Below are 56,839 nucleotides of genomic sequence, written 5' to 3'. Positions count from 1 at the left end.
AACGCGGCCGCTCAGCAGTTCTACGCCGAGCAGCTGCGCACCCCCGAGGCGCAGGCCGCCCGCGACTATCTGACCGAACGCAACTTCGACCAGGCGGCCGCCGAGACGTTCGGCTGCGGCTATGCACCCGCCGGCTGGGACGCGCTCACGAAGCACCTCCTCGGCCGGGGATTCGATTTCTCCGAACTCGAGGCCGCCGGATTGTCCCGGCAGGGACGCCGCGGACCGATCGACCGCTTCCACCGTCGTCTGTTGTGGCCCATTCGCAATCTTGCGGGCGACGTCATCGGCTTCGGTGCTCGCCGCCTGTACGACGACGACCAGATCACCGCGAAGTACATGAACACACCGGAAACGGTGCTGTACAAGAAATCTCAAGTGTTGTTCGGTCTCGACCTCGCCAAGCGCGAGATCGCCAAGTCCCATCAGGCCGTGATCGTCGAGGGATACACCGACGTCATGGCCATGCACCTGGCCGGGGTGAAGACGGCGGTCGCCGCGTGTGGTACCGCTTTCGGCGACGAGCATCTCGCTCTGCTGCGCCGCCTGCTCATGGACGACAGCTTCTTCCGTGGCGAGGTCATCTACACCTTCGACGGCGACGACGCCGGTCGTGCGGCGGCGATGAAGGCGTTCGAGGGGGATCAGAAGACCGCGGCGAAGACCTACGTCGCGATCGCACCCAAAGGCATGGACCCGTGCGAGCTGCGGCAGCAGTCGGGCGACGGCGCGGTGCGCGATCTCATCGCCCGCCGCACGCCGATGTTCGAGTTCGTCGTGAAATCGATTCTCTCCGAACACGACCTCGATACCGTCGAGGGCCGCGTCGAAGCCCTGCGCCGGTGCGTGCCGGTGGTGGCCCGCATCAAGGACCGCACGATCCGCGACAACTACGCGGTGCAACTCGCGCACTGGACGGGATGGGACGACATCCCCACGGTGCGCCGGCGCGTGCAGGAGGAAGCGCGCCGGGGAGTTCGTGCGCCGGAAGCGAGGACGCGGCCGGCTACGGCCTCGGCTGAGCCCGCCTCGGCTCTGCGGCGCCCCCGCCCCAACGATCCGGCACTGTGGCCGCAACGCGACGCGCTCAAAGCCGCGCTGCAGTATCCGGGTATCGCGGGAACCGTCTTCGACTCACTGCCGCCGGAGACATTCACCGACCCCGCCTACGCGGCGGTGCGGCACGCCGTCGCCGATGCCGGCGGAACGGCCGCCGGCCTCGGGGGAGCCGAATGGGTCGACGCCGTGGGCCGGGCTGCGACGGATCCCGTCGCGCATTCGCTGGTGATGGAACTCGCCGTCGAACCGGTCCCCACCGAAGAGGACCGGCTGCCGCGCTACATCAGCGGTGTCCTGGCCCGGCTCCAGGAGGTCTGGGTCGGTGAGCAGGTGGCCGAACTGAAATCCAGATTGCAGCGGATCTCCCCGGCCACCGAATCCGAGGAGTTCCACGCACTGCTCGGCGACCTCATGGCGCTCGAGCAGTACCGGCGGAGCTTGCTCGACCAGGCCATCGGTGACGGCCTGGCCGGCTGACCGCCTACTTCTTCAACTGGTCCCGCGGGATCATGATCGTGGTCGTCTCGTCGATGGGCTTCATCGGTTCGAGTTTGGGCTGAGGGCTGAGCGAGTCGGCGAGTCTCTGCCGGCCCACCTCGATCGCCTTCTTCGTGACGGGGCTCGCGGCCACCGCCTTGGCCGTCTTGCTGAGCTGTTCGTACCTCGCGCGACCCGCTCGGGTGCCGAGCACGTATCCCGCAGCGACCCCGACCAACAAACCCATCAATGTGCTGTCCTTCCACCTGTGACTGCGTCGTCCCCATCCTGCCCGATGACCTCGCAGCATGCCCACAAGCAGGCGATTTGGTACTGCGGCGGGTAGGACGCTATGGTTTTTCACGCACCGGGGGAAACCGCGGAGCACCGCAGGACAATCCCCTGTAGCTCAATTGGCAGAGCATTCGACTGTTAATCGAACGGTTGCTGGTTCGAGTCCAGCCGGGGGAGCGCCCGAGAATCCTCTCACCCGTCACGGGTGGGAGGATTCTGTGCATCCGGGGGGTGTACAGATGCGGCAGGACATCCATCGATGTGATCTCCCTAACTCTGCACCCGGCAGAGTGTCGCCCGCTGTGTCCGGGTAGCATTCGATCGCGCCGTGCGACGAGTGCGGCACTGTGCGACGAAGTGTCGTCGCGACGGGGCGGTAGCTCAGTCGGTTAGAGCCGCGGACTCATAATCCGCTGGTCGCGGGTTCGAGCCCCGCCCGCCCCACCGTCCCGGCCCGCTGTCGGCGTGTGCATGAGTGAGAGAGGTCCGCAGTAGGCATCCTTATGATCATGCGTATGGAGCCTGTTCGAGTCGTCCTCGCCGATCCGGCATGTCCGGGGGCGGAGCGGAAGACCGCTGAGCCGGGGATGTCGTGATGGCAGGAAAATTGCGGGTGCCGCTGCGGCGCTCGGATACCCTCACCGACCGTCCCGACTTCGCTCTCGTCGGGGTGCTGCGGGTACCGGAGGAACAGACCAGTCCGGGCCGGGCGATCGTCCGCCGCATCGGTTACGCCCTGGCTGCGCTGACCGCGGCGGTGATCGTGGTGTACATGGGCAGGGACGGCTACCGCGATGCCCAGGAGAACCCGCTCTCGTTGCTCGATTGCATCTACTACGCCACGGTGTCGCTGTCGACCACCGGTTACGGCGACATCACTCCGCTCACCCCGCAGGCCCGGCTGGTCAACATCCTGGTCATCACCCCGCTGCGAGTGTTCTTCCTCATCGTGCTGGTCGGCACCACCTTGTCGGCGCTGACCGAAAGTTCCCGGCAGGCGTTCAAGATTCAGCGGTGGCGTCGCCGCACTCGCAGTCACACCGTGGTCGTCGGGTACGGCACGAAGGGGCGCAGCGCTGTCGATGCGCTGCTCGCCGAGGGACTCGCTCCGTCGGAGATCGTGGTGGTCGATGCCGATCCGGTGAGTCTGGACATCGCGTCGCGTCAGGGTCTGGTGACCGTGCAGGGGTCGGCCACCAAGTCGGACGTGCTGCAGCTGGCCGGGGCCCGGCATGCCGGCTCGATCATCGTGGCCGTCAATCGCGACGACACCGCCGTGCTCGTCACTCTCAGCGCTCGTCAGCTCGCGCCGCAGGCGCGCATCGCCGTCGCGGTGCGCGAATCGGAGAACACCCATGTGCTGCGCCAGTCCGGTGCCGATACGGTCGTGGTTTCCGCCGAGACGGCGGGCCGGTTGCTGGGATTGGCCCCTGCCACTCCCACGGTGGTGGAGATGATCGAGGATCTGTTGACTCCCGAGGACGGGTTCGCCGTCTCCGAACGCGGTGTCGAGCCGCACGAGCTCGGGCTTTCGCCGCGGGAGCTGCCCGTCATCGTGCTCGGGGTCGTCCGTGACGGACGGCTGATCCGGGTGGATTCTCCCGAGCTCGGCGTCATCGTCGCCGACGACCGGCTGTTGTATCTGCGTTCGGTGTCCGTGTAGAGGACAGCCTGCGTCCTCGGATGATCGTTCCGTGGGGGGCAACGACCGATGACGGCTCCCTTACCGGAACAGGACCGGGGGTGTGCCGGCACGTTCGGGTCAGAACTGATATCCACGCCGGAGGTCGTCGACGATGCGCGGCCGATCCAGGGTCGACGGTGCCATCTCGCGAGGCTGCCGATCGAGCGGAAAGACCGATGCTGCAGCGAGAGTCGCGGAATCGAGAAATCTTCGCGGTGCGGCATTCGCCGACAGTGCCGGTGTCGCCGGTGTGCCGGCCTGCGCGAGGACGAACCCCCAGTCGCCGAAGCTCGGTACGTGCACGTGGTACGGGGCCACACCGAGTCCCGCGGACTCGACGGTCGACACCGTCCGCCAATACGCATCCGGTGTCGAATACGGGCTGCCCGACTGCACGGTCATCAGACCACCGGGGTTCAGCACCGACGCGGTCAGCCCGTAGAACTCCGTCGAATACAACCGCCCCAGCGTGGGGGTATCCGGGTCCGGCATGTCGACGATGATCGCGTCGAATCCCGCACCGGTGTACTCGCGCAACCAGCGGAAGGCATCGGCGGTGACCACCGTCACCCGCTCGTCCTGTAGTGCCCCGCCGTTGAGCGCGCTCAACCGAGTGTTCGCCAGTTCGAGCACCATCGGGTCCAGTTCGACCTGAACGACTTCCCGCACGTGCGGGTGGCGTAGGAGTTCCCGCGCGGCGAGTCCGTCACCGCCCCCGAGTACGAGCACCCTGCCGGGATCGCGGGCGAGCGCCGGATATACCAGAGCTTCGGTGTAGCGATGTTCGTCGCGGCTCGAGAACTGCAGGTCACCGTCGAGATACAGACGCACGTCGTCGCCGCGGGCGGTGACCACGATCTCCTGGTAGTGCGAACGCTGCGCATGCACCACAGGATCCGGATAGAGGCGCTGCCGCGCTGTGATCTCGATATCGGATGAGCGCGCCAGCAGAACGCCGAGCAGCGTCGCGGCGAGCAGCAACGCCACCGAGGACAATGCTCGCGTAGCCGGCCCGAGGTGCCCGCGCAGCAGAAACAATGCCGCGATCGATGCTGCCGCCAGGTTCACCATGCCGGTCAGCGCCGCACCACGGATCATTCCGACCGACGGTAGCAGCAGCAGGGGCCACACCAGACCTCCGATCAGCGCGCCCGCGTAGTCGGCCGCGTTGAGGTCGGCGAGGATCTTGCCGGTATCGCGAGCACCGGCACTGCGACCGGTCTGCAGCAGCGTCATGAGCAGTGGGACCTCCGCGCCCACCAGCATCCCGATGGCTGCAGTCGCCGCGACGAGCACCCAGGTCGACGATCCGACGAAGGTGAACGCCACGTACAGAACGGTGGCGCTCGACCCGCCGACCAATCCGAGAACGACCTCGACCGCGACGAATGCCGTCGCGGCGTAGGGGAGCAGCGGTTTGGCGGCAAGCGCACCGACTCCCAGTGCTGCCACGAAACCGGCCACGATGAGCGAGGTTTCCGTGATTCCGCCGCCGGTGAGGCTCGCCGACAACGTCAGAAGTGCCAGTTCGTACACCAGTCCGCACGCGGCGCAGGCGGCGACCGCTGTCAACAGCAGTGCCCTCGCCCGCCGGCCGAGCGGTGGCGCACCGGCGTCGACATCCGGAGTCGTCACGGCTGTCACGACAACGCTGCGGCGTTGACCAACCCGATCGAGAACAGGGTGATCGCCACGGCCCATGCGGCACCGCTCGTGCGGGGCTCGGCGACCAGTGCCGTGATCCGGCCCGGCAGTACACGATTCATGATGAGCAAGGCTGTGGCTTGCAGCACCACGCCGACCAGTCCGTAGACGAGCGAGTCGGCGATCCCCTGCGCGAACCCGTCGGAGCTGGTGACGATCGCGGTCACCACGATGACCGCGAGCGCCAGGTGATTTCCTGCGAGCAGCAGTGCCGCGTTGGGGTTGCGGTCCACATAGACCTGGTGACGCAGGTTTCCGGGCGTCAACCCGTCGAGCACGGCGAATCCGAGTGCGAGAACGCCGACACCGACAGCGAAGTAGATCAGTGTCCCGATCACTCCCAGCACGAGCAGGAGGGGGTCCACGGTGCCGATCTCGAGGTCGGTTGCCGACAGGGTGGAGATCATTCTTTCGAGGTTCCGATCTGGTGAGTTCGTCATTTCGCACTTCCCGATCCACCGGACAGGTTGCCGGCGGCCGGAGAACCAGGGGTGAAGCCCGGCCCGAGGAACACGAAACCGCCGCTGCTGAAGCGTCCGTCGATGTCTTCGACGGTGATGGTGCTGCCACCCTCCGGCGCAGCACCGACCGTGACGATGTCGTCGTCGTATCGGAGGTATTCGTTGCCGCCGTCCGCCTTGCGTGCGGCCGGTTCGTCCTCCGCGATGATTCGGGAGACCGTGGTACCCACAGGATCCGGAGAATGATAGGTGTCGATATCACCGGAGGTGCCACGGTAGTCGTAGGTGTCGGCGATGTGGTCGCGTGCCTGACTCCCGCATGCCGTGGTCGCGAGGACCGCGATACCGACCAGCGAGCCGATGACGATTCGTCTCACGGCCGCCACCGGCTCTCGGTCTCGACGATCACGCCCGTGTCGACGGACGGATAGAGATGCCAGGTCCGCCAATGCCATTCACCGGCATCTGCGGTGCCGGAGAGCACGGTGAGCGCGTCGTCGTCCCCCGGGAACGCTGCACACAGCCATCCGGGTGCGGAGCGGGCCGTAGCGCGCAGTCGGTTCGCCCGCTGCGCCAGTTCTGCGCGCTGCACCGTCGCGGTGCGACTGCGGAACAGGTAGCCGTCCCGGTCGTGACGCTCGGGGAGCGGGTGTCCGCCCGCCCCGACCGCGTCGCACGACACTTGTTCGGTGAGGGTGCGTCGTCCGGATTGCGCTGTGACCACGTGGGAGGCGCCGAGTACACCGAGGGTGAGAATGCCCGCGGCGGAATCGGTCAATCGTGCGGACACGAGTGGTGGCGGTGCGGGAGCGTCGAGTACCAGTCCCAGCGCCGAGGCGGAAACATCACGCGGGACGATGTCCAGGATGTGCGTGCTCACCGGGCGGGTCCGGCATGGATGACCGTCAATTCGCTGCGGGTCACCGCACGTCCGGTGGACACCTCCCATGATCCGGCGCGAGACCATCGTTCGAACGCGAGCAGACCGGTGCGGTCGGCCGTGGCGTAGTCGGCGTAGTCCATGGTGCCGGTGGGAGCGGTTCCGGTTGTGCCTTCGGCGGTGAATCGGGCGGTGCCGTGTTCGAGTCGGCGGTAGACACGATCGTCGAGGATCACGTCACCGTCGGGTTGCAGGCCCGTGCCCTCGCGACGCATCCACAGGGTCATCTCGAGCTCACCCTCGTCGTTCTCGACGGTGAGCCAGCGGCGACCGGTCGACCCGTCGAGGAGATGCTCGTACCAGCGGTAGCCTTCTTCGTCGAGTGTGAGAGTGCCGCGGACGACGTGGTCGATACCCGCGTAGGTGATGATGTCGCCGACCCCGATCCCGAAGGGGTCCCACACCTCCGGATAGTCGGCGAGTGGATCCACCCTGGCAGGTGGTGCTGTGGGTGTGCGGGTGCGGATCACCACCACGACGGCAGCCGCGACCACAGCGACGATCAGCAGGACGAGCAGGACTTCGGTCATCGAACACCCCGGGTCGGCGATATTTTCCGGGGCCGACCCTACCGGCCGGCTCGGCAGATCACGGGACCGCGGCACTCCGACGGTCAGGCCCGGGTGGCGGCATCGCGTCCCGCGACACGACCGAACGCCAGGGCGTCCCCGATGTGGAACCCGCCGTCCTTCCGCCAGCTGTAGGTGGAACTGATTTCACCTGCGGCATAGAGACCGTCGATCACCTCGCCCCGAGTGTCGAGAACACGCGCTCGCCCGTCGCGTCGGGGTCCGCCGTTGGCCCACCCCAGCAACGGAGTGATCCGCAGGGCATGGAACGGAGCCTCGATCACAGGCCCGAGTTTCTCCGGAATCCGCCCGAAGTGCTCGTCGCGTCCACTCGCGCACGCAGCGTTGTAGCGGGCGACGGTATGTTCCAGCGTGTCGGCGTCCACCCCGATCAGGTCGGCCGGAGGGGGAACAGCTCGTAGGATCCTGCGCGCAGGATGTGTCCGTGGAACGGATCGGCGGTCTCGTCCATGAATCGGCGGCCGTCGTCGCCCACCCACAGATGGTTGTGTGCATTCCACAACGCGAGGTAATGGCCCTGACCGTCGTCTCCGCGAACACCGGTGATGGTCATCATGTTTCCCATGTGCCACAGATCGACGCGGACTGCTTGCGCCATCTTGTGACCGTCGCCGGTGGCGGCAGGTGATCCCCACAGGACGTGCTCTTCGACCCGCAGACAGTCGCGCACCATGGCCGGGTCGGCTTGGAAACCGCCTGTGGCCAGGACGACGCCGCCACGCGCTCCGATACGCCGAGGGCCGTCCGCGCCGGTATCTCAGCGGTCGCAGGGCTGGAGAGGGGACCGACCTTCTCCGAGAGCGTCGAAGAAGGCGAGGGCATCCGACGCGGCAGCAGGAACGGTCGGTACATGTTCGAGTCCGTCGTAGACGGCGTAACCGACGGGCGAACCGCCGGCGCACAGTGATTCGACCAATGCTGCAGAACCCGGTTCGGTCACGGCGGTGTCGCCGCCGCCCTGCAGGATCAGTGTCGGCACGCGGGGGCTGAGTCGATCGGGGTTCTGCTCGGTCAGATAGGAGACCAGCGGCGCGAAGTCTGCGTCGGGTCGGATCACCTCGTCCAGCGGTACCGATTCCGCGAGTTCCCAGAGGATGTCGGTGCAGCCGCCCTTCGCGGCATCGAGCAGAGGTGTCATCTTCTCGGTGACGTAATCGTAGGGACTCAACTCCTCGTCGGCCGCATGGGCGCCGAGCAGGATCAGCGGTAGGTAGCCGAGGACGGCACGCGACTCGGGACCTCCGGCTGCGAAGTATTCGACGGTGTCGCCGAGGTTGTTTCCCGGTGCGATCGACACCGCTCCCCGCAAGTCGAGTTCGGGTGCCAGATCGGGTGCGCGATCTGCGGCGAACAATGCTGCGTGCCCGCCTTGGCTGTGTCCCGCGGCGTACCAGACCGTGCCGATATCGGGATCCAGGCGGCGCGCTGCGCGCACGATGTCGGTGACGGCCGCCGCCTCGGAATCGCCGTTGATGTACGGGTGGACCCCCGGCGTTCCGAGTCCCGCATAGTCGGTTTGGGCGACTGCGTAGCCGGCCCGTACGAAACGATCGAGGGTCTCGTCGACGTATCTCAGGTATTCACCGTCCGACCCGGGTACCGAGCCCGAAGACGGCGCGCAGGCGTCTGCGACACCCGTGGTGCCGTGCGCCCAGCTGATCACCGGCCATCCGCCTTCCGGAACCTCGCCCGCAGGTACGGACACCGAGCCGGACACGACGACGTCCTGGCCCATCGGCCCCTGGGACAGGTAGGTGATCTGTTCGCTGCGCCCGGCGCCGGGCAGTTTCGGAGGCCCCGAGAGTGATCGGCTCGTCAGCAGAGCTCCGTGTTCGCGGCCGTCGGTGACCGGATCCTGTTCGGCGGCGGAACCGCAGGCCGTCAGCAGGCTTGCCGCCGTAAGGGCTGCGAGTAAGGAGATTTGCCGGGGGGAATCGGTGCGCATCGTGCTCCTCCTGAACCGATCACGAGATTAGGTCAAATGACCTAATCGGGGAAGGTAGCACTCTCGTATGCTCACGTCCATGCCTGCACCCAGTACCCGAGAGGCACTTCTCGACGCCGCCGAACGTCTGGTCGCCGAGCGTGGCCTGGCCGGTGTCTCGGTTCGCGAGGTGATCCGGGAAGCCGGTCAGCGCAACAACGACGCGGTGAAGTACCACTTCGGATCCTGGCACGGACTGCTGATCGACCTGTGGGCCACCCGCGCTGCCGGAGACGGGTCCGCCCGGGAACTGCACGAGACCGCGAAACACGCACAGGACCGCCTGCCCGCGCTGGTGGAAGCCTATGTGCGCCCGTTCGTCCGGGAAGTTGCCGCCCGCAACCCCTCCTATTGGGCCCGGTTCAACGAACAGTGGTTAGCGGGTATCCGCAGCGACTTCGTCGCCTCCCCGCAGCCCCTGGTTCCCGACGACCCGGCCTATCCTGCGATCCCCGGACTGGAAGGACTGAAGGAGCTCTTCTCCGATCTGGCTTCCGAACTCGGGCATCTACCCCCGGAACAGCGCAACGCTCGCGTGGCGCTGGCTGCGCGATTCGTGGTGTCCGCGCTGGCGTCCTGGGAACGCGACCAGGTTGCGGGAGTGTGGCGCGACCTGGACATGTTCGAGGACGAGTTGTGCGCGTTGATGCTCGCTGTTCTCCAGGCCGATGCCGGCCGGAGGTGAGGAATGTCGACCGGCATGGGCCACCGCGTGCCGCCCTGCCGCGGAGCAAGGGCGCCGCGGCAGCCGGTGACCGGGCTGCGGGGGCAGAGTTCCCCGGATCGTTCCGGGCAACCGACCGCGCAGACGTTCACGATGTGGACGATGTCGAGAACCTTCGCCCGTACCCCGAGCCGTCCGTCGGAAGATCTGAGGAGGGAAGCAGGGCTCCGTTACGCATCCGGTAGGCGCGATCGACGAGAGCGAGTTGGTTCAGGTCGTGGGTGACCATCACGATCGCAACGTCGCGGTCCCGGCTGAGATCGGCGAGCAGGGTCACGACCTCCCGGCTGCGTTCCTCGTCGAGCGCCGAGGTGGGCTCGTCGACCAGCAGTACCGAAGGATCGTTCATCAGACCGCGGGCGATGGCGACCCGTTGCCGTTGACCTCCCGACAGTTGGTGGGGACGCCGATCCAGGTGTTCCTCGAGACCCAGCGAGCACAACAGATCCCTGGCGCGCGCGCTGTTCTCGCGAACCGATCCGCCGGCGAGGTGGGTCATCATCTGCAGTTGTTCGACGGCGGTCAGCGACGGCAGCAGATTCGACTGTTGGAACACGAATCCGAGTTTGTCGCGCCGTACAGTGGTGCGCTCGTCGCGACCCAGTCCCGTCATGTCGCTGCCGTCGATGACGACGCGGCCGGCGTCGGGGGTGATGAGCAGGCCGGCGACGGCGAGCACGCTCGACTTACCGGACCCGGACGGACCGGTCACGGCGACGAACTCGCCGCGCCGGACCTCGAGATCCACCTCGTCGAGGACGCGTCGGCGCTCGTCGCCGTCGGGGTATGTGAGGACGATGTCGCGTAAGGAGATGCTCATATCGGAGTCCTTCGGGTTCGTGGAGTGGCTCATCGGGCGGTTGCGAGCGCGGTGAGGGGGTCGACCTTGGCGATACGGGCCAGGGAGGCGGCCGCGCCGATCATGCCCGTGGCCACGAGGACGAGGAACGGAACCACGGTGGTCGAGATCGAGAGGGAGAACGGGACGACCTGTGCGGCAACGAGTCCGAGACCGAGTGCGGCCACGGTGCCGAGTCCGGCTCCCAGCGCGAGCACGATCAGGCTCTGGCCGAGGGCATCCCGGAGCAGATAACGGGTGGATGCACCGACGGCTTTGAGTACGGCGAGGTCCTGACTGCGCTGGATCGTCCACACGGTGAAGAAGGCGCCGACCACCAGGGCGCTGACGATCATCAGCATGGTCTGCATCAGCAGGAGCGAACCCCGCTCGGAGGTGTACGAGCCGATGGCGTTCAACGCGCCGTCGTCGTCGGTGACGACCGTTCCGGTCGCAGCACCGACGGAATCGGCATCGAAATCGCCGGAGGTGCGCAACGCCACGACGGTGCCCTCGCTACCACCGGCCGACGGCAGCGACTGCCATGCGTCGTGCTCCATCCAGACCACGGGCTGGTGACTGTAGAACGAGTCGTCGACCAGAGCGCGGATGGTGAATGTGTTGCCGCCAAGCGAGATCCGAGTTCCGGTCGTCCATCCGTTGCTGCTCGCGAGGTCGGTGTCGAGGGCGACCGAGCCGGAGTCGAGTGGAACCGGGGATGCGAAGGACCGCCCGTCGACACCGAACGCGGAAGCGGCGACCTCTCGTCCGTCGGCGCTGATCCGGACGGGGGCGATCCCGATGATCGCGGCAGCGTCGACACCGTCGGCACCGGCCAGTTCCGCCTGTTGGCGCATCGTCACGGTCGACTCGCCGAACGAAACCGCTCGGCCCTCGGCCGGAGTGCCGAAGGCGACGTGGTCGGCATCGATCTTCTCGATCGCGGCGATGGACTGATTGCCCAGTCCCGAGGTCAGACCGGACAGCATGACCACCATCAACGAAATGAGGAACAAGGCTGAAGCCATCAGCGTGAAACGGCCTTTGGCGAAACGGAGATCTCGGAGACTGAGGAACATGTATCCAGCCTCGCGGAGAACGGGGGGTGCGGACATCGCGCATTGGTTGAGTTCGTTCATCCATCGAAAGTTGGAGATCCGCGATCGGGACGGCCGACCAGGCAGTGCGGTAACGGAGTGCGCCGAGCGGGATTCGACGGCCCGCCTCGGGCTCGAGGCGGGCCGTCCGGTGACCCACAGGTCGGGGATCGTGGACCACCACGGACGAGTATCACCGCTCGGGAACGACCGTCCCGGCGGGAAACGGACGTTCCGATGGTGAAAACGGAGGTGAAATCCTGGCAACTGCGAGGTGAGGCACCGGGTGGGTGGTCAGGCCGCACCGTGTGCCGCCGAGACCCGACGATCACCGTGCCCGGCGTACCCTGATGTGCCCGGCCGGCCGGACCGGAAAGCGGAACGGCTCAGGAGCCTTCACGATGCTCGAGTCCGACGGCCGCGCGTAGTTCCTCGCAATCGATCTGCAGGCCGGGGTGCTCACGGGACAGCTGTGCCATCAGGTCGGCCAAGCCGTCGGCGATCGCGTTGAGTTTGTGCTGGATCGCATCGTCGGACCGTTTCTGGGTGTTCTGCAACAGGGCGACCAACAGGAACGTGACGATGGTGGTCACGGTATTGATGATCAGCTGCCAGGTGTCGATGTTGTCGAGCAACAGAAACGACGGCGCCCAGACCAGTACCAACAGCACGCAGAAGGCGAAGAACGCGGCTCGGGAGACCGGAACGTCGGCACGTGTGGCGAAACGGTCGAACAGTGACAACTGCCCGCGTACTTCGGAGGGCAGCACCACCGGGGATTCGGCGCGGCGGCCGGATGAGTCGACCATGATCGTGTACCTCCTTGCGGCCCCGACTGTCGGGCCTGCTGAAGGCCACATACCCGACTGTTTCGTATGCAAACTTTGTGGGCCTCGCAGCGGGCAGCGGGGTGCTGCGCGGTCGGGAGGCGCATCGTTGCCGGTGGGGAGTGCTCGGTGGGATCAGGGGGGCTCATGTCCGGACGGGCCGGTCCTCGCGCTTCGATCCCGATACGGAGACAAGCGGTTCGAGTCCGTCGAGGACGCGCTGCAGCCCGAACTCCCACGCGTGGTGCGGGCTGTAGGCGGCGTTCATCTCCGCTCCGGCCGCCGCTCCCACCCGCTGCGCGAGAGGATGGGTGTCGCCCAGATAGTGAGCCAATCGCTCGTTCCACCTGGCCCACGCCTCGCCCATGTCGGCCGCGTGCGGATCGGGACGTCGTGCTCGCGCCGCACCGCGCACGAAGTCCGCGACGAATGTGAGTGCCGCATCGCGATCGATATCGACGAGGGATGTTCCGTCGAAGGCGTGGAGTTCGTGGTCGTACTTCGCGATCGTGCCGGGGCCGAGGGCTGTGCGTTGGTCGTCGACGTCCAGCAGCCACCAGTGCGCGGCATAGTGCTCGAGTTCCGCTTCGGCGACCTGCCGTATCCGGTCCCGCCACGACGACGTGTAGGGCGGGCGGGGTTGTCGGGCGTGGACTCGGTCCACCATGAGGACGAGAAGATCGTCGCGTGATCCGACATGGGTGTAGAGGGCCATCGCGGAGATCCCCAGGTCGGTTGCGAGGCGGCGGATCGTCACGGCCTCGAGGCCTTCCCCATCGGCGACGGCGACGGCAGCGTCCACCGCGGAAGTGGTGGTGACCTTCGCTCTCGGTCCGCGTGAACCGGCGGTGGGCGCCTCGGGGTGCTCGCGCCACAGCAGGTCGATCAGATCGCGTGCCATCGATACCTCCCGGAATCTCGTCCTCACGCGTACTCTATACAACGTACGAAGTTTCTCTCCCGGGAGGTCTTGTGAAAATCAACTCCACAGCACTGTCGCTCAACGTCGCCGACACGGCCGCATCGGCCGATTTCGCCATCCGGCACTTCGGTTTCACCGAGGAGATGTCGGCCGACGGGTTCGTCTCGTTGACTCACCCGCACGCAGGATTCAACATCGTGTTCCTGCGTACAGGGCTGTCGACCTTCAAGCCGGAATCCGTCGCCGGACCGGCCGGGCAGGGCATGCTCATCGCCTTCGTCGTCGACGACGTCGACACCGAGTTCGCGCGCATCGCGGAATCCGGTGCGACGGTGGTGACCGAGCCGGAGACCGAGCCGTGGGGCGAGCGGTACTGCCAGTTCGCCGATCCCAACGGGATCATCTGGCAGCTCGTCCACTGGGTCTCCGAGCCGGCCTGACCCAGGCGAGGTTCAGTCGAGGCAGAACTCGTTGCCCTCGGGGTCGGCCATGACGATGTGGCCGGCCCCGAACGGTGGCGCCGGGTCGTGGCGCTCCCGGCGCGTGGCACCGCGCGCGACGAGCCGCTCGGCCTCGGCTTCCAGGGCGGCCATGCGCTCGGCGCCGTCGAGTCCGGGAGCGGCACGCACATCGAGGTGCACCCGGTTCTTGGCCTGCTTGCCCTCGGGCACCTTCTGGAAGAACAACCGGGGACCTGCCTCGTCCGGATCGACGACCGCCGACGCGTCGTTGCGTCGGTCGAGCGGTACTCCCATCGCGTCGAGTGCGTCGTCCCACGAGACGAAATTGCCGGGCGGCTTCTGTATCTCGTAACCGAGGGCATCGGCCCAGAACTCCGCGAGGGCTCCGGGATCGGCGCAGTCGAACGTGATCTGGATATCGCGGGCCATGTCAGCTCGTCTCCTCTCGGGCTCGGCTACGGGAATGCAGGTACAGGTCCCGCAGGAGGCAGACCTCGGACAGATGGTGGATGAGTTCGCGGTTGATGTGCAGGACCAGCATGCCCATCGGGTACTGCGCGTACGGTCCTTCCGCCTCACCGCACGGCCGGGCGAGTCCGTCTTCCCCGAGTGATTCGACGCCTGCGATCCACGTCGAGAGTTCGGCATCGAGCTGGGCCAGGGCCTCGTCGGCGGTCGCTGCGTACTCGAACGTCGTGTAGTCGGTGGGGGTGCGCCCGAAGTGGCTCGCATTGCGCATCGCCAGCACGCCGACGAGTACGTGCCCGAGTCGCCACGCGATGGTCGTGAACGGCGGCGGATCGGGTTCGGGGAAGGCGAAGTCGATGGTCATCGCCCCGGCTCCGCCCTGCACGGGAGCGGTACTCGTCCCGCGTGGCCGCACACTCCAGCAGCCCGGGGCGGGCTCGAAGAAGTATTCGTCGTCGGTCAGGCCGTCGAGACGGCGGCGGACCGGATAGTCGAGTTGCTGTCGCAAGAGGTGGTTCCAGGCGAGTTCCGTCATGGCTCCAGGTTGACGCATATTGCGGACAGGGTCGGTCCGTGATCCGTGCGACCATCGTCGTATGACCGTCGAGTCGACCACCGAACGGGTCCTGCGGATGCTGGCACTGCTGCAGAGCCGCCCGTCCTGGACCGCCGTCGAACTCGCCGCGGAGCTCGGTGTGACCGATCGCTCGGTGCGTCGCGACGTCGATCGTCTGCGTGCCCTCGGCTATCCCGTGCGCGCGTCTCCCGGAGTCGGGGGCGGCTATCAGCTCGGAGCCGGCACGAGGTTGCCGCCGCTGCTCCTGCACGACGACGAGGCGATCGCCACGGCGGTGTCGTTGCGACTGGCGTCGGGCAGCACGATCGCCGGAGCCGCCGAGGCGGCGCTGCGCGCCCTGGCCACACTCGACCAGGTGATGCCACCGCGCCTGCGCGAGAAGGTGCGGGCGATCTACGGCGCCACCGAGACCGTCGTCGGCGCGGGTACGGAGATCGACGCCGACATGCTGATGGCGCTGGCCCGCGCCTGCCGCGACGCGACCCGCGTGCGGTTCCGGTACACCACCCGCCTGGATGCGGACGACGAGCGCACGGTGGAACCGGTGCGGATGGTCGCAGCGGGACAACGCTGGTACCTCATGGCCTGGGACGTCGACCGCGACGACTGGCGTACCTTCCGGCTCGACCGGATGCGCGAGGTGACACCCACGACGTGGCGGTTCCGGCCGCGGCAGCATCCCGATCCGGTGGCCTACGTCCAGCGGTCGGTGACGGAGTCGCCCTACCGGTACATCGCGCGGATCCGACTACGGGCGGACGCCGACCGGGTGCGCGACATGGTGCCGCCGCAGGTCGGGCGGGTCGAGGAGGACGAGGACGGATGGTGCGTGCTCGTCGTCGGCGCGGACGACCCGGACTGGATCGTGATGCATGTCGCGCGAATGGGTTTCGAAGCGGTCGTCCTCGAGCCATCGGAGCTTCGGGCGGCTGCGGACCGGCTCGCGACGCGCCTCGCCGCGATCGCCCGTGCCGATCGGTGACGAGCCGAAGCGGTGTCCCGGTGCGGGATCGGGCCTCGGCGCCCATCGACTCGGCGAGGATCGGCCACGCCGTGCGCAGATCGTCCTCCCGGTAGCCCCACGACTGCGTTCCGTCGGAATCGGGTTCGGCGGTGACCGGGACAGTGAGTAGAACCTGTTCCAATTCTGTGCGATTGTGGCTATCGTCACGTGCACAACCGGCAATGCGATGGAGGCGAGCCAGATGAAGACCAAGGGTGCAGTGCTGTGGGGCATCGACGAACCGTGGTCGGTCGAGGAGATCGAGCTCGGCGACCCTGTCGCGGGTGAAGTGCAGATCCGCATGGAAGCCGCCGGCATGTGCCATTCCGACCATCACATCGTCACGGGTGCCACGCCGATGCCGGCCTATCCGGTGATGGGTGGTCACGAGGGTGCAGGTGTCATCACCAAGGTCGGCGACGGGGTCACCGGTCTCGAGGTGGGCGACCACGTGGTGCTCTCGTTCGTGCCGGCCTGCGGCCGGTGTCCGTCCTGTGTGATGGGGCAGTCCAATCTCTGTGATCTCGGTGCCGGACTGCTCAGCGGCCTGGCCATCGCCGACGGGACCAACCGCGTCCATGCGCAGGGCAAGCCCGTGATCCCGATGGTGCTGCTGGGGACGTTCGCGCCGTACATGACCGTCCACGAGACCCAGGTGGTCAAGATCGACAAGGACGTTCCCTTCGAGCTCGCGGCACTCGTGGGGTGCGGCGTGCCCACCGGCTGGGGTTCGGCCACGCACGTCGCCGACGTGAAGGCGGGGGACTTCGTGGCCGTCATCGGGGTCGGCGGCGTGGGCATGAGCGCGCTGCAGGGTGCGGTCGCGTCCGGTGCACGTTACGTCTTCGCCATCGATCCGGTGCCGTGGAAGCGCGAGCAGGCGATGAAGTTCGGTGCCACGCACACCTTCGCCTCCATCGAGGAAGCCATCGTGCCCATCATGGAGATCACGTGGGGACGCATGTGCCACAAGACGATCATCACCGTGGGGGAGATGAAGGGAGAGTACGTCGATCCCTCGCTCACCATCACCGGCAAGGGCGGGACGTGCGTCGTCACCGCCATGGGTCATATGGCGGACATGGACGTCAAGCTGAACGCCTTCATGTTCTCGATGCTCCAGAAGGAGCTCAAGGGCAACATATTCGGTGGCTGCAACGCGCGGGTGGACATCCCGAACCTGCTCGACCTGTACAAGTCCGGTCAGCTGAACCTGGCCGACATGGTCACGCGCACCTACACCCTCGAGCAGGTCAACGACGGATACCGGGACATGCTCGAGGGCAGGAACATCCGCGGCGTCATCCGGTACACCGAAGCCGATTGGTGACCGGCGCCGACCGGTGACCTCGCCCCGTCGGGTCGTCTCGTAGGCTGATCGCGTGCACAGCCTCGATCCGATCAGCGACTGGCCCGTCGACCGTTCCGCCGCCGCAGTGGTGACCCGCGACGGCGGAACGGTCGCGTCCCGGGGGGAGCTCGACGAGGTCTTCCCGCTCGCGTCCGTGACGAAGCCGCTCGTGGCGTACGCGGTCCTGGTGGCCGTCGAAGAGGGCGCGATCGAACTCGATCAGCCCGCGGGTCCCGAGGGGTCGACGGTGCGGCATCTGCTCGCCCACGCCTCGGGTCTGGCGTTCGGTGAGCGCACCGTGCAGACCGAGCCCGAGCGGAAGCGGATCTACTCGAGCGCGGGCTTCGAGGTACTCGCCGAACTCGTCGAGACGGAAACCGACATCGAGTTCCCGGAATACCTCCGGCAGGCGGTCTTCGAGCCGCTCGGCATGCGGTCCTCTTCCCTGCCCGGTCCGGCCGGCCACGGTGCGCAGTCGTCGGTGGCCGATCTCGCTCTGTTCGCGCGCGAATTGCTCACGCCTGTTCTGGTCTCGCCCGGAACGGTCGCCGAGGCGACCGCAGTGCAGTTCCCGGGGCTGAACGGACTCGTACCGGGCTACGGGATGTTCAAGCCCAACGACTGGGGTCTCGGATTCGAGATCCGGGGCGAGAAGAATCCGCATTGGACCGCCACGCGGAATTCGCCGCGCACTTTCGGTCATTTCGGTCAATCCGGAACGTTCATTTGGGTAGATCCCGAAATTTCCGTCGCCACTGTGGTACTTACTGATCGTGCGTTCGGAGATTGGGCGAAGCCTCTCTGGCCCGCCCTCGGGGACGGGATCATCACCGAATTCACATGAACCTCTCTGGTTCGCTGGCGAAACACCCGCCACACGGGCACACTTGTACGCAGCCCGCATGGAGAAGCCTTGATCGGCGAAGGTCGTTGGGGAAGACGTCCTGGTCGAATCGGAGGTGAATGTATGCGCGCATCCAACCAATTCGCGGATGCCACGGCGGGGGTGATCTATGTCCACTCCTCTCCGGCGGCCGTGTGCCCGCACATCGAGTGGGCGCTGGCCGACATCCTCGACTGCCGGCCCGACCTCGCGTGGACGGGTCAGCCCGCCTCCCCGGGCCTACTGCGTACCTGCGTCGATTGGGTCGGGCCCGTCGGCACGGCCGCACGACTGGCCGACGTGCTGCGCTCGTGGCCGATGCTCCGCTTCGAGATCACCGAGAACCCCAGCGAGGGTGTGGACGGCGAACGCTTCAGCTACGTCCCCCGACTGGGCCTGTGGCGGGGGGCCACCAGTGCCAACGGCGACATCGTCGTCGGAGAGATGCGTCTGCGTGCCCTGCTGTCCTCCGCTTCCGACGTCACGAGCGAACTGCACCGCGCCCTCGGGACCGCATGGGACGAGGAACTCGAGCCGTACCGCAGCGGCGACGAAGGCGCCCAGGTGACATGGCTCCGCCGGGACGTCGGCTGACCGCGGTCGCCGCCCCGGAATCACGACCGGAACGCACCCCACAGCTTTGACGAGAACACCGGCATCGCTCCTCGGAGCGATGCCGGTGTTCTTCTGCCGTGGAAGAGCAGTATCAGAGCGGAATGTTCTTGTGCCGTCCGCGAACCGCAGGGGCGGCAGCGAGTGCAGCGGCCAGGGTGCTGCGCGTGGTGGCCGGATCGATCATCTCGTCGACGACACCGATGGCCATCGCGCGCCCGACACCGCCGGCGATCGCCTCGTGCTCCGCGGCGAGCCGATCGTGCAGCGCCTCGCGCTCCTCCTCGGACGCCGCGGCGAGGGCCTTCTTGTGGAGGATGCCCACGGCTGCCTTCGCGCCCATCACGGCCACCTCGGACTCCGGCCACGCGTAGACGGCGGTGGCCCCGAGAGCCCGAGAATTCATCGCGATGTACGCGCCGCCGTAGATCTTGCGCGTCACGAGCGTGACGCGGGGAACCTTCGCCTCGGCGAACGCGTGGAGCAGCTTGGCGCCGCGTCGCACGACACCCTCCCACTCCTGGTTCACGCCGGGAAGGTAACCGGGAACGTCGACGATCACGACGAGCGGAACGCCGAAGGCATTGCACATCCGCACGAATCGCGCTGCCTTCTCGGCGCTCTCGGAGTTGAGGCATCCACCGAGGCGGAGCGGGTTGTTGGCGATGACACCGACCGTGCGGCCGCCGAGACGACCGAAACCGGTGACGATGCTGCGCGCCCAACCGCCCTGGATCTCCTCGAAGGCGGACTCGCCGTCGACGTTGTCGAGCAACCGGTGGACGATCGGCCGCACGTCGTATGCGCGTCGCGGCGACTCGGGCATCAGTGCCCGCAGGTCGGTGTCGCCGAGTGCCGCTGCGGCGACGTCGAATTCGCCTTGTTCGGCGAGCATCGACACGAGACGGCGTGCCCGGTGCAGAGCGTCGGTCTCGTCGTGCGCGGCGATGTGGGCGACACCGGACTTCTTGGTGTGCGTGTCGGGGCCGCCGAGCGACTCCATGTCGACCTGCTCGCCGGTGACGCTGCGCACCACGTCCGGGCCGGTGACGAAGACACGGCCCTCGGGGGCCATGATGACGATGTCGGTCAGGGCCGGGCCGTAGGCGGCACCACCGGCCGCGAAGCCGAGAACGACGGAGATCTGGGGGACGAGACCGGACGCGCGCACCATGGCCTCGAAGACCAGGCCCACGGCGTGGAGGGCCTCGACACCTTCGGCCAGACGCGCGCCCCCGGAGTGGAAGATGCCCACCACGGGGATCTCGTGATCGATGGCGTAGTCGATGGCGGAGACGATGTGCTTGCATCCCTCGACGCCCATGGCGCCACCCATGACGGTGGCATCGGAGCAGTACGCGACCGTGCGGATGCCGTCGACGTCGCCGACGGCGGCGAGGACGCCCGACTTGTCGCGGCTGTGCAGCAACTCCAGGCTGCCCGGGTCGAACAGTTTCTCGAGACGGGCCAACGGATCTCTGGGGTCCACCGACGTCTCACGCAGGGTGGCTGGATCCAGGATGGTCATCGGGTACTCCTCGGGCAGACGCGGTGGTGGTGGGCTGTGGTGGAGGCTCCGGGCGGAGCCTCCACCACAGGGGGCGGACAGGCGTCGACGGTCAGGCGCGACCGAAAGCGAGCGCCACGTTGTGCCCACCGAAACCGAACGAGTTGTTCAGCGCGAAATCGATCCGGCCGGAACGCGGTTCGCCCTTGACCACGTCGAGATCGATCCCTGGATCCTGGTTCTCGAGATTCAGCGTGGGAGGGATGACCCCGTCACGCAGCGTCAGGACCGTGAGTACTGCTTCGAGTGCACCCACCGCACCGATCGAGTGACCGAGCGCGGACTTGGGGGCGTAGATCGCGGCATGGTTGCCCACGGCCGCGTTGATGGCCTTGGCTTCGGCCACGTCGCCGATCGGGGTGGCCGTCGCGTGCGCGTTGACGTGCCCGATATCGGCCTTGGTGAGCCCGGCGGTCTCGATCGCCCGCCGCATGGCCCGTGCCGCACCCGTGCCTTCCGGATCGGGGGCGACGATGTGGTACCCGTCGGAGGTGATGCCGGCGCCGAGGATGCGACCGTGGATGGTCGCTCCGCGTGCTTTGGCATGCTCCTCGCTCTCGAGCACCATCAGCGCGCCGGCCTCGCCGAAGACGAAACCGTCGCGGTCCTTGTCGAACGGGCGCGACGCACCGCGCGGGTCGTCGTTGCGGGTGCTCAGCGCCCGCATCATCGCGAAGCCCGCGGTGGCGACCGCGTCCAGCTGACCTTCGACACCACCGGTGACGACGATGTCGGCGTCGCCGAAGGCGATCATCCGGTACGCGTTGGCGATCGCCTCGGATCCGGACGAGCACGCCGAGACCGGGGTGATGACCCCCGCGCGAGCACCGAGTTCGAGCCCGACGGTGGCCGACGGCCCGTTCGGCATGATCATCTGCACCGCGAACGGCGAGACCTTGCGGTACCCGCCCTGACGGAGCTTGTCGACGGCGTCGATGAGCGATTCGCCACCACCGAGGCCCGTACCGATGACCACACCGAGACGGTCCTTGTCGACCTCGGGGCTGCCGGCGTTCTGCCAGACGGTGCGCCCGAGGGTGAGCGCGAGGCGCTCGACGAAGCTCATCCGACGGAGCTCCACGCGGGACAGGCCCTCGTCGGGGCTGACCTTCAGAGTTCCGCCGATGCGCACCGGCAGGTCGTACTCGTCGACGAATCCGCCGTCGATGGTGCCGATCCCGCTCTCACCGGCCAGCAGTGCCTTCCAGGTGGAGTCCACGTCGCCGGCGATCGACGTCGTGGCCGCGAGGCTGGTGACGACGACGTTGCGGAGTGCCCGAGGAGAAGGGGAGGTCACAGCAGAACTCATTCGTTGTCGTTCGTGGCCTGAACGCCTGCGGCCTCGAGCTTCTGGATGTAGTTCACGGCGTCGCCGACGGTGCGGAGACCGGCGAGATCCTCGTCGGGGATCTTCACGCCGTACTTGTCCTCGGTCTGGACGGCGATCTCGACCATGGACAGCGAGTCGATGTCGAGGTCGTCGACGAAGGACTTCTCGACGGTCACCTCGGAGGGCTCGATGCCGGTGACCTCTTCGATGATCTCGGCGAGACCGGCGATGATTTCTTCCTGGGTGGCGGCCACGATGTGGCTCCCTTCTCGATCTGTCGACTATGTCGTTCGAAACCGGCCGGATGTTTCCGACCGGGGCTCCGGGGATGTCCCGGTGAGGTGCCCGTGCTGTGCGACGGCGCGCGCAGCAACCTAACCGAGTTGAAGACTTTCGGCCAGAGCGGAAATTTCCGCGGGGGTCTTGAGGGCGAGGGTGGGCGTGCCGCGCATGTCGCGCTTGGCGATGCCCACCAGCGTGCCGGCGGGGGGAAGCTCGACGATCCGGCTCACCTGCGCCTCGCGCAGAGAAGCGGTGCACAGATCCCACCGGACGGGCCGGGTGACCTGGGCTGCGAGACGTTCGAGGGCGTCGGCTCCGGAGGTGACGGGCTTGCCGTCGTAGTTCGACAGCAGCGTGTGCGTCGGGTCCGAAGGGGTGATCTTCGCCGCGGCGGCGGCCACGGCGTCCTGGGCGGGTGCCATGAATCGGGTGTGGAAGGCACCGGCGACCGGCAGTGCGCGGACGCGGGCCTTCTCGGGCGGGTTCGCAGCGAGTTCCTCGAGCGCGGTCAGGCGCCCTGCTGCGACGATCTGGCCTGCCGCGTTCATGTTGGCGGGGGTCAGATCCAGCTCGGCGAGGCGCGCGAGCACCTCGTCCTCCGCGCCGCCGAGGACGGCGGACATTCCGGTGGGTTCGATCGCGCACGCACGGGCCATCTCGGCCCCGCGGATCGCGGCCAGGGCGACGGCGTCGTCGGCGCTGATGACACCCGCGATGGCGGCTGCGGCGAGTTCGCCGACGGAGTGGCCGGCGACGATCGTGTCGGCAGGCACGAGGCCGCGACGGTCGAGGTCCTCGAAGGCCAGGAGTGCGGAGGCCACCACGAGCGGCTGGGTCACCGCGGTGTCGGTGATCTCGTCTGCGGTGGCGGTGGTGCCCAGTCGCGCGAGGTCGAGTCCCGCCGTCTGCGACCACAGATCGATGCGGTCGCGCGCTCCGGACTGCTCGAGCCACGGGGCGAGCATTCCGGGTGTCTGAGACCCCTGACCGGGGGCAAGCAGCGAAATCACGATCACCAGGGAACACCGGAAGTGCGCCCCCGCGAGATGTCGGTAGCGATGAAAGCTGGCGCCTCGATTTGTAGGGTTCCCACAAATCTGCACGTCGGTGGTCGCTATCGGGTGAAAGGCCCGAGACGTTACGTGTCCGATTCGCGAATTGTGAATCGAGTGACAGGTGGTGCAGGTGATCTCAATTCGTTATGGCTTCGTGCCAGGCGGCCCACCGTCGCCGCGATCCGGAGCACGTACGCGTCGCGAGGATTTGTGGGATCTCGACCCGTTACCTCTGTGATCCGCTTCAATCGATACCGCACGGTATTTGGATGAACAAACAGCTTTCGGGCACAAGTCTCGACAGCGCCCCCACTGTCGAGGTATGCGTCCAGCGTGTCCGCGAGGGACGGTCCCGCAGCCGCCAGCGGGGCGACGACGAAGTCCTCGAGCGCGGCGATCGCACCCGGATCACCGAGCAGCGCACGCTCGGGCAGCAACTCCGCGGCATGCACCGGCCGGGGAGCGCCCGGCCAGCCCACCACGGCCTCCATCCCGGCGAGCGCTTCGACCGCGGAGACATGCGCGGTCGTCAGCGTGGGCGTCGTCGGGCCGATCACCACCGGGTCGTCCGAGAACGCGCGCATCAACTCGGTACGGAAGGTCGCCGCATCCGCCGAACCGTGCAGATCGCCGCTGACCACCATCACCAGACGTTCGCCCTGCACCACGGCCAGAGCTGCGCGCCCGTGCTCCTGAGCGACGGTGTGCACGGTGGTGATCACCGAGACCCCTTGATCCGGCGGGGGAGTACCGACGATCACCGTCGCCGGGGCCGTGGCATCCCAGTTGAGGGTCGCGGCCCGCGACTGCATGTCGGGACCGGTGTCCCCGCGCACCACGGCGTCGACGACGAGGGCCTCGAGCCGCGTGTCCCACGCACCCCGGGACTCGGCGGCCCCCGCATATACCGCGGCCGCGGCGAAGCCGAGTTCGCGTCCGTACCGGAGGATCGCCTCGGTGAGCGCGACCAGCTGTTCCTCGTTGCGGGCGAGGGCCGGCAGCCACTGCTCGAAGAACTCCATCGCCGCGCGGACCATGTCCACCGTCTGACGCAGCGTCAGCCGCCGCGCGAGATCCTGCGGGATCATCTGGAAAGCGTCGAGACTGAACCGCAGGTCGCTGTCGGGATTGCGCACCCATTCGAGAAAATCGACCACCGACGTCTGGATGACCAGTTGCACCGTCGAACGCTGCGACGCGTCGAGGTCGGCGAAGAACGGCAACTGCTCCTGCATGACGTGCACGGCCTCGGTGGACAGTCGCCCCGAGAACTGCTTGACCCGACGGAGCAGAGCGTCGGGCAGCGGCGCCCGCTCGGGACGCGAAGGCGGCACCGGGCGCTCCCTGTGAGCACCCGGTACCTGCCCGATCCGGCGGGGTTGCGGCTCGTCGACCATGGGACGAAAGTACCCGCCGGTCGCGAGCCGGCCGTCACGCCACGACGGACGTGACGTCGAGGTGGGTCAGGCGACGCCCGGATCCGCCATCGACACCGGGGCGGCCGTCACGTCGTCGATCTTGTAGGTGCGGGCCGCCTCGACGGCCTTCTCACGGTCGACGGCACCTTCGCGGCCCAGCGCTGCGAGCACCGCGACCACCGTGGACTCCGCGTCGATGTTGAAGACGCGACGCGCGGCACCACGGGTGTCGGAGAAGCCGAAGCCGTCGGCCCCGAGCACCGTGTAGTCGCCGGGCACCCACTTGCGGATCTGGTCGGGCACCGCACGCATCCAGTCGGACACCGCGACGAACGGACCTGCCGCGTCGTTGAGCACCGACGCGACGTAGGGCACCGGAGCTTCCTCACCGGGGTTGAGCAGTGCCTGACGGTCGCACTCGACGCCGTCGCGGCGCAGCTCGCCCCATGAGGTGACGGACCAGACGTCGGCGGACACGCCCCACTCGTCGGCGAGCATCTGCTGCGCGCGCAGCGCCTCGGGCATCATCACGCCCGAGACCAGGATCTGCGCCTTCGGGCCGGATTCCGCACCCCGCTTGTACAGGTAGATACCGCGGAGCAGACCGTCGACGTCGAGATCCTCCGGCTCGGCCGGCTGCGAGTACGGCTCGTTGTACACGGTGATGTAGTAGAAGACGTCCTCGCCGCCGAAGCCGTCGACACCCTCGGTACCGCCGTACATCCGCCGCAGACCGTCACGGAAGATGTGGGCGATCTCGTAGGAGAACGCCGGATCGTAGGTGACCGCGGCGGGGTTGGTCGACGCGAGCAGCAGCGAATGCCCGTCGGCGTGCTGCAGGCCCTCACCGGTCAGCGTCGTGCGACCGGCGGTGGCGCCGAGCACGAAACCGCGTGCCATCTGGTCGGCCGCCGCCCACAGACCGTCGCCCGTGCGCTGGAAACCGAACATCGAGTAGAAGATGTACACCGGGATCATCGGCTCGCCCTGCGTCGCGTAGGACGTACCGACCGCCGTGAACGACGCCGTCGAACCGGCCTCGTTGATGCCCTCGTGCAGGATCTGCCCGACCTCGCTCTCCTTGTAGGCGAGCATCAGGTCGGCGTCCACCGAGGTGTAGAGCTGACCGTTGCGGTTGTAGATCTTCAGCGACGGGAACCACGAGTCCATACCGAAGGTGCGGGCCTCGTCCGGGATGATCGGCACGATGCGCTTGCCGATCTCCTTGTCGCGCAACAGTTCCTTGAGCACACGCACGGTCGCCATCGTGGTGGCGACCTCCTGCTTGCCCGAACCCTTGCGGACCACGTCGTAGGTCTTCTCCGCGGGTAGCTGCAGCGGCTTCGTGTTCGTGCGGCGCTCCGGCAGGAAGCCGCCGAGGGACCGTCGCCGCTCGAGCATGTACTGGATCTCGGGTGCCTCGGAACCGGGGTGGTAGTACGGCGGCATCTTCGGATCCTTCTCGAGCTCGGCATCCGAGATCGGGATCCGCTGAAGGTCGCGGAAGTACTTGAGGTCCTCGAGGGTGAGCTTCTTCATCTGGTGGGTCGCGTTGCGGCCCTCGAAGTGCTTACCGAGCGTGTAGCCCTTGATGGTGTGCGCGAGGATCACCGTCGGCTGACCCTTGTGCTCCATGGCGGCCTTGTACGCCGCGTAGATCTTGCGGTAGTCGTGACCGCCACGCTTGAGATTCCAGATGTCCTGGTCGGACAGATCCTTGACCAGTTCCTTCGTCCGCGGGTCGCGGCCGAAGAAGTGCTCGCGCACGAACGCGCCGTCGTTCGCCTTGTACGTCTGGTAGTCGCCGTCGGGCGTGACGTTCATGAGGTTGACCAGCGCGCCGTCCTTGTCGGCGTGCAGCAGGGCATCCCACTCCCGGCCCCACACGACCTTGATGACGTTCCAGCCGGCGCCGCGGAAGAACGACTCCAGCTCCTGGATGATCTTGCCGTTACCGCGCACCGGGCCGTCGAGTCGCTGCAGGTTGCAGTTGACGACGAAGGTCAGGTTGTCGAGACCCTCGGTGGCTGCGACGTGCGCCAGGCCGCGCGATTCCGGCTCGTCCATCTCGCCGTCGCCCAGAAACGCCCAGACATGCTGGTCGGAGGTGTCCTTGATGCCGCGGTCGTGCAGGTAGTGGTTGAACCGTGCCTGGTAGATCGCGTTCATCGGGCCCAGGCCCATGGACACCGTGGGGAACTCCCAGAAGTTCGGGAGCAGACGCGGGTGCGGGTACGACGGCAGGCCGCCGCCGAGCGAGGCGTGGCTGTGTTCCTGACGGAAGCCGTCGAGTTGCTCGGTGCCGATGCGTCCCTCGAGGAAGGCGCGCGCGTAGATGCCGGGGGAGGCGTGGCCCTGGATGAAGACCTGGTCGCCACCGCCGGGATGATCCTTGCCGCGGAAGAAGTGGTTGAAGCCGACCTCGTACAGCGCGGCCGACGAGGCATAGGTGGAGATGTGGCCACCGACGCCGACACCCGGACGCTGCGCGCGGGTGACCATGATCGCCGCGTTCCACCGGATGTACGCGCGGTAGCGGCGCTCGACCTCCTCGTCACCGGGGAACCACGGCTCGCTCTCGGTGGGGATGGTGTTGACGTAATCGGTGGAAGTCAGGGCGGGAAGGGAGACCTTGCGTTCGTTGGCGCGCTCGAGCATGCGCAGCAGCAGGTAGCGTGCGCGGGTGGGGCCTGCGGCCTCGAGCATTCCGTCGAACGACTCGAGCCACTCGTCGGTCTCCGCCGGATCGATGTCCGGCAGGTAGGAGGCCACACCTTCGCGGATCACCCGGACTCGATTGTCCTTGGTCGATGCCGGCTTGGCCGAGGAATCCGGTCCCGATGCGCCCGGTGCGGCGCCTTGTCGGGAATCGGATCCGTGGATCAGGTCTGTCAACGTCTGCTCCTCATCGTGGTGGGCGCGTCGGTGGAGCGCCCTCTCCGTCGGCCGGCTCTTGTGGGAGCCGACGCAATCGACATCTGAACATGATGCAACCCTCATCTTCCCCCATCCGGAACGAAGGATCACGTCGTGGTCCGGCCAACCGGACGGATCGGGCGCGGTGTGAGGTGGTGCAAAAGGTCTCTTCCGAAAGATTCTCCCGCTTTTCCCAGCGATTCGGGTTGCGTTGAGGCTTCCGACGATGTTCGCTTTGACCTATTGATCGTCACGTCGGTGCGCGGAGCCCGCTTCGCGCGCCACAACCCTGAGGAGGAACCACCGTGGTCGCCGCGGCGGATGCCAAGAACTATGTTTCCAAGCTCGGTATCACTCACGACCACGTGGTGCAGGAACTCGGTTGGGACGAGGACACCGACGACGAGTTGAGGGCTGCGATCGAAGAGGTCACCGGTACCGAGCTGCTCGACGAGGACTCCGACGAGGTCGTCGACGTCGTACTGCTGTGGTGGCGCGACAGCGACGGCGACCTGGTCGACACCCTCATGGACGCGATCGGTCCCCTCGCGGACGAGGGCGTCGTGTGGGTCCTGACCCCCAAGACCGGGCGTCCCGATCACGTCGAGCCCAGCGAGATCGCCGAATCGGCCACCACGGCCGGTCTCACCCAGACCACGGCCACCAACCTCGGAGACTGGATCGGCAGCCGCCTCGTCCAGCCCAAGGCCGGCCGTCCCCGCCGCTGACCCGACTCCCAGAACGTAAGGATCCACACGCATGCCGATCGCCGTGGGCACCGAAGCCCCCGATTTCACCCTCAAGGACCAGAACAACCAGGAAGTGACGCTGTCGAGCTTCCGGGGCAGCAAGAACGTGCTCCTGGTGTTCTACCCGCTCGCCTTCACCGGCGTCTGCCAGGGCGAGCTGTGCGCCGTCCGCGACGACCTGCCCACCTTCGAGAACGACGACACCGCCATCCTCGCGGTCTCCGTCGGTCCGTCGCCCAGCCACAAGATCTGGGCGGCCGAGCAGGGCTACACCTTCCCGCTGCTGTCCGACTTCTGGCCGCACGGCGAGGTCGCGCAGGCCTACGGAGTGTTCAACGACAAGTTCGGTTTCGCGAACCGCGGCACGTTCGTCATCGACAAGGACGGCATCGTGCAGTTCGCGGAGGAGAACCAGCCCGGAGAGGCCCGTGACCAGGGAGCTTGGGCCAGAGCGCTCGCCGCGCTAAAGTCCTGATGCGAAGTCGGCGGCATCTGCCGCCGTCTTTCGGGCGTGTAGCTCAGTGGTAGAGCTCTGGTTTTACACACCAGCGGTCGGGGGTTCGAAACCCTCCGCGCCCACAATCCCATTTCGCGATCTATGTGGATCCGGCCCCGCTCAGCGGGGTCGAATCCACCCGAATCGGATGTGTTGTCAGTCGCGCGGTTCCGCCGCGGTGCGGTAGGCGACGTCCAGCAGCTCCACGAAATGGTCGTCGAGTTCGTCGACGGACGAAACGCTCAGCCGGTGCGTGGTCACCGGTCCCTTCTTCGGGAACGCCTCGCGCAGCGTCGCGTGGTGGATGCGCCGGGGGAGATCCAGGGCCACCTCGAGGCGTGAGGCGTAGACGAACGCCGCCGCGAAGGGCAGACCCCGCGACCAGGAGATCTCCGACGCGTGCACACGCTCGGTGACGTCGTCGCCGAGGCCGAGGATCATGGCGCGCACGTGCCGGAACACGTCGACGGCGGCCGGATCCTTGTCGGCCAGATAGTCGTCGACGGTCGTGTACATCGGGAGCTCCTCGGATCGGGGCAGGGTGGTCGGCTCGGTCACCGCGGCCGGCCGTATCGATCGGCGAGCTTCTCGCTCGCGGTGCGTGGCGCCGCTTCCACCGGAGCCCCGGCAGCGTCACCACCGGCTTCCGGATTCTTCGCCTTCTTGCGCTCCCGCATCTCGGCCCACACGAAGTAGCCCAGACCGAGCGGAGCCATGATCCCGAACGCCAGCCACTGCAGGCCGTACGACAGGTACGGGCCGGAGTCGAGCTGGGGGAGGGGGATCACGCCGAGGCCGCCGGCCTGGTCGGCGTCGAGTTGCAGATAGACGTCCTCGAGGTCGAGACCCGTGACGGATGCGACCTGCGGGGCGTCGATGAAGTAGACCTGCTGGTAGCCCGCGTCGAAGAAGGGGTCCTTGCCGTCGACCGTTCCCTCGGACATCCGGATGCGGGCGTCGAGCGTGACGGGGCCGGACGGCGCGGGCGGGATCTCGGGGATCTCGGTGCCGCGGACCGGCCGCACGTACCCGCGGTTGACGAGGATCGTTCCGCCGGAATCGAGTGCGAACGGAGTCAGCACCTCGTAGGCCGGCTGCGACTCGACGCTGCGCAACCGCACGAGCACATCCGACTCGGGGAGGTAGGAGCCCTGCGCGAGCACACGGCGCCACTCGTCCTCGACCGTCGGGCCGTCGCCGCCCAGCAGATCGGCGACGGGAACCGGATCCTGCGCCATCGACGCAGCGATGCGGCCGTTGCGGTCCTCGGTGCTCGTGTTCTTGCCGAGCTGCCACGGCGCGAGGACCGTGAAGCACGCGTAGGCGAAGCCGACGACGACCAGCGCCAGGACCAACCAGCTGGGGCGTAGGAGAAATGTCAATCGGCGCACAGACCCACGGTAGCCGGTGAGGCGCGTCTCACCACTGTCGCACCCGCTCGAGCAGGCCGGGAACCGCGGCTTCGATCTGCTCGCGGACCTGCTCGAACTCGTTCAGGGAGCCGTAGTACGGATCGGGCACGGAATCGTCGTCGGCGTCGGGATCGAACGATCGCAGCAACACACGGCGATCGGAGGGGACACCGAGCCGCGCCAGCGCCCGCTCGTGTGTGGTGGTCATGGCGACGACGAGGTCGGCGGACAGGTGTTCGGTCCCGAGCTTCGCGGCTCGGTGACCGGTGGGATAGCCGTGCCGCTGCAAGACCGCGTCGGTCCGCGGATCCGCCTCGGACCCGACGTGCCAGCCGTGGGTACCGGCGCTGCTGACGCGGATCCGGTCGTCGAGTCCTTCGCGGCGCAGGTGTTCGGCGAAGATCTTCTCGGCCATGGGCGACCGGCAGATGTTGCCGGTGCACACGAAGGTGACGTGGAAGCGGCTGTCAGCGCTCACCGGTGAGCACCTCGCGTAGTTCCTCGACCGAGGCGGTCGTCCGCGCCGCCGCACGGCCCTCGGTCTCGGTCCCGTAACCCCACTCGACGAAGACCGTGGGGATGCCGAAGCGTCCCGCACCGTGGATGTCGTGTTCGCGGTCGCCCACCATCACCACGCCGGTCGTGCCGCCGGCCGCGGTCTCCTGCGGATCGATCCCGAGGGCGGCGAGACTGTGCGCGACGACCTCCCATTTGTGCCGCCGGGAGCCGTCGTCGCTGGCACCGCCGATGAACTCGAAGTATCCGGTCAGACCGAAATGGTCGAGGATCCGTTCGGCGAACGCCTGGGACTTCGACGTCGCGACGGCCAGTCGGCTACCGGCGCCGCGTACGGCCTCGAGCACCGATTCGATGCCGTCGAAGACCGCGTTCTCCGCCCATCCGGTGGCGGAGTAGTAGTCCTTGTACGCTGCGAGCCCCGCAGCGATCTGCTCGTCGTCGAGTCCGAGGCCCTGCAGCGTGTCGCGCATCGGAGGTCCGAGCAACCACTGCAGGTCGCCCTCGGGTGCTTCGAAGCCGGTCGTTTCGGCGGCGTGGAGGAATCCGTTGATCACCCCGGTCGCGGAATCGGTGAGCGTCCCGTCCAGATCGAACAGGACGACGGGGGCGGGGAGCACGAGCGGTCGGGTGGTGGCGAGAGCGGTCACCGGCCCATTCTCCCCGTTCGTCCGGTGTCCTGCCGCGTAGGGTCGTGCGCGTAGGAGAGAGCGGATCAGCTGGAGGTGGACGTGACGGCGGCGACGCTGCGTGAGGTGATCGACGTTCTGGAGACGGCCTACCCGCCGTCCCTGGCGGAGAGCTGGGACTCGGTGGGACTGGTCGCCGGCGACCCCGACGAGCCGGTGCGCAAGGTGCTGCTGGCGGTGGATGCCACCGGGGCCGTCGTCGACGAGGCACTCGAATGGGGTGCGCAGCTGCTGCTCGTACATCATCCGTTGCTGCTGCGGGGGGTGGACACCGTGGGTGCACATACCCCCAAGGGAGCGTTGATCCACCGTCTCATCCGCGGTGGTTGTGCTCTGTTCACCGCGCACACCAACGCCGACCGGGCGAATCCCGGTGTCTCGGACGCGCTGGCCGCGGCACTGGGCCTGACCGGGCTGCGACCGCTCGAGGCCAAGCCCGAACCCGCAACCGACAAGTGGGTCGTCATGGTGCCGGCCGACGCCGCCGACACCGTGCGCGCGGGTCTGTTCGCGGCGGGTGCGGGCGCCCTGGGCAACTACCGCGAATGCTGCTGGACCACCTCGGGCACCGGTCAGTTCCGTCCGGTCGACGGCGCCGACCCGGCCATCGGTTCGGTCGGCGACCTCGAACGCGTCCCCGAGGACCGGATCGAGGTGATCGCACCGCGCCGGTCGCGGGCGGCGGTACTCGCGGCTCTGCGCGAGGCGCACCCCTACGAGGAACCGGCCTTCGACATCCTCGAACTCGCCGACCTGCCGAGCGATCGTGGCCTGGGGCGGGTGGGAGAGCTGCCGCAGACACGCACGCTGCGCGAGTTCACCGAGGATGTCGCCGCCGCGCTGCCGGCCACCGAGTGGGGTGTCCGCGGCGCGGGCGATCCCGACCGGCCCGTGCGGAGCGTGGCGGTGTGCGGCGGCTCCGGTGATTCCTTCCTCGGTCTCGCCACTGCGCGCGATGTCGACGTCTACGTCACCGCCGACCTGCGGCATCATCCCGCCGACGAGCACCTGCGTGCGGGAGGTCCCGCGCTGGTGGACGTCGCTCACTGGGCGAGCGAGTACCCGTGGTGCGCGCAGGCCCGCGACGTCCTGGACGAGGCGTTCGCCGGCCGGGACGGCTGGCAGGCGCGGGTCAGCGAGTTGCGCACCGATCCCTGGACGACCGCGGCGGGCGCGGTACGGTAATCAGCTACGACACGTCCCGCGTGGCAGCCGACTCCCGGCCCGCCGACACACCACCGAAAGCAGGAACCACCCGAGTGAACGTCGAACCCACCGTGCAGGCCAAGCTGCTGTCCCTCGCCGCCGTGGACGCAGAACTGAACCGCCTCGCGCATCGCCGTCGGACATTGCCCGAACAGCAGGAGGTGGATCGCCTGCAGACCGAGCGCAACGCGCGCAAGGATGCCGCGGTGGCCGTCGAGATCATCCTCGACGACCTCGACCGGGACATCCGGAAGCTCGAGGGTGAGATCGAGGCCGTACGTCTGCGTGCCGACCGCGACCGGTCGCTGCTCGAGGGCGGATCGGTGGGATCGAAGCAGCTCACCGAACTGCAGCACGAACTCACCAGCCTCGAACGTCGCCAGGCGGCACTCGAGGACGACCTGCTCGACGTGATGGAGCGGCGGGAGGCGTCGAAGGCCGACCACGACCATGCCGGTGCGCAGGTGTCGCAGGTCGACGACCGGCTCGGCGACGCCGTCCGGGCCCGCGACGAGGCCATCGCCGACATCGAGGTGGCCGAGCAGCGGTGCCGCAGTGATCGTGAGGCGCTGCTCGCGGTGTTCCCGGCGGAATTGGTGACGGTCTACGAGAAGCAGCGTGAGAAGTCCGGTATCGGCGCCGCGCTGTTGCAGGGCCGCCGTTGCGGCGCGTGCCGCCTCGAGATCGACCGCGGTGAGATCGCCCGGATCGCGGCCGCACCCGCGGATCTGCTGGTCCGGTGCCCGGAGTGCGACGCGATCATGGTCCGCACCAAGGAATCCGGCCTGTGACGACGGTCGTCGTCGAAGCGGACGGTGGTTCGCGCGGGAATCCCGGACCGGCCGGCTACGGTGCCGTCGTCTTCGATGCCGACCATCGGACAGTCCTCGCCGAACGGCAGGCGAGCATCGGGCGCGCGACCAACAACGTCGCCGAGTACAAGGGTCTGATCGCCGGTCTCACCGCCGCCGCCGAACTCGGCGCCGACGAGGTGCAGGTCCGCATGGATTCGAAGCTCGTCGTCGAGCAGATGAGCGGGCGGTGGCAGGTCAAGCATCCCGACATGATCCCGTTGGCCGCGCAGGCGCGCGAGCTGGCAGGTCGGTTCCGCAGCGTCGACTTCACGTGGATCCCGCGCGCGGAGAACGCGTACGCCGACCGGTTGGCCAATGCCGCGATGGACGTGGCCGCGGAAGCACTGATGGATGTCGCATCCGACACCGTGGCGCGGCCGCTGCCGCCGTCGGCGACGACCGAGAACGTCACGACCCCGCCGGTCGTGCCCGTGCCCGATCCGGCTGTTCCGGCCTCACCCGGCTGGACCGGTGCGATCGGCTCGCCGACCCGGCTGTTGTTGCTGCGCCACGGGCAGACCACGCTGTCGGTCGAGCGGCGCTATTCGGGACGCGGCAACCCTGCGCTGACCGAACTCGGTCGCGACCAGGCGGTCGCCGCGGCCCGGCGCCTCGGTGCCCGTGGGGGCATCACCGCCGTCCTGTCGTCGCCGCTGGGGCGGGCGCGGGAGACGGCCGCCGCGGCCGCCGACGCTCTCGACCTGCCGGTGACGGTGCACGACGGGCTCATCGAGACGGATTTCGGCGACTGGGAAGGTCTCACCTTCGGCGAGGCCGCGCGTCGCGATCCCGAACTGCATCGGCGGTGGCTCGGCGACACCTCCGTGCGGCCCCCGAACGGCGAGAGTTTCGACGAGGTGGCCGAGCGGATCGCCTCCGTGCGCGACGACCTGCTCACCGACTACGCCGGCTCGACCGTGCTGGTCGTCTCCCATGTCACGCCCATCAAGACGGTCCTGCAGATGGCGCTCGACTCGGGCCCGTCGCTGCTGTACCGCCTGCATCTGGATCTCGCATCGCTCAGCATCGCCGAGTTCTATCCGGACGGCGGTTCGTCGGTGCGGCTCGTGAACGACACCTCGCACCTCTGAACCGGGAGCGGTCGCGAAACCGAAAGTGGCCGCGCAGACATGTCGGGGGGTTGTCTGCGCGGCCACTCGTTCGGTTTATCTGTCGGCCGACAGCATGCGTTACACGGTCGCCGGGAAATTCTCTCCGGTGGGATGTCAGGGCGTGTGCGCATCCGGGGGTCGTCCGGTGGGCCGGCGACCTGCCCCGTCAGATCAGCCGCCGCAGCGTGTTGAGGTTCCGGACGGTCGTCGTCGCCTTGTACCGCGCCGCACCCGACTGCTTCCCCACGGCACTGTCGAGCGTCGAACCCTTCTCCACCTGCCAGTAGAGGACGGCCTCGCCCTGCTCGATGCACTCCACCTTCGGATCGAGATCGCCCGACCGGGCGGCGAACTCTTCGAGCACTGCGGGATCGGACACGAACACCACGTACGAATGCCGGTCCGTACGGGTGGCGTCGAAAGGATAGGCCTCGACGACCCGCGTGAGAAACGACTGCTCGAGGACGAACGTGTAGGCCTCGTAACCGAACCGCGCGGTCAGCGCGGCCTCGATCCCGGCCTTCGCGGTGGCAGGGTCGTCGTCGGCGTCGAAGAGCACGTTGCCGGAGGCGAGCACGGTGCGGACGTTCTCGAAGCCGAGAGCGTCGAAGACCTCCTTCAGATCGGCCATCCGGATCCGGATGCCGCCGACGTTGATTCCGCGCAGCAGAGCCACGAGTCGCGTCATACGGGCACCGTAGTTGGCGGCGCCGACACACTGCGGGATAGTCTGTTCGAGCGAACGAGTCGGCCGGGCGGCCGCGGCGCGGGGAACCGGCACCGGACGGTGCCAGGCCCCGAATCGAGGAAAGTCCGGACTCCACAGAGCAGGGCGGTTGCTAACGGCAACCCGAGGTGACTCGCGGGACAGTGCCACAGAAAGCAAACCGCCTGCCGTACGGCAGGTAAGGGTGAAAGGGTGCGGTAAGAGCGCACCAGCGCCCCGGGTGACCGGGGCGGCTAGGTAAACCCCGCCCGGAGCAAGGTTGAAGGTCGCATCGCGTGCGGTGCGACTGCGCAGGTGTTCGAGGGCTGCTCGCCCGAGCCTGCGGGTGAACCGCTCGAGGTACCCGGCGACGGTGTGCCCAGATGGATGGTCGCCACCCCGTTTCGGCGGGGGACAGGATCCGGCTTACAGGCCGGCTCGTTCGCCCGGCGTCTCCCGATCCCCCCGCGTAGCCACCGGTCGGATCAGATCGGATCGATGACCAGCAGGTGCGCCCAGTACGAGGCCGCATCCGGACCCAGCCAGGGCAGCAACGCGTCGTAGAGGATGTAGGACATGGCGTGCTCCTTCGTTCGGACATCGAGCACATGCGCGTTCGGACATCGAGCACATGTGTGCGGCCCGACAGTACCGCGCCACGCCCGCCGACGGGTTGCCCGTACACGAGGACGTCGTTCGGGCACACTGAGACCATGAGCGACGACGGCTGGTACTACGACGTGCGTACGGGGAAGGTCTCCCAGGGCAAGGATCCGCACGCCCTCAACCGCATGGGGCCCTACCCGGATCGGGAGACCGCTCAGCGGGCGCTGGAGATCGCGGCAGAGCGGAACAAGGCGGCCGACGCCGCCGACGACGACTGGAAGAACGGTTGAGTTCGACGACGAGCACCCGGAACCGCAGGAGTTCCCGAGCATCGTGGTGACCACTCCCATCGTCGTCGCGCCGGCGATCGACTTCGCCGACGTGCGCGCCGAATTCGACCTCGTCGACGGCTTCCCGTCGGATGCCCTCGACGAGGCACGGCAGGCGGCCGACCGCTACGCGGACGTCCGCGAGGACCGCACCGACCTGCCGCTCGTGACCGTCGACCCACCCGGATCGATGGATCTCGATCAGGCGCTGCACCTCGAACGCACCGACGACGGTTTCGTGCTGCACTACGCGATCGCCGACGTGTACGCACTCGTCGAACCGGGCGGCGCTCTCGACGCCGAGACACATCGTCGCGGGCAGACCTTCTACCTGCCCGACGGCTCGGTTCCGCTGCATCCACGCGAAGTGTCCGAGGGCACGGCGAGCCTGCTGCCGGACGTCGTCCGCCCCGCGGCGCTGTGGCGGATCGAGACCGACCACGGCGGGGAGCCCGTCGCGGTGAGCGTGCGGCGCGCGCTCGTCCGGTCGGTCGCGCGCATGGACTACGCCGGAGTACAGCGCGACGCCGACGCGGACAGGTTGCATCCGTCCGTCGAGGCGTTGCCCGACTTCGGCCGGTTGCGCGCGGCCGCGGCGCTCGCGCGCGGAGCGATCGAACTGCGCCTGCCCACGCAGGACGTCGTGCCGCACGGCGACGGCTGGAGGCTGCAGATCGAACCGCGGACCGAGGCCGACGAGTGGAACTCCGAGATCTCGCTGCTCACCGGAATGTGCGCCGCGCAGATGATGATCGACGCCGGGGTCGGTCTGCTGCGCACCCTTCCCGCCGCCGATCCCGCGGCGGTCGACGGGCTGCGTCGCACCGCTCGGTCGTTGGACGTGCCGTGGCCGCCGGAGATGGGAGTCGGGTCCTTCCTCGCCGGACTCGACACCCAAGATCCGCGCACGCTCGTGTTGATGAGCGAAGCGCCGACGCTACTGCGCGGGGCGTCCTACGCCGCCTTCGACGGTGAACTGCCCGAGACGATCCTGCACGGAGCGATCGGCGCGCCCTACGCGCATGTCACCGCGCCGTTGCGCCGGTTGTCCGACCGATACGCCACCGAGGTGTGCCTCGCGGTGTCGTCGGGCCTGCCCGTCCCGGAGGCGGTGCGCGCCGAACTGTCCGCGATGCCGAAGATCATGTCGTCGACCGATTCGCTCGCCGGCAAGGTGAACCGGGCGTGTATCGACCTGGCCGAGACCGTCGTGCTCGCGCCGCGAGTGGGGGAGACCTTCGAGGCGACGGTGCTGAAGGAAGCCACCGACCGGCATGACGCCGAGGTGTTCGTCGCCTCCGAGACCGTCATCGGCCCGTGCGGCGGGGCACCCGAGGAGGGCAGCACCGTGCGGGTGCGGCTCACCCTCGCCGACCCGCAGGCCCGCAAGATCCGCTTCGACCATGACCGGTGAGACCACGCGGCGGCGACGTCCGGTCGCTGCCGTCCTCGCCGTCGCGGTCGCGTTGTGCGCGGCGCTCGCGGTGCTCGTGTGGTGGATCCTGCCGAACCGGCTGTTCCCCTGGGACAGTGCGTCGTTCCCCGAGATCGACACGTCGGCGTTGTCGCCGGCGCAGGTGCGGATCGTCGAACTGCTCGAGGAACAGCACGAGGCGCAACCGCCCGGCACGTTCTACTCGGAGGGCGTCCGCGAAGCGTGGTGCGCCGACTTCGTCAGCTGGATCATGCGGGAAGCCGGTGTGCCGCTGTCCAATCCGCACTCGGGTCATTGGCGGATCCCGGGCGTGTACACACTCCAGGAGTACTACGAGCAGACGGGCCGCTACGAACCGGCAGGAACGGGTTACCGGCCGGAGGTCGGCGACGTGGTGCTGTACCACAACAGGATCGGCGTCGGCCAGCGCGAGCACACGAACATCGTCGTCGCCGTCGACGGTGATTCGGCGATCACCGTCGGCGGCAACGAGATGGGCCGGATCCGCGTCCACGAACTCGACCCGGCCGGTGACGACGCCGTGATCGGCTTCGGGCGGTTGCCCGCCTGATCCGCTGTCAGCGGAAGGAGTCGGTGGCCTCGACGAGCCGGTGGACGATCCCCGGTTCGGTCGCCGCGTGTCCCGCATCGTCGACGAGGTGCAGCCGGGAGGACGGCCACGCCTCGTGCAGGTCGTGGGCACTGCGCGCCGGGCACACCACGTCGTAGCGGCCCTGCACGATCACACCCGGGATGTCGCGCAGCAGGTGCGCGTCGCGCAGGAGCGCCCCCTCGTCGAAGAAGCCGCGGTGGTGGAAGTAGTGGTTCTCGATGCGGGCGAAGGCCAACGCGAACCGGGGTTCGGCGGTTTCCGCGACCCGGTCCGGGTTCGGCAACAGCGAGCTCGTGGCGCCCTCCCAGGTGGACCACGCGATGGCCGCGTTCAGGGCGACGTCCGGATCGGTCGAGTGCAGCAGACGGTGGTAGACGTCCACGGGATGCTCGCCCGCCCCGGCCCCGGCGAGCGGGGCGCAGAAGCCCTCCCATGCCTCGGGGAACAACCGGCCGGCGCCGCCGTTGTAGTACCAGTCGATCTCGCTGCGGCGCAGCAGGAAGATCCCACGAAGGACGAGTTCGGTGACACGCTCGGGGTACCGCTGGGCGTACGCGAGGGCGAGAGTCGATCCCCACGACCCGCCGAACACCATCCACCTGTCCACCTCGAGGAAGGCACGCAGGCGTTCGATGTCGGCGGCGAGGTGGTCGGTGGTGTTGACCGACAGATCCGCACCATCGGCAACGTGGGGCCGCGACCGGCCGCAGCCGCGCTGGTCGAACAACACGATCCTGTAGGCGGCCGGGTCGAAGAAGCGGCGGTGCAGGGGTGCGGTGCCGCCACCGGGACCGCCGTGGAGGAAGACCACGGGCTTGCCCTGCGGGTTACCGCTGACCTCCCAATACAGCTGCTGGCCGTCGCCGGCGTCGAACATGCCCGTCGCGTGCGGCTCGATCGGCGGATACAGTTCGCGTCGCTCCACGGGTCAGAACCCGACGAGACCCGACGCGAGATCGGGAATGTCGAGGCCGCGCAGGGCCTCCTCGCGCACCTGCGGGCACTGCGCGGAGGTCGCCGCGTCGATGCGGCCCCGGTCGCCCGCGAGCACGACGAGATCGACACCGTTCGCCGCACCCCATTCACCGACGAGGATGTTGAGGCCGCCGCGACCCACCGACGGGGTGTAGGTGCGCCAGTTCGACAACTGGCCTTCGAGACGAGCACACAGGTCGGCGGTCTGCGCTTCGGTGAAGCCCCCGGCTCCGGCTTCCGAGGGTGAGCCTGCCGCGGACGGCGAACGCGTGGGCTCCGTCGACCGCGACGTCTCGACCGTGGCGTCGGTCGACGTTCCGCTGGGTGCCGGATCCTGAGCCGGTGCGCAGCCGACGAGAACACCGGCCAGTGCGGCGGTGACGGCGGGGACGAGACTGAAGCGGAGCTGCATGGACACCTCGTGGTTTCGTACGGTCGGGTCGTCGTCGAGTCTGCCACCGATCCGGAAGGTGCCCGAAAAATGCGACGGGCACCACCGAACTCGTCGATGGTGCCCGTCGTCGCAGATCCTCAGAACGAGTGCTCGGGCCCCGGGAAGGTGCCCTGCGCCACTTCTGCTGCGTACTGCGTTGCGGCGTGGCGCAGTTCGTCGCCCACCTGCCCGAACTTCTTGACGAACTTCGCGGTCTTCCCGCTCGTGTAGCCGGCCATGTCCTGCCAGACGAGGACCTGGGCGTCGCACTCGTTGCCGGCGCCGATGCCGACGGTCGGGATGCTCAGCTTGCGGGTGACCTGCCCGGCCAGATCGGCCGGCACCATCTCCATCACGACGGAGAAGGCGCCCGCCTCCTGGACGGCGATCGCATCGGCGACGAGCTGCTCGGCGCCGTCGCCGCGTCCCTGCACCCGGAACCCGCCGAGCGTGTTCACGGACTGCGGGGTGAAGCCGATATGTGCCTGCACGGGGATGCCGGCGGCGGTGATCGCGGCGATCTGCGGAGCCATCCGCTCGCCGCCCTCGAGCTTCACCGCGTGGGCGCCGCCCTCCTTCATGAACCGCACGGCCGTCGCAAGGGCCTGTTCGGGCGAGGACTCGTAGGAACCGAACGGCAGGTCGGCGACGACGAGCGCGTGCGGAGCACCGCGCACGACGCCGCGGACGAGAGGGAGGAGCTCGTCGACGGTCACGGGCACCGTGGTGTCGTAGCCGTACACGACGTTGGCTGCCGAATCGCCCACGAGCAGGACGGGGATGCCCGCCTCCTCGAAGATGCGGGCGGAGGAGTAGTCGTAGGCCGTCAACTCTGCCCAGCGGCGGCCTTCGGCCTTCATCGCCTGCAGGTGATGGACTCGTGTCTTGCGCTTGGGGGTGTCGGCAGAGGCTGCAGCGGAAGCCGCGCCACCGTATACGGACGTCACGTTGTCGGACATCACTGTCCCTTTCTTCCTCGAGGCCCTCGGGGTCCCCGGGTCGGGTGATGACCGTCTCAGTCTGCCACTCGGGCCGGAACCCGCGAAGATCCCGGGGCGGTGCGATTCGTCACACCACTGCGCCGCCGGTGGTGAACAGCGCCGGTGGCGAGGGCAGTGCGCAGCTCTGTCCGTGGCACGATCGGATCGTGCCCCACCCTGTTCGTGCGCGTATCCGTCGTCTGTCCGTCCTGGCGCTCGTGGCCGCTGCGGCGGCGACCGCGTGCGGTGACGCCGTCGAGGAGGCACGGCAGCCCTCGGCGGTCGGAGTGGTTCCCGGACTCGAACGGTTCTACCAACAGGACCCGGAGTGGGGGTCGTGCGGGCCGTACGGCGCCGAGGGGCCGATGCTGGAGCGGCAGGGCGTGGAATGCGCGCGGCTCGAGGTTCCGCTCGACTACGCGAATCCGAGCGGTGAGGTGATCACCCTCGCGGTGTCGCGCCTGGCCGCCACGGGCGACCGGATCGGTTCCCTGCTGGTCAATCCCGGCGGACCGGGCGCCTCGGGGCTGTCGACGGCGCTCGCCGCCGACAGCACCGTCCTTGCCGACCGTTTCGACGTGATCGGCTTCGACCCTCGCGGTGTCGGGTCGTCCGAACCGGCGGTCCGCTGCCTCACCGACGCCGAGTTCGACGCCGACCGCGCCCTCGACGACGGGGACACGAGCCCCGAGGGCATCGCCGAGGCGGAGAAGCGCAATCGCGAGTACGCGCAGTTGTGCGCCGAACGCAACGGTACGGACCTGCTCGCCCACGTCGGCACTCGTGAGGTCGTGCAGGACATGGACGTGCTTCGCGGCGTTCTGGGCGACGACGCGCTGACCTATCTCGGCTACTCGTACGGAACCCGGCTCGGCACCCTCTACGCCGAGGCCTTCCCCGGTCGGGTGCGGGCCATGGTGCTCGACGGTGCGATCGACCCCGAGCAGGACCCGGTCGAGGAGATCGTTCTGCAGGCCGACGGCTTCCGGAAAGCCTTCGACGAATTCGCGACGTACTGCGCGCAGTACGCCGGATGCCCCCTCGGGGCCGATCCCGGCCGGGCCGCCGAGCGGTTCCGGGCGCTCGTCGACCCGCTGCTCGACGCTCCCGCACCCACGACCGACCCGCGCGGACTGAGTCACCGCGACGCGATCACCGGCGTGCAGCAGGGGTTGTACTCGCCGACGCTGTGGGGGTCGTTGCGCGGCGGGCTGGAGTCGCTCGCGAGCACCGGCACCGGCGACACCCTGTTGCGGCTCGCCGATCTCTACGAAGGGCGCGGCGAGGACGGCACCTACAGCAACATCACCGACGCTTTCAACGCGATCCGGTGCGTGGACGACCCACCGGTGACCGACCGGGCGCTCGCGGGCGAACTCGACACGCGGTTCCGCGCGGCCGCACCCTTCCTCGACGACGGCCGCGGCACCGGATCGGCGGCCCTCGACGTCTGTGCCTTCTGGCCGGTGCCGGCCACCGGGGAACCGCACACTCCCGACGTTCGCGATCTGCCGCCCGTGCTCGTGGTCTCGACGACCGGGGATCCCGCGACCCCCTACGACGCGGGGGTCGAACTCGCCGCCCGGCTCGGTGGTGTCCTGGTGACCTTCGAGGGAACGCAGCACACCGTCGCCCTGGACGGCAACGAGTGCGTGGACACCGCTGTGACCAGCTATCTGGTGGATCTCGAGGTGCCCGCGCGGGATCCTCGCTGTTGACCGGAGGGGCGTGTGAGCGACACGCCATCCGGATGCGTCTGCCGATGTAACACGGAATTAACGGATTGTGCCTAGTCTCGCGGGTATGGATCGCCAGAAGGAGTTCGTGCTCCGCACCCTCGAAGAGCGCGACATTCGGTTCGTGCGTCTGTGGTTCACCGACGTCGTCGGCACTCTCAAGTCGGTGGCGATCGCGCCTGCCGAACTCGAAGGGGCCTTCGAGGAGGGCATCGGCTTCGACGGCTCGGCCGTCGAGGGCTTCTCCCGCATCTCCGAAGCCGACATGGTTGCGCGTCCCGACGCCACCACCTTCCAGGTGCTGCCCTGGAGCGACGACCGGGGACACCAGTACTCGGCCCGGATGTTCTGCGACATCACCATGCCCGGCGGCACCCCGAGCTGGGCCGATCCCCGCCACGTGCTGAGGCGTCAGCTCAACAAGGCTTCCGATCTCGGGTTCAGCTGCTACGTGCACCCCGAGATCGAGTTCTTCCTCGTCGAGGACGGCCCCGAGGGCAGTGCACCCGTGCCGGCCGACATCGGCGGCTACTTCGACCAGTCGGTGCACCGTTCCGCCCCGCACTTCCGGCGTCACGCCATCGACGCGCTCGAATCCATGGGTATCTCGGTGGAGTTCAGCCACCACGAAACCGCACCGGGCCAGCAGGAGATCGACCTGCGCTACGCCGATGCGCTGTCCATGGCCGACAACGTCATGACCTTCCGCTACGTGGTCAAGGAGATCGCGATGCAGGAGGGCGTGCGGGCCACCTTCATGCCCAAGCCCTTCCGCGACCACGCCGGTTCGGCGATGCACACCCACATGTCGCTGTTCGAAGGTGAGACCAACGCCTTCCACGACCCGGACGACCCGCTGCAGCTCTCGGCGACCGGCAAGGCGTTCATCGCCGGCATCCTCGAACACTCCAACGAGATCAGCGCCGTCACCAACCAGTGGGTCAACTCGTACAAGCGTCTCGTGCACGGGGGAGAGGCACCGACGGCCGCCTGCTGGGGTCCGTCCAACCGCTCCGCGCTCGTGCGTGTCCCGATGTACACCCCGAACAAGGCGTCGTCGCGGCGCGTCGAGATCCGCACCCCCGACTCGGCGTGCAATCCCTACCTCACCTTCGCGGTGTTGCTCGCGGCCGGTCTGCGCGGCATCGAGAAGGGTTACGAGCTCGCACCCGAGGCCGAGGACGACGTGTGGTCGCTGACCTCCGCCGAGCGTCGCGCCATGGGCTACCGCGAACTGCCCACCGATCTCGACATCGCGCTGCGCGAGATGGAGAAGTCCGAACTCGTCGCCGAGACCCTCGGTGAGCACGTCTTCGACTACTTCCTGCGCAACAAGTGGCGGGAGTGGGAGAACTACCGCAGCCAGGTCACCCCGTTCGAACTCGAGCAGTACCTGGGGTTGTAAGCGACGATGGAAAAGTGGTGAGACCGCCCAGCGCGCGTTCGGTAGTTCCCGGCCCCGGTCGGCTCGGCCTCGTCGAGCCGACCGCCCCTGCCGAACTCGCTCGACTCGGATGGAACGACGCCGACAGCGTCGAACTGCTGTGGTCGCTGTCCCGTGCCCCGAACGCGGATCTGGCGTTGCGCACTCTCGTGCGACTGGCCGACGCGCTCGGTGACGACTGGACGGACCTCGACTCGGCGCTCCGCTCGGACACAGGCCTGCGCGGCCGGCTGTTCGGGCTGTTCGGTGCGTCGTCGGCGCTCGGCGACCACGTCGTCGCCAATCCGGATCGCTGGACGATGCTCGCGGGCAGCGCGGCGCTGCCCGACAAGCACACCTTCACGGCGCGGATGCTCGACAGCGTCGACGCCGAGCCCGAGCCCGACGGGCGGCCCGGCCGGTTGATCCACCGGGCCGGACTCGTCGGCCCACACGCGGTCGCGGCGCTGCGGACCACCTACCGCGACCAGCTCATGCTGATCGCCGCCGCCGATCTCGCCGCGGTGGTCGAGAACGAACCGGTGGTGCCCTATCTCGAGGTCGGTGCGCTGCTCGCCGACCTCGCCGATGCGGCGCTGACCGCGGCGCTCGCGGTGGCCGTGTCCACGGTGATCCCGGACGGCCCGTGCCCGATCGACCTCGCCGTCATCGCGATGGGCAAGTGCGGTGCGCGCGAACTGAACTACGTCAGCGACGTCGACGTCGTGTTCGTCGCCGAACCCGCCGATGCCCGGGCGAGCCGGATCGCCGGCGAGATGATGCGCATCGGCACGTCGGCGTTCTTCGAGGTCGATGCCGCGCTGCGCCCGGAGGGCAAGCGCGGCGAACTCGTCCGCACTCTCGAATCCCATGTCGCGTACTACAACCGGTGGGCCAAGACCTGGGAGTTCCAGGCGCTGCTCAAGGCGCGACCGATGACCGGGGATCTCGACCTCGGCCGCCGGTACATCGACGCCATGAGCCCGATGGTGTGGACCGCCTCCGAACGCGAGGACTTCGTCCCCGATGTGCAGGCGATGCGGCGCCGGGTCGAGGAGATGGTCCCGCCCGAACTACGCGAGCGCGAACTCAAGCTCGGACGCGGCAGCCTCCGCGACGTCGAATTCGCCGTGCAGTTGCTGCAACTCGTGCACGGCCGCGTCGACGAGTCGCTCCGCGTCCCCAACACCGTCGAAGCGCTGTGCGCGCTCGCCGACGGCGGCTATGTGGGCCGCGACGATGCGGCGAACATGCGGGCGTCCTACGAATTCCTCCGCCTGCTCGAACACCGGTTGCAGTTGCAGAGGCTCAAGCGGACCCATACCCTGCCTCCCCCGGAGGACCGCGAGGCGCTGCGCTGGCTCGCCCGTGCCGCCCACATGCGACCGGACGGACGCAAGGACGCGCTCGGCGTTCTCGAATCGGAGATCAAGCGCAACTCGTCGCGGATCCGCAAACTGCACGCGCGCCTGTTCTACCGGCCGCTGCTCGACTCGGTGAGCAAGCTCGACAAGGAAGCCCTGCGCCTGTCGCCCGACGCGGCGGTCCGTCAGCTCGCGGCGCTCGGCTACAACGCCCCGCAGCACGCGATGGAACACCTGGCTGCGCTGTCCGGCGGGGCCTCACGCAAGGCGCGAATCCAGGCGCTGCTGCTCCCGCAACTACTCGAATATCTCGGGGAGACAACCGATCCCGATGCCGGCCTGCTCGCCTATCGACGGCTGTCCGATGCGCTCTACGACACCGTCTGGTTCCTGCGGGTGCTGCGCGACGAACCGGCGGTGGCCGAACGCCTCATGACGGTTCTCGGCTCGTCGGCCTATGTCGCCGACCTGCTGGTGAAATCTCCCGACGTCATCCGCCTGTACGCCGACGCCTCGACCGGGCCGCGGCTGCTCGAGGCGAACCCGCCCGAGGTGGCGCGCGCCCTCGTCGCCTCGTCGTCGCGCTACTCCGATCCCGCACGCGCGATCGCCGCCGCGCGCTCACTCCGCCGTGCCGAACTCGCGCGGGTCGCGAGCGCCGACATCCTCGGGATGCTCGACGTGCCGCAGGTGTGCAAGGCGTTGTCCGCGGTATGGGCGGGCGTGCTCGAAGCCGCGCTCGATGCGGTGATCCGTGCCTCGGAACAGTCTCGCGGACCGGCCCTGGCCCGCATCGCCGTGATCGGGATGGGACGGCTCGGTGGCGGCGAACTCGGCTACGGATCCGATGCGGACGTGTTGTTCGTGTGTGATCCGCTGCCGGACGCCGACGAGACCGATGCGGTCAAGTGGGCCACGAGCATCGCCGAGCAGGTGCGGCGACTGCTGGGTGCGCCGAGCACCGATCCGCCTCTCGAGGTGGATCTGGATCTGCGTCCGGAAGGTCGCAGTGGTCCGATCGTGAGGACGTTCGCGTCCTACCGCGCGTACTACACGCAGTGGGCCGAGGTGTGGGAGGTCCAGGCTCTGCTGCGCGCGCATGCCGTCGCAGGGGATCGCGAACTCGGCACACGCTTCCTGCACATGATCGACGACGTGCGGTATCCCGAGGGCGGGGTCTCCCACGAGGCCGTCCGCGAGATCCGGCGGATCAAGGCCCGCGTCGACTCCGAGCGGCTGCCGCGCGGCGCCGATCCGGCGACCCACACCAAACTCGGCAGGGGTGGGCTCGCCGACATCGAGTGGACCGTGCAGTTGCTGCAGCTCCAGCACGCATACGGCATCCCGGCATTGCACACGACCTCGACGCTCGACGCGCTCGACGCCATCGGAGCCGCCGAACTGCTCAGCGCCACCGACGTCGAACTTCTCCGGACGGCGTGGATCACCGCGACGGATGCGCGCAACTGCCTCGTGCTCGTGCGCGGTAAACCGACCGACCAACTCCCCGGTCCCGGACGGTTGCTGGAAGCGGTTGCCCGCGTGACGGGTTGGCGTGGCGAGGACGCGTCGGAGTTCCTCGACTACTACCTGCGCGTGACGCGGCGTGCGCGGGCGGTCGTCGAGCGGGTCTTCTGGGATTAGTCGGCCGTCAATCGCAGACGATGACGAGTGCGAGTCCTCGCCAGACCTCGACCTCGGTCTTGTCCCATGTCCCGTCTTCGTGATTCCAGTCGTATTCGACCTCGACGTCGTAGCCGCGGTCGCGTTGCTCGGTCACCCGGCAGTTCTGCATGGTGCTGCCGGAACGGTTGAGGATGATGTAGGGGACTCCGGCGTCGGAGAGCACTGTCCGGGCCTGTTCCTGTGACATCCCGACGACGGAGACGTCGGTCTGTGCCGCTGCGGTGCCGGCGAGTGCGACGGACAGGGGGACAGGGGACAGGAGTGCGGCGGCACAGGCCGCCGAGATGAGAGATCTACGCATGGTGGGGCCTCCCGGGGAGACGAGTCGTTCGAGTACGGACCTCGTCGCATCTGCTCCCCCCGAGAGCGGAATGTGACACATATCACCAAAATCGCACTCCTACGGTACACCTGTGTGTAGTAAGTCTGTCCAGTCCGTTTTCTCGGTACCCATTCGCCGCACGCGGCGGAGCCACCCGCCGAGGACGGCGGGTGGCTCCGGAGTGGTGCATCAGGCGCGGTCGTGGACCGCCGAGGCCCTCACTTCTTCAGGTCGAAGCGATCCAGGTCCATCACCTTCGTCCAGGCCGCGACGAAGTCACGCGCGAACTTCGGGCCTGCATCGTCGGCTGCGTAGACCTCGGCCAGCGCCCGCAACTGCGAGTTGGCCCCGAAGACGAGGTCGACGGCGGTCGCGGTGTACTCGACCTCGTCCGATCCCCGAGCGCGACCTTCGTAGACGCCCTCACTGTTCTGGGAGACCTTCCACTCGGTTCCCATGTCGAGCAGATTGACGAAGAAATCGTTCGTCAGGGTCTGCGGACGGTCGGTGAAGACCCCGTGCGTGCTGCCCCCGTGGTTCGCGCCGAGAACACGCATACCGCCGACGAGCACCGTCATCTCGGGAGCCGTCAACGTCAGCAGGTTCGCCCGTTCGAGGAACAGTTTCTCGGGTGGGAGCTTCTCGCCGCCGCGCAGGTAGTTGCGGAAGCCGTCGTGCTTCGGTTCGAGCACCGCGAACGATTCGACGTCCGTCCACTCCTGCGTGGCATCCGTGCGGCCGGGTGTGAACGGCACCGTGATCTCGTGCCCGGCATCCTTGGCGGCCTTCTCCACCGCGGCGCTCCCGGCGAGGACGATCAGGTCCGCCAGCGAGATCTTCTTGTTCCCGCCCGAGCTGTTGAACTGCTCCTGGATGCCTTCGAGGATCTGCAGAACCTGTGCGAGTTGCTCGGGTTCGTTGGCCTCCCAGTTCTTCTGCGGCTCGAGCCGCACCCGCGCGCCGTTCGCCCCACCGCGCTTGTCGGTTCCGCGGAAGCTCGCAGCCGACGCCCACGCGGCCGCGACGAGCTGCGGGACGGTTGCTCCCGACTCGAGGACCGTGCTCTTGAGCGACGCGATGTCGCTCTCGTCGATCAGCTCGTGGTCGACCTCCGGTACCGGGTCCTGCCAGATCTGGGGTTCCGGGATCCACGGGCCGCGGTACCGCGAGATCGGACCCATGTCGCGGTGCAGGAGCTTGAACCACGCCTTGGCGAATTCGCGCTCGAGTTCCTCGGGGTGATCGAGCCAGCGGCGGGTGATCTCGCCGTAGATCGGGTCGTAACGAAGAGCGAGGTCGCTCGTGAGCATCGCGGGTGCGTGCTTCTTCGACGGGTCGTGCGCGTCGGGCACCGTACCGGCGCCGCCGCCGTCCTTCGGCGTCCACTGCCACGCCCCGGCGGGGCTCTTGGTCTTCTCCCACTCGAAGGCGTAGAGGGTCTCGAGGAAGGTGTTGTCCCACTTCGTCGGAGTCGGCGTCCACGTGACCTCGAGGCCACTGGTGATCGTGTCGCCGCCTACGCCGGTGCCGAACGAGTTCTTCCAGCCGAGTCCCTGCTGTTCGAGCGGCGCGGCTTCGGGTTCGGGACCGAGATTGTCGGCCGGTGCCGCACCGTGGGTCTTACCGACGGTGTGGCCGCCGACGATCAGCGCCGCCGTCTCGACGTCGTTCATCGCCATCCGGGCGAACGTCTCGCGGATGTCGCGTCCGGATGCGAGGATCTCCGGATTACCGTTGGGTCCTTCGGGGTTGACGTAGATCAGACCCATCTGCACCGCGCCGAGCGGACCCTGGAGCTCGCGCTCGCCCGCATATCGCTCGTCGCCGAGCCAGGTGTCCTCTGGGCCCCAGAAGACCTCGTCGGGCTCCCAGATGTCCTCGCGGCCGAACGCGAAGCCCATGGTCGTGAAACCCATCGACTCGTAGGCACAGTTGCCGGCGAAGATGATGAGGTCGGCCCACGAGAGTTTGCGGCCGTACTTCTGCTTGATCGGCCACAGCAGACGACGCGCCTTGTCGGTGCTGACGTTGTCGGGCCAGCTGTTGAGTGGGGCGAACCGCTGCGCACCCTTGCCGCCGCCGCCCCGGCCGTCGGCGATGCGGTAGGTGCCGGCCGAATGCCAGCCCGTCCGGATGAGCAGACCGCCGTAGTGACCGAAGTCGGCCGGCCACCAGTCCTGCGAGTTCGTCATGAGGTCGAAGAGATCCTGACGGAGCGCTTCGACGTCGAGTGTCTCGACCTCCTTCGAATAGTCGAAGTCGGGTTCCATCGGATTGGACAACGGTGAATGCTGGTGCAGCACCGTCAGATCCAGTTGTTCCGGCCACCAGTCCTGGTTGGTCCTCGGCCGGTGCGGTGACGGCTCGGGGGCGGGGACTGCCGGGTTTTCGCTTTCGGACACTGCGGTTTCCTTCCGGATCAGTGGATCGGACCGATTTCGGGCTGTGGTCGTAGGTCGTCTGTCGAACAGTCGCGGCACAGGCCCCAGAAGACGACGTCCGCCTCGTCGACGTCGAAACCTGCGTCGTCCACCGGCGTCAGGCAACGCGAGTCGCCGAGGGTGTGGCCGACATCCGAGATCGCGGCGCAGGACCGGCAGACGAGGTGGTGATGGCGGTCGCCGACACGCACTTCGTACCGCGCGTGAAAGCCTGCGGGCCGGATTCGCCGGAGCAGTCCACGTGCCGAGAGCGCGTGGAGGATGTCGTACACGGTGTGCCGGCCGATGCCGGGAACGACGGCGCCGACCGCATCGAAGATGCGATCGGCATCGGCGTGCGGGTGCTCGTGCGCCGCATCGAGCACCGCCAGACGCTGCCGGGTCACGCGAAGACCCGCTGCACGTAACCGCTCGGAGAAATCCTGCGTCGAGGGCACGTGCCCACTATGGACCACTTTTCTGGAATCGGTCGCGATTCGGTCGGATCCGATGACGAACGAACGCATCTCGCGCGCCGAACCGGGGTTCGCTACCGCTGAAGCCGGGGCGAGCCCCGGTTCGGCGCGCGAGGATGCCGGTGCGGAAAAGACGAGAGGCCGCCCGTCCCGAACAGGGGACGAGCGGCCTCTCGAAGAGTGCCTACCGGATTCGACTCAGCAGTCGAAGTACAGCTGGAACTCGTAGGGGTGCGGACGCAGGTTGACCGGAGCGATCTCCTGCTCGCGCTTGAGCGAGATCCAGGTCTCGATGAGGTCGGTGGTGAAGACGCCGCCCTCGGTGAGGTACTCGTGGTCGCGCTCGAGGTTGTCGATGACGGCCGACAGGCTGGTGGGAGCCTGCGGGATGTTCTTGGCCTCCTCCGGCGGGAGCTCGTAGAGGTCCTTGTCGACCGGGGCGAGCGGCTCGATCTTGTTCTTGATGCCGTCGAGACCGGCCATCATCTGCGCCGCGAAGTTCAGGTAGGGGTTACCCGAGGAGTCGGGAGCGCGGAACTCGAGGCGCTTGGCCTTCGGGTTGTTGCCCGTGATCGGGATACGCACGGCAGCCGAACGGTTGCGCTGGCTGTACACGAGGTTGATCGGAGCCTCGTAGCCCGGCACCAGACGGTGGTACGAGTTGATCGTCGGGTTCGTGAAGGCGAGCAGCGACGGCGCGTGGTGCAGGATGCCACCGATGTACCAGCGGGCCACATCGGACAGGCCTGCGTAGCCGGCTTCGTCGTGGAACAGCGGCTTGCCGTCCTTCCACAGCGACTGGTGCACGTGCATGCCCGAACCGTTGTCGCCGAACAGCGGCTTCGGCATGAAGGTGACGGTCTTGCCGGCCTGCCACGCGGTGTTCTTGACGATGTACTTGAACAGCTGCAGGTCGTCGGCCGCGGCGAGCAGGGTGTTGAACTTGTAGTTGATCTCGGCCTGGCCGCCGGTGCCCACCTCGTGATGGCCGCGCTCGAGTTCGAAGCCGGCATCGGCGAGGTTGGTGGCGATCTGATCACGCAGGTCGACGTAGTGGTCGTACGGGGCGACGGGGAAGTAGCCGCCCTTCGCCCGAACCTTGTAGCCGCGGTTGGGGGTGCCGTCGGCGTTGTACTCGACGCCGGTGTTCCAGGAACCGGAGACCGCGTCGATCTCGTAGAAGGCGCCGTTGATCTTCGAGTCGTAGGCGATCGAGTCGAAGATGTAGAACTCGGCCTCGGCGCCGAAGAAAGCAGTATCGGCGATGCCGGTGCTGATCAGGTATTCCTCGGCCTTGCGCGCGACGTTGCGGGGGTCGCGGCTGTAGGACTCGCGGGTGAAGGGGTCGTGGACGAAGAAGCTGATGTTGAGCGTCTTGGCTGCGCGGAAGGGATCCAGACGCGCGGTCGTCACATCGGGGAGCAGCAGCATGTCGGACTCATGGATCGACTGGAACCCACGGACCGAGGAACCGTCGAATGCCAGACCGTCCTCGAGCACGTCCTCGTTGAAGGCCTTGGCCGGGATGGAGAAGTGCTGCTCGATGCCGGGCAGGTCGGTGAAGCGGACGTCGACGTATTCGACGTTCTCTTCCGCGATGAACTTGAATACCTCTTCGGCCGTGGTGAACGCCACGCTTGTGCTCCTTCAGTCGGTGCGCGCCATGGGTGCTGGGCGCCTGCGTCGGATCAGACGTTATGGATCTGGTGTTGCCCGTCCATCAAGCCTATGTTTCGTGGGTGTTACACATGTCTTCGTCCTGCAGTGAGGTCGAAAAGGTGGTATAAGTCACCACTGCCAACACGGGTCGACGCTGGTCCGCCCAGGAGAGCTTATCCTGGTGTCATGGCACGCATGACGGGCAGTTGGCTTTCCGGGCCTGCTGCGGCGCTTCCCCAAGGTCTCCGGCAGGAGCAGGACTATCCCGGGCAGCTGCTCGGCCTCCCCGAGCACGGCCCCGGTTCCATGGTGCCCACGAGCCGCAGGGTGCTTGCCCTCGTGATCGACTGGTTCATGGCCATGGCGATCGCCGCCGGTCTGGTCGGGGGCAACCCCCTCGAGAGTCCGCTGCTGTCGTCGTACACCCTGATCATCTGGTTCGTGGTGGGCGTGGGGTGCGTGAGCCTGTTCTCGTTCACGCCGGGGCAGTTCGTCGCCGGCCTCCAGGTGGCGCGGGTGGACGCTCCCGTGCGAGTGGGCATCGTGCGAGCGCTCGCACGCCAGGTCCTGCTGGTGTTCATCGCTCCGGCGCTCGTCACGGACGTCGACGGTCGCGGCCTCCAGGACCGCGCCACCGGCACCGCGGTCGTTCGTTCGCGCTGACCGCGCGGTCGTTCGTTCGCGCTGGCCCGCCGCCCCTTCTCCGTATACACCGAAGGCCGCCTTTCGTCCCGGGACGAGAGGCGGCCTTCGGTGTATACGGAAGGTCAGCGGCGACGCATGGTGCGCTGCACGCTGCGCATCTTCGCGCCGGCGGGAAGCGGGCCCTTGGGCATGGCCGGACCGGACTTCTTCGAGCTCAGCGCCGACAGGCGACCTTCGATGGTGTCCATCCGCTTGGTGTCGATGTTGCGGGGCAGCTTGTTCAGACGCTTCTGCAACTGGGAGAGCGGGACCTGGCCCTCGTCGTTGCCGACGACGAACTCGTAGATCGGGGTGTCGCCCACCAGTCGGGCGACCCGCTTCTTCTCCTGGGCCAGCAGACCCTTCACGCGACCGGGGTTGCCCTCACCGACGAGGATCACTCCCGGGCGTCCGATCACGCGGTGCACGGCGTCGAGCTGGGTGGTGCCCGCGACCGCCTGGGTCACGCGCCACGCGCCCTGCAGGTTGTCGAGCGCCCACGCGGCCGCACCGGCCTGACCGTCGGCTTTCGAGTACACGCTCTTCTGCACGCGGCGCCCGAAGATGATGAAGGCCGACAGGACGCCGACGAGGATGCCGACCGGCAGCAGGAACCACTGGATGCCGAAGAGCAGACCGACGACGAAGAACACCACGATCGAACCGACGAGGGCACCGATCATCCACGGCAGGAGTGCCTTGTCCTCCTTGCGCTGGATCTGGAACGCCTGCCACAGCTGGGTTCGACGCTCCTTCGACGCCTGCTTGCGTGCGGCCTTCGCCGCGGCCTTCGCTTCCTTGTCGGTCTTGCTGCCCTTCGCCATGTATTCAAGGATACGGCCCCGGTGGTGGCACCTTTACCACCACCGGGGCCGTTACGAACCTGCGCGACGTCAGTTGCCGAAGCGCGCGAGAACCGCGCCGGCTTCCTGGGACGCTGTGCCCTCTTCGGCGAGATGCGCCTGGTCGGCGGGGAGTTCGCGTCCGTGATGGGCCATCGCCTGCGCGTACAGGCGACCTGCGCGGTACGACGAACGCACCAGCGGTCCGGCCATCACACCGGCGAACCCGATCTCGCGGGCGGTCTCGGAGTGGTCGACGAACTCCTGCGGCTTGACCCAGCGCTCGACCGGATGGTGCAGCGGGGAGGGCCGCAGGTACTGGGTGATCGTGATGATGTCGCAGCCGGCGTCGTGCAGGTCGTGCAGCGCTTCGGTGACCTCCTCGGGGGTCTCGCCCATGCCGAGGATGAGGTTGGACTTGGTGACCAGACCGAAGTCGCGGGCCTGCCGGATCACGTCGAGCGACCGCTCGTAGCGGAAGGCCGGACGGATGCGCTTGAAAATCCGCGGCACGGTCTCGACGTTGTGCGCGAGCACCTCGGGACGCGACTCGAAGACCTCTCGCAGCAGGTCGGGCTTGCCGTTGAAGTCGGGGATCAGGTTCTCGACGCCGGTGCCCGGATTGAGCGCGTGGATCTGCTTCACCGTCTCGGCGTAGAGCCACGCACCGCCGTCGGGCAGATCGTCGCGGGCGACGCCGGTGATCGTGGAGTAACGCAGACCCATGGACCGGACCGACTCGGCGACACGGCGCGGCTCGTCGCGGTCGAGCGCGGCCGGCTTGCCGGTGTCGATCTGGCAGAAGTCGCAGCGCCGGGTGCACTGCTCGCCACCGATGAGGAAGGTCGCCTCGCGGTCTTCCCAGCACTCGTAGATGTTGGGGCAACCGGCTTCCTCGCACACGGTGTGCAGACCTTCGCGGCGCACCAGGCCTTTGAGGTCGGTGTACTCCGGGCCCATCTTCGCCCGGGTCTTGATCCAGTTGGGTTTGCGTTCGATCGGCGTCTGTGCGTTTCGGGTCTCGATCCGCAGCAGCTTGCGTCCTTCTGGGGCCACAGTCACGTCCTCGATCGTACGCCGCCGGTCCTGCCCGGATCCGGCGGGTGCGACCGCCCTCAGAACCGGCGCGTCGTGAATTCCGGGGTGGTGGTGGGAATTCCGGACGCACCGACGGCCTGCTCGAAGGTGACCCGGTCGATGTCGCAGTCGGTCACGGGGATTCGGCCGTCGAGCGCTGCGATGACGGCTTCGGTGACGGCGGGGATCACCTCGTCGACGGTGACCTCCCGGCCGAGTTCGCCGGTGAGCGACGCGACCCCGGCGTCGCGGATACCGCACGGGACGATCGAGTCGAACGCGTCGAGAGTCGAGTTGCAGTTGAGTGAGAACCCGTGCATCGCGACCCCGCGTTGCACCCGGATGCCGATCGCGGCGATCTTGCGTTCGGGGAGCCAGTGCCCGTCGCGCAGTTCGGCGGGAAGCCACACGCCGGACCGTCCGTCCACACGGCCGCACGTCAGGCCCATGTCGGTGCACACACGGATCAGGCCCTGCTCGATGCGGCGCACGTAACCGACCACGTCGACGGGTTCGGCGAGCTTGACGATGGGATAGCCGACGAGCTGGCCCGGACCGTGCCAGGTGATCTTGCCGCCGCGGTCGACGTCGATGACGGGGGTGCCGTCGGTGGGCCGGTCGCCGTCCTCGGTCCGGCGCCCGGCGGTGTAGACGGGTGGGTGTTCGAGCAGCAGCAGGGTGTCGGCGCCGATGCCGTCGGCGCGCTCGTTCGCGAGTTCGCGCTGCTTCTCCCAGGCCTCGAGATAGCCGATGGTTCCGAGCCGCGCGACAGCGACGGGAGCCGAGTCGGAGCGGGCGGAAGACGAGGGATCGCTCATGTTCCTGAACTCTACGCCGCGCGGTACGGCGTGAGCACCCGCGGTGCGGGGACGCCGCGGGGGCACCACCCGGTCGGTGATGCCCCCGCGGATGTCGTCCGGATCGTGGTCCGGATCCCGGACCTACAGTCCCAGTTCGGACTCGAAGGCGCCCTCCTCGAGACGATGCTTGATCGTCTTGAGGAAGCGACCTGCGTCGGCACCGTCGATCAGGCGGTGATCGTAGGTGAGCGGCAGGTAGCACATGGACCGCACACCGATCGACTCGTTGCCGGTCTCGTCGTTCACCACGACGGGACGCTTGACGATCGCGCCGGTACCGAGCATCGCGGCCTGCGGCGGCACGAGGATCGGGGTGTCGAACAACGCGCCCTGGCTACCGATGTTGGTGATGGTGAAGGTGCCACCGGCCAGCTCGTCGGGCTTGAGACCACCCTTGCGGGCACGCTCGGCGATGTCGGCGATCGCGCGGGCGAGCTCGGCCAGCGACAGGTCGCCGGCGTTGTGGATCACCGGGGAGAGCAGGCCCTGCTCGGTGTCCACGGCGATACCGAGGTGCTCGGCCGCGTGGTAGGTGATCTCCTTCTTGCTGTCGTCGAAGGAGGCGTTGATGTTCGGGTGCGCCCGCAGCGCCTCGACGACGGCCTTCGCGAAGAACGGCAGGAAGGTGAGGTTGACGCCCTCGCGCTCGGAGAACGTCTTCTTCGCCTGTGCGCGCAGCTGAGCGATCTTGGTGACGTCGACCTCGAAGGTCTGGGTGAGCTGCGCGGAGGTCTGCAGCGACTCGAGGGTCTTCTTCGCCGTGATCTGGCGGATGCGGTTGACCTTCTGGGTCGTGCCGCGCAGCTTGGCGAGCTCGGGACGGACACCCGGAGCCGGACCGGCGGGAGCAGCGGTCTTCTGCTCGGCGCCGGCGGCCGTGCCACCCTCGGCGGCGGCGAGGACGTCCTGCTTGCGGATGCGGCCGCCCACACCGGTGCCCTTCACCGCGGACAGGTCCACACCGTGCTGCGACGCGAGCTTGCGGACCAGCGGGGTGACGTACGGCGTCGCACCGCTCGGGGTGGACTCCTCCTGCGGCGCGGGTTTCGGAGTCGAAGCCGCGGTACCGACGGGCTTCGGCGCGGGTGCCGGGGTGGCCTGCTCGACCTTCGGCGCCTGCTGCTGGGCGGCGGGCTTCGGAGCTTCCTGCTTCGGGGCCTCCTGCTTCGGCGCAGGCTTCTCCTCGGCGGGAGCGGACTGCTGGGCCGGAGCGGACTGCTGAGCGGGAGCTTCGGAACCGATGACGGCGAGCTGTCCGCCGACCTCGACCGTGTCGTCCTCCTGCGCGGTGATCTCGGTGAGGATGCCGGCGACGGGAGAGGGGATCTCGGTGTCGACCTTGTCGGTGGAGACCTCGAGGAGCGGCTCGTCGACGGCGACCTCGTCGCCGACGGCCTTGAGCCAGCGGGTGACGGTGCCTTCGGTGACCGACTCGCCCAGTGCCGGCATGGTGACGGGGGTGCCGTCGCCGCTGCCACCCGAGGAAGCGGGCTGCGCAGGCTCGGACGGAGCCGGAGCGGCCTCCTCCGACGGCGCGGTGGTCGGCTCGACGGCCGGTGCCGGCTCGGCGGGAGCAGACTGCTGGGCCGGAGCGGACTGCTGAGCGGGAGCTTCGGAACCGATGACGGCGAGCTGTCCGCCGACCTCGACCGTGT

At 68.0% G+C, this 56,839-nt stretch carries 55 protein-coding genes, 3 tRNA genes, 1 other RNA gene and 1 pseudogene (1 of these 60 cut by a window edge); 24 read left to right on the top strand and 36 right to left on the bottom strand.

The annotated features are described in order from the left end of the window. Nucleotides 1–1,536 carry the 3' portion of a DNA primase gene (gene dnaG, locus EQ874_RS06345; RefSeq protein ID WP_129976287.1) on the top strand. It extends 360 nt beyond the left edge of the window, so only the last 1,536 of its 1,896 coding nucleotides appear in the window; its start codon lies off the left edge, out of view; its stop codon occupies nt 1,534–1,536. Nucleotides 1,537–1,540: 4 nt separating this feature from the next. On the opposite strand, the gene EQ874_RS06340 is transcribed toward dnaG, so the two are convergent. After that, nucleotides 1,541–1,786, bottom strand: a complete 246-nt coding sequence (locus tag EQ874_RS06340; RefSeq protein ID WP_026003515.1) for a hypothetical protein — start codon at nt 1,784–1,786, stop codon at nt 1,541–1,543. Between the two features lie 148 nt (nt 1,787–1,934). Between EQ874_RS06340 and EQ874_RS06335 the strand changes: the two genes are divergently transcribed. From EQ874_RS06335 to EQ874_RS06325, 3 genes are all read left to right on the top strand, one after another. Continuing rightward, a tRNA-Asn gene (locus EQ874_RS06335) sits at nt 1,935–2,007 on the top strand. A gap of 193 nt (nt 2,008–2,200) precedes the next feature. After that, a tRNA-Ile gene (locus tag EQ874_RS06330) sits at nt 2,201–2,274 on the top strand. Nucleotides 2,275–2,425: 151 nt separating this feature from the next. Further along, on the top strand, nt 2,426–3,493 hold the full coding sequence (locus EQ874_RS06325) for a potassium channel family protein (RefSeq protein ID WP_129976286.1): 1,068 nt from the start codon (nt 2,426–2,428) through the stop codon (nt 3,491–3,493). A gap of 99 nt (nt 3,494–3,592) precedes the next feature. On the opposite strand, the gene EQ874_RS06320 is transcribed toward EQ874_RS06325, so the two are convergent. The 7 genes and pseudogenes from EQ874_RS06320 to EQ874_RS06290 all read right to left on the bottom strand — a co-directional run bounded on the left by EQ874_RS06320 (nt 3,593) and on the right by EQ874_RS06290 (nt 9,154). Further along, nucleotides 3,593–5,149 carry a polyamine aminopropyltransferase gene (locus tag EQ874_RS06320; RefSeq protein ID WP_064064167.1) on the bottom strand — a complete coding sequence of 519 codons (1,557 nt, stop codon included), beginning with the start codon at nt 5,147–5,149 and terminating at the stop codon, nt 3,593–3,595. Nucleotides 5,150–5,154: 5 nt separating this feature from the next. Then, nucleotides 5,155–5,625: a DUF350 domain-containing protein gene (locus tag EQ874_RS06315; protein ID WP_064064115.1), complete on the bottom strand. Its 471-nt coding sequence runs from the start codon at nt 5,623–5,625 to the stop codon at nt 5,155–5,157. 29 nt (nt 5,626–5,654) lie between these two features. Continuing rightward, a complete protein-coding gene (locus EQ874_RS06310; protein ID WP_016933822.1) occupies nt 5,655–6,065 on the bottom strand; it encodes a DUF4247 domain-containing protein in 411 nt (136 codons plus the stop codon). Continuing rightward, a complete protein-coding gene (locus tag EQ874_RS06305) occupies nt 6,053–6,559 on the bottom strand; it encodes a DUF2617 family protein (RefSeq protein WP_129976282.1) in 507 nt (168 codons plus the stop codon). The genes EQ874_RS06310 and EQ874_RS06305 overlap by 13 nt, the downstream gene beginning before the upstream one ends. Next, complete coding sequence (locus EQ874_RS06300; RefSeq protein WP_016933820.1) at nt 6,556–7,149, bottom strand: DUF4178 domain-containing protein; 594 nt, start codon at nt 7,147–7,149, stop codon at nt 6,556–6,558. The genes EQ874_RS06305 and EQ874_RS06300 overlap by 4 nt, the downstream gene beginning before the upstream one ends. Nucleotides 7,150–7,232: 83 nt before the next feature. Beyond that, nucleotides 7,233–7,915, bottom strand: a pseudogene (locus tag EQ874_RS23130) (FAD-binding protein). A gap of 51 nt (nt 7,916–7,966) precedes the next feature. Continuing rightward, entirely contained in the window at nt 7,967–9,154 is a 1,188-nt protein-coding gene (locus EQ874_RS06290; protein WP_129976280.1) for a lipase family protein, read from the bottom strand. 79 nt (nt 9,155–9,233) lie between these two features. Here EQ874_RS06290 and EQ874_RS06285 point away from each other — a divergent pair, with 79 nt between their 5' ends. Continuing rightward, entirely contained in the window at nt 9,234–9,878 is a 645-nt protein-coding gene (locus EQ874_RS06285) for a TetR family transcriptional regulator (RefSeq protein ID WP_242496666.1), read from the top strand. 127 nt (nt 9,879–10,005) lie between these two features. Here EQ874_RS06285 and EQ874_RS06280 read toward each other — a convergent pair whose 3' ends face one another. The 4 genes from EQ874_RS06280 to EQ874_RS06265 form a co-directional block, all read right to left on the bottom strand. Beyond that, nucleotides 10,006–10,737 (bottom strand): ABC transporter ATP-binding protein, encoded by a 732-nt coding sequence (locus EQ874_RS06280; RefSeq protein ID WP_129976276.1) that lies wholly within the window; start codon nt 10,735–10,737, stop codon nt 10,006–10,008. 29 nt (nt 10,738–10,766) lie between these two features. Continuing rightward, nucleotides 10,767–11,834 (bottom strand): ABC transporter permease, encoded by a 1,068-nt coding sequence (locus tag EQ874_RS06275; RefSeq protein WP_129976274.1) that lies wholly within the window; start codon nt 11,832–11,834, stop codon nt 10,767–10,769. A 404-nt stretch (nt 11,835–12,238) separates the two neighbouring features. Continuing rightward, the gene (locus tag EQ874_RS06270; protein WP_129976273.1) at nt 12,239–12,661 is read right to left on the bottom strand and encodes a low affinity iron permease family protein; all 423 of its coding nucleotides are present in this window, start codon (nt 12,659–12,661) and stop codon (nt 12,239–12,241) included. Nucleotides 12,662–12,824: 163 nt separating this feature from the next. Next, entirely contained in the window at nt 12,825–13,580 is a 756-nt protein-coding gene (locus EQ874_RS06265) for a TetR/AcrR family transcriptional regulator (protein ID WP_129976271.1), read from the bottom strand. Nucleotides 13,581–13,651: 71 nt separating this feature from the next. Here EQ874_RS06265 and EQ874_RS06260 point away from each other — a divergent pair, with 71 nt between their 5' ends. Beyond that, the gene (locus tag EQ874_RS06260) at nt 13,652–14,041 is read left to right on the top strand and encodes a VOC family protein (protein ID WP_016933188.1); all 390 of its coding nucleotides are present in this window, start codon (nt 13,652–13,654) and stop codon (nt 14,039–14,041) included. Nucleotides 14,042–14,053: 12 nt separating this feature from the next. Here the strand turns inward: EQ874_RS06260 and EQ874_RS06255 are convergent, their stop codons facing one another. Next, nucleotides 14,054–14,491 (bottom strand): VOC family protein, encoded by a 438-nt coding sequence (locus EQ874_RS06255; protein ID WP_064064121.1) that lies wholly within the window; start codon nt 14,489–14,491, stop codon nt 14,054–14,056. 1 nt (nt 14,492) lies between these two features. Beyond that, entirely contained in the window at nt 14,493–15,065 is a 573-nt protein-coding gene (locus EQ874_RS06250) for a DinB family protein (protein WP_129976269.1), read from the bottom strand. Between the two features lie 61 nt (nt 15,066–15,126). Here EQ874_RS06250 and EQ874_RS06245 point away from each other — a divergent pair, with 61 nt between their 5' ends. The 4 genes from EQ874_RS06245 (at nt 15,127) to EQ874_RS06225 (ending at nt 18,938) form a co-directional block, all read left to right on the top strand. Next, nucleotides 15,127–16,089: a YafY family protein gene (locus EQ874_RS06245; protein WP_129976267.1), complete on the top strand. Its 963-nt coding sequence runs from the start codon at nt 15,127–15,129 to the stop codon at nt 16,087–16,089. Nucleotides 16,090–16,312: 223 nt separating this feature from the next. Then, the gene (locus EQ874_RS06235) at nt 16,313–17,440 is read left to right on the top strand and encodes an NDMA-dependent alcohol dehydrogenase (RefSeq protein WP_064064171.1); all 1,128 of its coding nucleotides are present in this window, start codon (nt 16,313–16,315) and stop codon (nt 17,438–17,440) included. A gap of 52 nt (nt 17,441–17,492) precedes the next feature. Then, on the top strand, nt 17,493–18,305 hold the full coding sequence (locus tag EQ874_RS06230) for a serine hydrolase domain-containing protein (RefSeq protein ID WP_129976265.1): 813 nt from the start codon (nt 17,493–17,495) through the stop codon (nt 18,303–18,305). A 123-nt stretch (nt 18,306–18,428) separates the two neighbouring features. Further along, entirely contained in the window at nt 18,429–18,938 is a 510-nt protein-coding gene (locus EQ874_RS06225; protein WP_016933194.1) for a DUF3145 domain-containing protein, read from the top strand. 112 nt (nt 18,939–19,050) lie between these two features. Here the strand turns inward: EQ874_RS06225 and EQ874_RS06220 are convergent, their stop codons facing one another. From EQ874_RS06220 to aceE, 6 genes are all read right to left on the bottom strand, one after another. Next, on the bottom strand, nt 19,051–20,484 hold the full coding sequence (locus EQ874_RS06220; RefSeq protein ID WP_016933195.1) for a carboxyl transferase domain-containing protein: 1,434 nt from the start codon (nt 20,482–20,484) through the stop codon (nt 19,051–19,053). A 91-nt stretch (nt 20,485–20,575) separates the two neighbouring features. Next, nucleotides 20,576–21,832, bottom strand: a complete 1,257-nt coding sequence (locus EQ874_RS06215; protein ID WP_165369212.1) for a KasA/KasB family beta-ketoacyl-ACP synthase — start codon at nt 21,830–21,832, stop codon at nt 20,576–20,578. Then, complete coding sequence (gene acpM, locus EQ874_RS06210) at nt 21,829–22,107, bottom strand: meromycolate extension acyl carrier protein AcpM (RefSeq protein ID WP_016691373.1); 279 nt, start codon at nt 22,105–22,107, stop codon at nt 21,829–21,831. Before acpM ends, EQ874_RS06215 begins: the two co-directional genes overlap by 4 nt. 120 nt (nt 22,108–22,227) lie before the next feature. Continuing rightward, nucleotides 22,228–23,145 carry an ACP S-malonyltransferase gene (locus tag EQ874_RS06205; protein ID WP_084421766.1) on the bottom strand — a complete coding sequence of 306 codons (918 nt, stop codon included), beginning with the start codon at nt 23,143–23,145 and terminating at the stop codon, nt 22,228–22,230. A gap of 128 nt (nt 23,146–23,273) precedes the next feature. Next, nucleotides 23,274–24,587, bottom strand: a complete 1,314-nt coding sequence (locus EQ874_RS06200; RefSeq protein WP_242496665.1) for a helix-turn-helix domain-containing protein — start codon at nt 24,585–24,587, stop codon at nt 23,274–23,276. A 66-nt stretch (nt 24,588–24,653) separates the two neighbouring features. Beyond that, nucleotides 24,654–27,503 (bottom strand): pyruvate dehydrogenase (acetyl-transferring), homodimeric type, encoded by a 2,850-nt coding sequence (gene aceE, locus EQ874_RS06195; RefSeq protein WP_064064127.1) that lies wholly within the window; start codon nt 27,501–27,503, stop codon nt 24,654–24,656. 326 nt (nt 27,504–27,829) lie between these two features. On the opposite strand from aceE, the gene EQ874_RS06190 reads away from it, so the two are divergent. The 3 genes from EQ874_RS06190 (at nt 27,830) to EQ874_RS06180 (ending at nt 28,852) form a co-directional block, all read left to right on the top strand. Continuing rightward, on the top strand, nt 27,830–28,252 hold the full coding sequence (locus EQ874_RS06190; protein ID WP_016933310.1) for a DUF3052 domain-containing protein: 423 nt from the start codon (nt 27,830–27,832) through the stop codon (nt 28,250–28,252). Between the two features lie 31 nt (nt 28,253–28,283). Beyond that, the gene (locus tag EQ874_RS06185; protein WP_064064128.1) at nt 28,284–28,748 is read left to right on the top strand and encodes a peroxiredoxin; all 465 of its coding nucleotides are present in this window, start codon (nt 28,284–28,286) and stop codon (nt 28,746–28,748) included. A 32-nt stretch (nt 28,749–28,780) separates the two neighbouring features. Beyond that, nucleotides 28,781–28,852 (top strand) — tRNA-Val (locus EQ874_RS06180). A gap of 73 nt (nt 28,853–28,925) precedes the next feature. Here the strand turns inward: EQ874_RS06180 and EQ874_RS06175 are convergent. From EQ874_RS06175 to EQ874_RS06160, 4 genes are read right to left on the bottom strand one after another with little or no spacing between them, the layout of a single operon-like run. After that, complete coding sequence (locus EQ874_RS06175; protein WP_026003102.1) at nt 28,926–29,285, bottom strand: DUF5655 domain-containing protein; 360 nt, start codon at nt 29,283–29,285, stop codon at nt 28,926–28,928. A gap of 38 nt (nt 29,286–29,323) precedes the next feature. Next, nucleotides 29,324–30,160 (bottom strand): SURF1 family protein, encoded by an 837-nt coding sequence (locus EQ874_RS06170; protein WP_026003103.1) that lies wholly within the window; start codon nt 30,158–30,160, stop codon nt 29,324–29,326. A gap of 28 nt (nt 30,161–30,188) precedes the next feature. Beyond that, nucleotides 30,189–30,659 (bottom strand): low molecular weight protein-tyrosine-phosphatase, encoded by a 471-nt coding sequence (locus EQ874_RS06165; protein ID WP_129976263.1) that lies wholly within the window; start codon nt 30,657–30,659, stop codon nt 30,189–30,191. Continuing rightward, complete coding sequence (locus EQ874_RS06160) at nt 30,649–31,347, bottom strand: HAD hydrolase-like protein (protein ID WP_129976261.1); 699 nt, start codon at nt 31,345–31,347, stop codon at nt 30,649–30,651. The genes EQ874_RS06165 and EQ874_RS06160 overlap by 11 nt, the downstream gene beginning before the upstream one ends. Nucleotides 31,348–31,428: 81 nt before the next feature. Between EQ874_RS06160 and EQ874_RS06155 the strand changes: the two genes are divergently transcribed. The 3 genes from EQ874_RS06155 (at nt 31,429) to EQ874_RS06145 (ending at nt 34,537) form a co-directional block, all read left to right on the top strand. Next, nucleotides 31,429–32,571 (top strand): Nif3-like dinuclear metal center hexameric protein, encoded by a 1,143-nt coding sequence (locus EQ874_RS06155; RefSeq protein WP_207213502.1) that lies wholly within the window; start codon nt 31,429–31,431, stop codon nt 32,569–32,571. Nucleotides 32,572–32,645: 74 nt separating this feature from the next. After that, entirely contained in the window at nt 32,646–33,383 is a 738-nt protein-coding gene (locus EQ874_RS06150; RefSeq protein ID WP_016933317.1) for a C4-type zinc ribbon domain-containing protein, read from the top strand. Beyond that, nucleotides 33,380–34,537, top strand: coding sequence for a bifunctional RNase H/acid phosphatase (locus tag EQ874_RS06145; protein ID WP_129976257.1), 1,158 nt, complete (start codon nt 33,380–33,382; stop codon nt 34,535–34,537). The genes EQ874_RS06150 and EQ874_RS06145 overlap by 4 nt, the downstream gene beginning before the upstream one ends. Before the next feature lie 187 nt (nt 34,538–34,724). On the opposite strand, the gene EQ874_RS06140 is transcribed toward EQ874_RS06145, so the two are convergent. Then, the gene (locus tag EQ874_RS06140; RefSeq protein WP_129976255.1) at nt 34,725–35,246 is read right to left on the bottom strand and encodes a DUF1697 domain-containing protein; all 522 of its coding nucleotides are present in this window, start codon (nt 35,244–35,246) and stop codon (nt 34,725–34,727) included. Nucleotides 35,247–35,301: 55 nt separating this feature from the next. Here EQ874_RS06140 and rnpB point away from each other — a divergent pair. From rnpB to EQ874_RS06120, 4 genes are all read left to right on the top strand, one after another. Continuing rightward, nucleotides 35,302–35,709, top strand: an RNA gene (gene rnpB / locus EQ874_RS06135) — RNase P RNA component class A. A gap of 268 nt (nt 35,710–35,977) precedes the next feature. After that, nucleotides 35,978–36,160: a hypothetical protein gene (locus EQ874_RS06130; RefSeq protein WP_006554424.1), complete on the top strand. Its 183-nt coding sequence runs from the start codon at nt 35,978–35,980 to the stop codon at nt 36,158–36,160. Between the two features lie 43 nt (nt 36,161–36,203). Then, nucleotides 36,204–37,613 carry an RNB domain-containing ribonuclease gene (locus tag EQ874_RS06125; protein WP_129976253.1) on the top strand — a complete coding sequence of 470 codons (1,410 nt, stop codon included), beginning with the start codon at nt 36,204–36,206 and terminating at the stop codon, nt 37,611–37,613. Then, entirely contained in the window at nt 37,603–38,205 is a 603-nt protein-coding gene (locus EQ874_RS06120; protein ID WP_016932683.1) for a CHAP domain-containing protein, read from the top strand. Before EQ874_RS06125 ends, EQ874_RS06120 begins: the two co-directional genes overlap by 11 nt. Nucleotides 38,206–38,212: 7 nt before the next feature. Here the strand turns inward: EQ874_RS06120 and pip are convergent, their stop codons facing one another. The 3 genes from pip to panB all read right to left on the bottom strand — a co-directional run bounded on the left by pip (nt 38,213) and on the right by panB (nt 40,614). Then, on the bottom strand, nt 38,213–39,172 hold the full coding sequence (pip, locus tag EQ874_RS06115; RefSeq protein ID WP_129976251.1) for a prolyl aminopeptidase: 960 nt from the start codon (nt 39,170–39,172) through the stop codon (nt 38,213–38,215). 3 nt (nt 39,173–39,175) lie between these two features. Further along, nucleotides 39,176–39,634, bottom strand: a complete 459-nt coding sequence (locus EQ874_RS06110) for a hypothetical protein (protein WP_037222351.1) — start codon at nt 39,632–39,634, stop codon at nt 39,176–39,178. Between the two features lie 119 nt (nt 39,635–39,753). Then, on the bottom strand, nt 39,754–40,614 hold the full coding sequence (gene panB / locus EQ874_RS06105) for a 3-methyl-2-oxobutanoate hydroxymethyltransferase (protein ID WP_064064135.1): 861 nt from the start codon (nt 40,612–40,614) through the stop codon (nt 39,754–39,756). A gap of 188 nt (nt 40,615–40,802) precedes the next feature. Between panB and EQ874_RS06100 the strand changes: the two genes are divergently transcribed. The 3 genes from EQ874_RS06100 (at nt 40,803) to EQ874_RS06090 (ending at nt 46,802) form a co-directional block, all read left to right on the top strand. After that, a complete protein-coding gene (locus tag EQ874_RS06100; protein ID WP_207213501.1) occupies nt 40,803–42,353 on the top strand; it encodes an alpha/beta hydrolase in 1,551 nt (516 codons plus the stop codon). Nucleotides 42,354–42,438: 85 nt separating this feature from the next. After that, complete coding sequence (gene glnA / locus EQ874_RS06095) at nt 42,439–43,776, top strand: type I glutamate--ammonia ligase (protein ID WP_006554416.1); 1,338 nt, start codon at nt 42,439–42,441, stop codon at nt 43,774–43,776. Between the two features lie 14 nt (nt 43,777–43,790). Next, nucleotides 43,791–46,802, top strand: a complete 3,012-nt coding sequence (locus EQ874_RS06090) for a bifunctional [glutamine synthetase] adenylyltransferase/[glutamine synthetase]-adenylyl-L-tyrosine phosphorylase (RefSeq protein ID WP_129976247.1) — start codon at nt 43,791–43,793, stop codon at nt 46,800–46,802. A gap of 7 nt (nt 46,803–46,809) precedes the next feature. Here EQ874_RS06090 and EQ874_RS06085 read toward each other — a convergent pair whose 3' ends face one another. The 4 genes from EQ874_RS06085 to glnA (EQ874_RS06070) all read right to left on the bottom strand — a co-directional run bounded on the left by EQ874_RS06085 (nt 46,810) and on the right by glnA (EQ874_RS06070) (nt 51,697). Further along, entirely contained in the window at nt 46,810–47,145 is a 336-nt protein-coding gene (locus EQ874_RS06085) for a hypothetical protein (RefSeq protein ID WP_064064138.1), read from the bottom strand. 239 nt (nt 47,146–47,384) lie between these two features. Next, nucleotides 47,385–49,568 carry a catalase/peroxidase HPI gene (katG, locus tag EQ874_RS06080; protein WP_129976245.1) on the bottom strand — a complete coding sequence of 728 codons (2,184 nt, stop codon included), beginning with the start codon at nt 49,566–49,568 and terminating at the stop codon, nt 47,385–47,387. A 17-nt stretch (nt 49,569–49,585) separates the two neighbouring features. Then, a complete protein-coding gene (locus EQ874_RS06075; protein ID WP_172506052.1) occupies nt 49,586–50,044 on the bottom strand; it encodes a Fur family transcriptional regulator in 459 nt (152 codons plus the stop codon). Nucleotides 50,045–50,260: 216 nt separating this feature from the next. Further along, nucleotides 50,261–51,697 carry a type I glutamate--ammonia ligase gene (gene glnA / locus EQ874_RS06070; RefSeq protein WP_064064139.1) on the bottom strand — a complete coding sequence of 479 codons (1,437 nt, stop codon included), beginning with the start codon at nt 51,695–51,697 and terminating at the stop codon, nt 50,261–50,263. Between the two features lie 210 nt (nt 51,698–51,907). On the opposite strand from glnA (EQ874_RS06070), the gene EQ874_RS06065 reads away from it, so the two are divergent. Further along, complete coding sequence (locus EQ874_RS06065) at nt 51,908–52,384, top strand: RDD family protein (protein ID WP_064064140.1); 477 nt, start codon at nt 51,908–51,910, stop codon at nt 52,382–52,384. Between the two features lie 104 nt (nt 52,385–52,488). Here the strand turns inward: EQ874_RS06065 and EQ874_RS06060 are convergent, their stop codons facing one another. From EQ874_RS06060 to sucB, 4 genes are all read right to left on the bottom strand, one after another. Continuing rightward, the gene (locus EQ874_RS06060) at nt 52,489–53,229 is read right to left on the bottom strand and encodes a DUF4191 domain-containing protein (RefSeq protein WP_064064141.1); all 741 of its coding nucleotides are present in this window, start codon (nt 53,227–53,229) and stop codon (nt 52,489–52,491) included. 69 nt (nt 53,230–53,298) lie between these two features. Beyond that, nucleotides 53,299–54,309, bottom strand: a complete 1,011-nt coding sequence (gene lipA / locus EQ874_RS06055; protein ID WP_026003343.1) for a lipoyl synthase — start codon at nt 54,307–54,309, stop codon at nt 53,299–53,301. A 53-nt stretch (nt 54,310–54,362) separates the two neighbouring features. Further along, the gene (gene lipB, locus EQ874_RS06050; protein WP_064064142.1) at nt 54,363–55,142 is read right to left on the bottom strand and encodes a lipoyl(octanoyl) transferase LipB; all 780 of its coding nucleotides are present in this window, start codon (nt 55,140–55,142) and stop codon (nt 54,363–54,365) included. Between the two features lie 123 nt (nt 55,143–55,265). Beyond that, the coding region (gene sucB, locus EQ874_RS06045; protein ID WP_129976243.1) for a 2-oxoglutarate dehydrogenase, E2 component, dihydrolipoamide succinyltransferase at nt 55,266–56,839 on the bottom strand (1,574 nt) is incomplete at its 5' end.

Source organism: Rhodococcus sp. Q1, assembly GCF_004153645.1.
Classification (GTDB): Bacteria; Actinomycetota; Actinomycetes; order Mycobacteriales; family Mycobacteriaceae; genus Rhodococcus; species Rhodococcus gordoniae.
This window is presented reverse-complemented; position numbering and strand designations above follow the sequence as displayed.

Coding starts and splice junctions, on each gene's coding strand:
- EQ874_RS06325 (WP_129976286.1), top strand. CDS start 2,426: ATGGCAGGAAAATTGCGGGTGCCGCTGCGGCGCTCGGATACCCTCACC.
- EQ874_RS06315 (WP_064064115.1), bottom strand. CDS start 5,625: ATGATCTCCACCCTGTCGGCAACCGACCTCGAGATCGGCACCGTGGAC.
- EQ874_RS06300 (WP_016933820.1), bottom strand. CDS start 7,149: ATGACCGAAGTCCTGCTCGTCCTGCTGATCGTCGCTGTGGTCGCGGCT.
- EQ874_RS06290 (WP_129976280.1), bottom strand. CDS start 9,154: ATGCGCACCGATTCCCCCCGGCAAATCTCCTTACTCGCAGCCCTTACG.
- EQ874_RS06285 (WP_242496666.1), top strand. CDS start 9,234: ATGCCTGCACCCAGTACCCGAGAGGCACTTCTCGACGCCGCCGAACGT.
- EQ874_RS06280 (WP_129976276.1), bottom strand. CDS start 10,737: ATGAGCATCTCCTTACGCGACATCGTCCTCACATACCCCGACGGCGAC.
- EQ874_RS06275 (WP_129976274.1), bottom strand. CDS start 11,834: ATGTTCCTCAGTCTCCGAGATCTCCGTTTCGCCAAAGGCCGTTTCACG.
- EQ874_RS06270 (WP_129976273.1), bottom strand. CDS start 12,661: ATGGTCGACTCATCCGGCCGCCGCGCCGAATCCCCGGTGGTGCTGCCC.
- EQ874_RS06265 (WP_129976271.1), bottom strand. CDS start 13,580: ATGGCACGCGATCTGATCGACCTGCTGTGGCGCGAGCACCCCGAGGCG.
- EQ874_RS06255 (WP_064064121.1), bottom strand. CDS start 14,491: ATGGCCCGCGATATCCAGATCACGTTCGACTGCGCCGATCCCGGAGCC.
- EQ874_RS06250 (WP_129976269.1), bottom strand. CDS start 15,065: ATGACGGAACTCGCCTGGAACCACCTCTTGCGACAGCAACTCGACTAT.
- EQ874_RS06245 (WP_129976267.1), top strand. CDS start 15,127: ATGACCGTCGAGTCGACCACCGAACGGGTCCTGCGGATGCTGGCACTG.
- EQ874_RS06235 (WP_064064171.1), top strand. CDS start 16,313: ATGAAGACCAAGGGTGCAGTGCTGTGGGGCATCGACGAACCGTGGTCG.
- EQ874_RS06225 (WP_016933194.1), top strand. CDS start 18,429: ATGCGCGCATCCAACCAATTCGCGGATGCCACGGCGGGGGTGATCTAT.
- EQ874_RS06220 (WP_016933195.1), bottom strand. CDS start 20,484: ATGACCATCCTGGATCCAGCCACCCTGCGTGAGACGTCGGTGGACCCC.
- EQ874_RS06215 (WP_165369212.1), bottom strand. CDS start 21,832: ATGAGTTCTGCTGTGACCTCCCCTTCTCCTCGGGCACTCCGCAACGTC.
- EQ874_RS06200 (WP_242496665.1), bottom strand. CDS start 24,587: ATGGTCGACGAGCCGCAACCCCGCCGGATCGGGCAGGTACCGGGTGCT.
- EQ874_RS06185 (WP_064064128.1), top strand. CDS start 28,284: ATGCCGATCGCCGTGGGCACCGAAGCCCCCGATTTCACCCTCAAGGAC.
- EQ874_RS06175 (WP_026003102.1), bottom strand. CDS start 29,285: ATGTACACGACCGTCGACGACTATCTGGCCGACAAGGATCCGGCCGCC.
- EQ874_RS06140 (WP_129976255.1), bottom strand. CDS start 35,246: ATGACGCGACTCGTGGCTCTGCTGCGCGGAATCAACGTCGGCGGCATC.
- EQ874_RS06130 (WP_006554424.1), top strand. CDS start 35,978: ATGAGCGACGACGGCTGGTACTACGACGTGCGTACGGGGAAGGTCTCC.
- EQ874_RS06120 (WP_016932683.1), top strand. CDS start 37,603: ATGACCGGTGAGACCACGCGGCGGCGACGTCCGGTCGCTGCCGTCCTC.
- EQ874_RS06110 (WP_037222351.1), bottom strand. CDS start 39,634: ATGCAGCTCCGCTTCAGTCTCGTCCCCGCCGTCACCGCCGCACTGGCC.
- panB (WP_064064135.1), bottom strand. CDS start 40,614: ATGTCCGACAACGTGACGTCCGTATACGGTGGCGCGGCTTCCGCTGCA.
- glnA (WP_006554416.1), top strand. CDS start 42,439: ATGGATCGCCAGAAGGAGTTCGTGCTCCGCACCCTCGAAGAGCGCGAC.
- EQ874_RS06085 (WP_064064138.1), bottom strand. CDS start 47,145: ATGCGTAGATCTCTCATCTCGGCGGCCTGTGCCGCCGCACTCCTGTCC.
- EQ874_RS06065 (WP_064064140.1), top strand. CDS start 51,908: ATGGCACGCATGACGGGCAGTTGGCTTTCCGGGCCTGCTGCGGCGCTT.
- EQ874_RS06060 (WP_064064141.1), bottom strand. CDS start 53,229: ATGGCGAAGGGCAGCAAGACCGACAAGGAAGCGAAGGCCGCGGCGAAG.
- lipB (WP_064064142.1), bottom strand. CDS start 55,142: ATGAGCGATCCCTCGTCTTCCGCCCGCTCCGACTCGGCTCCCGTCGCT.